Here is a 47,345-nt window from a genome sequence, read left to right as displayed (position 1 = left end):
TAGCGCGGTGGTCCCACCTGACCCCATGCCGAACTCAGAAGTGAAACGCCGTAGCGCCGATGGTAGTGTGGGGTCTCCCCATGTGAGAGTAGGGAACTGCCAGACATCAAACAAGTGAAAAGGCCATCCGAAAGGATGGCCTTTTTGCATTTCTACACGGCGCACAGCGTAGGCCGGGTACGGCGAAGCCGCCACCCGGCATAACAAACGACTAGTGAATCACCTGTGACAGGAATGCTTGCGTGCGTTCTGACTTCGGATGCGCAAAGAACTCATCCGGTGGCGCCTGTTCAACAATCTCTCCGCGATCCATAAAGATCACCCGGTCAGCCACGGTCCTGGCGAACCCCATTTCGTGAGTCACGCACAGCATAGTCATTCCAGATTGCGCCAGCCCAATCATGGTATCCAGAACTTCTTTCACCATTTCAGGATCCAGCGCTGAAGTTGGCTCATCAAAAAGCATAATTTTGGGCTTCATGCACAGTGAACGGGCGATAGCCACACGCTGCTGCTGGCCACCCGATATCTGGCCTGGAAATTTATTGGCGTGTTCAGCAATACGTACACGTTCCAGATAGTGCATCGCTAACGCTTCAGCTTCCTTTTTTGGCATTTTGCGCACCCAAATCGGCGCAAGCGTACAGTTCTGCAGCACCGTCAGATGGGGGAACAGGTTAAAGTGCTGAAACACCATCCCGACTTCCTGACGCACGCGTTCGATGTTGCGAATGTCTTCATTCAGTTCGATACCATCAACAACAATACGCCCCTGCTGATGCTCCTCAAGGTGATTGATGCAGCGAATGGTTGTCGATTTCCCGGACCCGGAAGGGCCGCAAAGGACAATGCGTTCGCCCTGCTTGACCTTAAGATTGATATCTTTCAGGACGTGAAATTGTCCGTACCATTTATTTACGTTTTCCAGCGTAATCATCGCGTCGGCGGGTGTCATAGTTATTTGGCTCATAATTTCCTCAGTGCGGTGTACGCCCGGTGTTAAAGCGCTTTTCCAGATGCTGGCTATAGCGCGACATGCTAAAACAAAAGATCCAGTAGATCAGAGCAGCAAAGACATATCCTTCGGTGGACATGCCAAGCCAGACAGGGTCAACCGTTGCCTGTTGCACGCTGCTAAAGAGATCGAACAATCCGATAATGATCACGAGGCTGGTATCTTTGAAGAGGGCGATGATCGTGTTCACCAGCCCGGGGATAACCAGCTTGAGTGCCTGCGGAAGTATCACCAGCCCCTGTGTTTTCCAGTAACCGAGCGCCAGTGATTCCGCAGCCTCATACTGCCCTTTAGGCAATGCCTGCAGACCGCCACGCACCACTTCCGCAACGTAGGCTGACTGGAACAGAATGACTCCTACCAGGGCACGGATCAGTTTGTCTATCGTCGTGCCTTCTGCCATAAACAATGGCAGCATGACCGAAGACATAAAAAGGACGGTAATAAGCGGTACACCGCGCCAGAACTCAATGAAAATAACCGAGAGCACACGGACAACGGGCATTTTTGAGCGACGGCCAAGCGCCAGTAAAATGCCCCACGGCAGTGCGCCTGCGATCCCAACAGAAGCAATAATCAGCGTCAGCGTTAAGCCGCCCCATTGTCGGGTTTCCACGCGTTCCAGCCCCAGGAAACCACCGTACAACAGCACCCACACAACAATCGGATACACCACCGCCCAGCAGGCGATGTACCGTCCGCGTTGCGGCAGCCTTTTCCAGAACATCACGGCGATGGAGAGCAGCCCAATAACCAGCGCCAGATTGATTCGCCAGCGTTGTTCGTGCGGATACAATCCATACATGAACTGACCAAAACGCTCGTGGATAAACACCCAGCAAGCGCCAGCTTTTGTACAATCTGCCCGGGTTGAACCGACCCAGTTAGCCTGTAAGAAAGCCCAGTTAATGAGTGGCGGGATCAACTCCCACATCAGCCACAGACAAATTATTGTCAGCAGACTGTTACCCCAGCTGGAGAATAGATTCTTACGAGCCCAGAGAATAAAACGCCCACCTGTCGGGTTGGCAGGACGCGAAGAGTACGACAGTATCGCTTTTGTCATCATAGTTCCTTAGCGCTCAACCAGTGCAATACGGCGGTTATACAGGTTCATCAGCAACGAGATCGCCAGGCTGATAATCAGATAGACGGACATAGTGATGGCAATGGTTTCAATGGCCTGTCCTGTCTGGTTAAGCACGGTTCCGGCGAACAGTGACACCATATCCGGGTAGCCAATTGCGGCGGCCAGCGACGAGTTTTTGACAATATTGAGGTACTGGCTGGTCAGGGGCGGAATGATGACCCGTAACGCCTGTGGAATAATGACCTGTCGAAGCGTTACCGTATGAGGTAACCCCAGAGAGCGTGCTGCCTCGTGCTGTCCATGCGGGACTGCCTGGATCCCCGCCCGAATGATTTCGGCAATAAACGCAGACGTATAAATGGAAAGGGCCAGGGTCAGGGCCGCCAGTTCAGGAATTAACACCATCCCGCCCTGGAAGTTAAAGCCCCGCAAATGTGGGACATCCCAGTGTAACGCGGCACCAAAAAGCCAGTGTGTCAGTAGCGGCAGACCGATAATCAAAAGCGCCGCAATTGGCCATGTCTTGCGAAGCTGCCCGGTTTTAATCTGATGTTTGCGGTTATAGCGAAATAGCCCGGCAGAGAGGGCTAGCGCGATGATAATCGCGGTGATAAAAGCATATATCCCTTCTGCGAGTTCAGGAGAAGGAATATAAAGCCCACGGTTGCTCAGAAAAAACAGATCGAAGGCATCGACAGCCTGACGTGGCCCCGGAAGGTTACGCAGCACGGCGAAATACCAGAAAAAAATCTGCAGCAGCGGCGGGATATTGCGGAACGTCTCAATGTAAATGGTGGACAGCTTTCGCAGCAGCCAGTTATCTGACAGGCGAGCGAGGCCAATAAAAAAGCCCAGTATGGAGGCGAAAACAATACACAGCGCGGAGACCAGCAGTGTATTGAGTAAACCGACGAGGAACACGCGGCCGTAGGTATCGCCTTCCTGATAATCAATAAGATGCTGAACAATGCCAAAACCCGCACTGCGATCCAGAAAAGCAAAGCCGGAGGTAATACCGCGATTATTCAGGTTGGTAACCGTGTTATGAATTAAATAAATGGCGATAAGAACAACCGCAAGAATGGCAATAATCTGGAATAGCCAGGCGCGGACCGCGGGATGAGAAAAGGATAGCGATCCTTTTACGGGGGAGCGGCGATGGAACATAAAGAAACCTCGGTAACCATGACTCTGGAGTGGGCACTGCGTTCACAGTGCCCGTTACAGCAAAGACTTAACGTACTGGCGGTGCGTACTGAATACCGCCGTTATTCCAGAGATTGTTCTGGCCGCGTTTGATCTTCAGCGGGCTTTCCGATCCCACGTTGCGCTCAAAGATCTCAGCATAGTTGCCCACCTGTTTAATGATGTGGTACGCCCACTTGTTATCCAGCTTCAGATCCTTGCCAAAATCGCCTTCTGTGCCCAGCAGGTGTGCCATATCCGGGGTTGAGGGTTTGGCAGCTTTCTCATCGACGTTTTTCGAGCTGATACCCATCTCTTCTGCATTTAACATGGCGAACAGGGTCCAGCGAACGATAGAGAACCAGTCTTCGTCGCCACGGCGAACGACGGGTCCAAGAGGCTCTTTGGAGATCACTTCAGGCAGGACGATCCACTCTGCCGGGTTGCTCAGCTTAATACGCAGCGCGTAGAGCTGTGACTGGTCAGACGCCAGCGTATCGCAACGGCCAGATTCCAGCGCTTTGGCTGATTCATCAGAGCGATCGAATGTCACCGGGGTGTACTTCATATTATTCGCTTTGAAATAATCGGCGACGTTAAGCTCGGTATCGGTACCGGCCTGAATACACACGGTCGCACCGTCCAGCTCTTTGGCGCTTTTCAGGCCCGCTTTATTGTGGGTAAGGAAACCGATGCCGTCATAATAGGTGACACCGGTGAATGACATCCCCATGCCTGCATCACGGGAGGAGGTCCAGGTGGTATTACGGGAGAGCATGTCCACTTCGCCGGACTGCAGCGCGGTGAAACGTTCTTTGGCCGTCAGCGGGGTATATTTTACTTTGCTGTCATCACCGAAAACGGCAGCGGCGACGCCCCGGCAGACGTCAACATCGATACCGGTAAATTTGCCGTTAGCATCGGCATAAGAGAAGCCAGGCAAACCGTCGCTGATACCGCACTGAACAAAACCTTTCTTTTTCACGGCATCCAGCGTTGTGCCCGCATGGGCCTGACCCGCAACAGCAAACAACATACCCGCAGCGGCCAGGCTGGCTATCATCGTCTTTTTCATAATGCATCCTGTGTGGCTAAATTTATCGTTATTTAGGTGTTTTAAACACTTTTACCCATCTGTGGCGTTGGCCGACGTTTATATAGCAAACGTAATGCCAGGTTTCGCGCTCGATGAAATAAGCGATAAGTGAACGCTTAATGCTGAGTGTAGACAGGCTTAAATAAAAGGAGCGCCCCGAAACGGTGCGAAATTACAACCTGTGCCACAAATCGGAGCAAAACTTTTAAGGAGGGTCAGAAAAAAAGAAGAGATAGTTTCCAGAGTGAATATTGGCCGGGTATTCAATAATATGAATGGGTGAAAATCATCAAAACTGAATACAAAATTAAAAGGGGAAGTGAAAAAGAGGTGACAGGCTTCTGGCTAAAATTAATGGCGTGAATAAATACGGGATTTTTACTGATTTGATATTACTGCACTCATTCAAAGCAAAAGCGCGGCCAGAGCCGCGCTTTCTGAACAGATGTTATCGGGTCAGGGCAACAATACCCAGCGTCAACCCCGCCACCGCGGCAGCACCACCAGCGATAGCACCTGCTGTTTCCCAGTTATCCTGAGTGGTACCTTTCATACAGGTATTGGTATGAACCAGTCGGCCCTGATCGTCGTATACCGGTACACATGGAGAGTCGTGCGCGCATCCAGCCAGCAGCGCAGCGAGTAGTGCAACGGAAATGAATCTTTTCATGATGTTACCTCAGTATTATTTCGCGTCCGCTATAAAGCCAGGAGGGCTATTAACGAACTGGAGGTTATTTTACCACCGGGATAAGCCCACGTTACACGAGGAATAATCTCAAATTATGTTGTTTGTAAACATCGTGGAGAAAAGTGTTTCGTCAGAACGAATTAATGGAGAAATTATGGAGTAACAACGTGGCGTTCTTACTTAATGCAAACTGACTCTTTTTAACACTGCGATCTTAATACACTGTTTATCTTAAAATAAAAAAGGCACCAGAGGTGCCTTTCAGGTATTCATCACTCTTTATGGCGCGTAAAGCGTCGCCGGACGACCACAAAGAAAACGGGCACGAAGAAGATAGCCAGAAGCGTTGCGGAAAGCATGCCCCCCATGACCCCTGTCCCGACCGCGTTTTGCGCACCGCTCCCGGCGCCATGGCTGATCACCAGCGGCATGACGCCAAGAATAAAGGCGAGCGAGGTCATCAGGATCGGTCGAAGGCGCATTCTTGATGCTTCCAGCGTGGCTTCAATGATGCCTTTACCCTCTTTTTCCATCAGATCTTTGGCAAACTCAACGATCAGAATGGCGTTTTTAGCCGACAAACCAATTGTTGTCAGCAAACCCACCTGGAAATAGACGTCATTGTTCAAGCCACGTAACGCTGCTGCAACCAGCGCCCCTATGACTCCCAGCGGAACCACCAGCATCACTGAGAAGGGAATGGACCAGCTTTCGTAAAGAGCAGCCAGACACAGGAACACCACTATCAGTGAAATAGCGTACAACGCAGGCGCCTGATTTCCGGAAAGTCGCTCCTGATAAGACATTCCTGTCCAGTCATACCCGATGCCGGAAGGCAGTTTTGCAGCAAGACTTTCCATCAGCGCCATGGCCTCACCGGTACTTTTACCGGGTGCGGACTCACCGATGATCTCCATGGATGGCATCCCGTTATAGCGCTCCAGGCGAGGTGAACCGTACACCCAGTGCGAGGTGCTAAAGGCGGAGAAAGGTACCATCTCACCATTTGCGCTGCGTACATACAGGTTGCTGATGTCACCAGGCAGCATACGGAAGCGCGCATCAGCCTGGACATAGACCTTTTTCACACGTCCATGATCGATAAAGTCATTTACATAAGTTCCACCCAGGGCCGTTGAGATGGTCTGGTTGACGTCAGAAAGACTGATGCCCAGCGCCTGAGCCTTCTCCTGGTCGACATCCAGTTTAAACTGCGGGGTATCTTCCAGACCATTTGGCCGCACGCGCACCAGCATGTCAGGGTGCGCTTTCACCATTCCGAGAAGCTCATTCCGCGCCTGCGTCAGCGAGGTATGCCCCAGGTTTGCCTGATCAATCAGTTCGAAGTCGAAGCCCGTTGCGGTTCCCAGTTCGATAATCGCAGGCAGGTTAAACGGAAATACGAGTCCATCTTTTATCTGGCTGAAGGCTTTTGTCGCGCGGCCAACAATCGCCTCAACGCTATTTTCCGCCCCCGGTCGTGCTTCCCAGGGCTTCAGGCTGATAAAGGCAATCCCGGCGTTCTGGCCCTGGCCGCTAAAACTAAAGCCATTAACGGTAAAGACAGATTCAACATTGGCCTTCTCGTTTTTCAGATAATAGTTCTGGACCTGATCGAGGACCTGCTGCGTACGCGTCTGGGTCGCACCGGCCGGAAGTTGCACCATCGTCATAAATACCCCCTGGTCCTCTTCGGGCAGGAAGGAGGTAGGCAAGCGCAGGAACAGCACCGCCATACCACCCACAATGATGATGTACACCACCAGGTAGCGTCCGGTCTTGCGTAAAATGCCGCTCACGCTGTTGCTGTAGTGCTCCACGCTGCGGTCAAAAAGCGCATTAAACCAGCCAAAGAAACCGCCTTTCTTTTCGTGGTGATCGCCGGATACCGGTTTAAGCAGGGTTGCGCACAACGCGGGGGTCAGGATCAGGGCGACCAACACGGAGAGTGCCATTGCCGAAACGATGGTCAGTGAGAACTGGCGATAGATGGCCCCGGTCGAGCCACCGAAAAATGCCATCGGGATAAAGACCGCCGACAGCACCATGGCTATACCCACCAGTGCGCCCTGAATCTGTTCCATCGACTTCTGCGTCGCCTCTTTCGGCGGCAGTTTGTCTTCTACCATCACGCGTTCGACGTTCTCAACGACCACGATGGCATCATCAACCAGCAAGCCTATTGCCAGCACCATCCCGAACATCGTCAGGGTATTGATGGAGAACCCGAACGCCGCCAGCACCGCGAAGGTACCCAGCAAAACAACCGGCACCGCGATAGTGGGGATAAGCGTCGCGCGCAGATTTTGCAGGAACAGATACATCACCAGGAAGACGAGGATGATTGCTTCAAACAGGGTTTTTACCACTTCGTGAATAGAGATCTTCACAAACGGCGTGGTGTCGTACGGATAAACCACCTTCAGACCCTGTGGGAAGAATTGCTGCAGTTGCGCCAGCTTGCTCTTGATGGCCGCCGCCGTATCCAGCGCATTTGCACCGGTCGCCAGCTTAATCCCCAGGCCGGTTGCGGCCTGCCCGTTGATTTTGGTCACCATATTGTAGTTTTCACCGCCCAGTTCAATGCGTGCGACATCCTTCAGGTGCACCATCGAGCCGTCCGGGTTCACCTTCAGCGTCACGCGGCCAAACTCTTCCGGTGATTTCAGGCGGGTTTGCGCAATGATCGAGGCGTTCAATTGCTGGCCCGGCACGGACGGCGTTCCGCCTAGCTGGCCTGCCGCTATCTGGTCATTCTGGGTTTTCAGTTGATTAATAATGTCCAGCGGCGTCAGCTGGTATTTATTCATCGCGTTACTGTCGAGCCAGATGCGCATTGCATACTGGGCACCAAACAGCTGAACATCACCCACCCCAGTGGTTCGACTAATGGCATCTTTCACATTCGAGGCGACGTAGTCGGAAATGTCATCCTGCGAGAGGCTTTTATTGTCTGAAACAAAGCCAGCCACCAGCAGGAAGCTGCTGCTGGACTTCTCAACGCCGATCCCTTGTTGCTGCACTTCCTGCGGCAGCAGCGGCATGGCGAGCTGAAGTTTATTCTGAACCTGAACCTGGGCGATATCCGGGTCTGTACCAGACTCAAAGGTCAGGGTGATGGTGACATTACCTGCAGAATCGCTGGTGGATGACATATACATCAGGTTATCGATGCCGTTCATGTTCTGTTCGATAACCTGCGTCACGGTATCCTGCACCGTCTGCGCATCTGCGCCAGGGTAGGTTGCGGTTATGGCAACCGCGGGTGGGGCGATAGTCGGATACTGCGCTACAGGCAGTTTGAGGATCGCCAGCCCACCTGCAATCATCAAAATGATGGCGAGTACCCAGGCGAAAACCGGCCTCTGGATAAAGAAATTAGCCATGACGTCGTTCCTTAACCGGCTGGAGTCGTAGAGGTATCGGGTGTGGCGACGACGGTAGCCCCAGGTTTGGCTTTTTGTAACCCACTGACAATCACGCGGTCACCGTTTTTCAGCCCCTCTGTGACCAGCCAGCGATCGCCAATGGCCTGAGAGGCAACGACGGTGCGTGACTCAACCTGGTTTTTGTCGTTAACAATCAGGACGGTTGCATCCCCACGCGGCGTGCGGGTGACGCCTTGCTGTGGGATCAGAATCGCATTCGGCTGCGTACCCTCATTAATGCGGGCGCGTACAAACATTCCCGGTAACAGCAGGTGTTGCGGATTCGGGAAAATCGCCCGCAGAGTGATGGAGCCAGTGCTTTCATCAACCGTCACATCAGAAAACTGCAGCGTGCCTTTTAGCGGATAGGGTTGACCATTCTCCATCAACAGCTCGACGGTGCTGGTGGTCTCCCCTTTTTGCAGGCTTGTCTGCTTCAGACGCATAAAATCATTGCTGGACTGGGTGACATCGACATACATCGGATCCAGTTGCTGTACCGTTGCCAGGGCGTTTGCCTGGCCGTTGGTGACGAGAGCTCCCTCGGTCACGCTGGATTTACCAATGCGACCATCGACGGGAGAGGTGACTTTGGTATAGGCAAGGTTGATACGTGCGCTTTCAACTCCTGCTTTTGCAGCAACGACGCTGGCATCCGCCTGCTGAGCCGTCGCAACGGCCTGGTCGTACTCCTGCTTACTGACATACTGTGTGCCCACCAGCGGGAGATAACGTTTCACCGTCAGGTGCGCAATATTGGCTGCCGCCTGGGCTTTCGCCAGCTCTCCTTTTGCGCTGTCATACGCCGCCTGATAGCTGGCGGGATCGATCTGATAAAGTGACTGGCCAGCTTTGACATCGCTGCCTTCGGTGAAATTGCGACGCAGGATAATGCCGCTAACCTGAGGACGCACTTCCGCAACGCGAAACGCATCTGTTCTGCCCGGCAGCTCTGTTGTCACAGTGAGGGGGGCACTTTTGACAATGTGTACACTCACCTGAGGCGGCTGCGGTTGATGTTGCTGATTTTCCTGCCCATCGCATCCGGCAAGCAGTGCGGCGCAGACAATAAAACCGGTTAAGGGCAAGCGTCTGAAATGATTCGTCATTACTGTTCCTTTAAATACCCATTAACCGATATTTCCGTGGATCGGTGACAGGGCAGGGGACAAAAACAAAAAATGTAGCTGCGTATAATAATGAGGGTATTTAATGTTTTTTAATTTATAAGTGCGGATAAATGCGGCAGGAAAGAAAATCAGAAGAAGACTTTGCGTTTACAGCAATATACTTTAACAAAAGTAATCAGGAGAGTGATGTTTCATAGAGGGCATTTATCTGTTTTGTGAATTTAATTATGGGTATGCATTTGCCTCAGTTATAAATAAAGCGAATTGACTTTTTTTGTGCAGAATTCACCTTGTCTTTCATGAATACTTCCGATTACAAAACCCTACTAAACAGCTTAATTCTTGTGAGTAACGAGTAGTCGTCCATGGCGCGTAAAAAGAAAGCAGAGGCACAACAAACCCGTCAACAGCTGATTGAAGCGGCTATCGGGCAGTTTGCGACACGTGGCGTAACCAACACAACGCTGACGGATATCGCCGATGCGGCAAAAGTGACGCGTGGGGCCGTCTATTGGCATTTCACCAGTAAAACAGAGATATTTAATGCTATCTGGGAACAGCAATTGCCGCTTCGCGATCTCATTCGTGACAGACTTTCTCTTTCCGAAAAAGATGATCCCTTGTTAATGCTTCGTGAGCAATTTATCACTGCGTTGCAATATATTGCGCATGAGCCTCGCCAGTGCGCGCTGTTACAGATTTTGTATCATAAGTGTGAATTTACCAGTGATATGGTTTCCGAGTATGAAATCAGGAAACGTATTGGTTTCAACAATGATTTTCTGCGTGCGACACTGGAGCGCTGTATTTCACGAAACATCATTTCTTCGCAGGTGAATGTGGATTTAACGTTGATAGTGTTCCACGGATTTTTTAGCGGAATAATTAAAAACTGGTTAATGAATAACGACAGCTTCAACCTCTATCAACAGGCACCTGCTCTGGTCGATAACATTCTGGCGACACTCCCGGTGATGCGCGTGTCGCCACGTGAGGAGGCTTACGACTCGGTGTCGGGCAAGATCTCTCCCTGCTCGCAAAGCGTTTCAATGGTCTGCGCGCTGACAGGTTTTCCTAACAAATAGCCCTGAAGGGTATTACAGCCCAGTTCCGTCAAAAAGGCTTGCTGTGCTTCGGTTTCCACCCCTTCAGCCACCACTTTCAGATTCAGCGTTTTCGCCAGGGCGACAATCGCGGAGACAATGGTCGCATCTTCGCTTTCTCCACTGAGCTCTTTTACAAACGCCCTGTCGATTTTCAATTCACAAGCGGGTAAGCGTTTAAGATACAGCAGGCTCGAGTAGCCGGTACCAAAGTCATCAATAGAGGCTTTCACACCCGCATTCGTCAGCTCTGTCAGCACCCGCACGCTCTCATCCGGGTTACTCATCGCAGTGGTTTCCGTCACTTCAAGGATCAGCATTTCCGGCGGCACCTGGTGACGTGTCAGACAATCAAGCACCGTACTCACCAGCGAAGGTTGTTCAAACTGAAGTGTCGACAGGTTCACCGCCATTGACCAGTTTTGATGCCCTTTAAGGTGCCATTCCCGCAACTGGCGGCAGGCTTCGTTGATAACCCAGTTGCCAATGGGAATGATCTGTCCCGTTTTTTCCGCCAGCGGCAGGAACAGGTCTGGCGTAAGCAATCCCAGCTTCGGGTGTTGCCAGCGCAGGAGTGCCTCAAACCCGAGTACGGGGCCTGCCGGCGCGTGGAATTTGGGCTGATAATGCAGCTGTAGCTCATTACGATCGATGGCCAGCCACAGATCGTTCATCAGCTGCAGATGGGTTTGCGCCAGCGTGTTCATGGAGGGCTGGAAAAAGTGATAACCGTTACGGCCCATATGCTTGGTGTGGTACATCGCCGCATCGGCGTTAAACATCAGCTCGCGATCGGTTTTGCCATCGTGAGGATAAAGCGCAATGCCAATACTGAGGGTCACCACCAGCTCATACGGATCCACATTGAATGGACTATCGATAGTGCGCACCAGGGCATTGGCAAGGGAGGCTGCATCGTCCGGCCCCCCAACCTCTGCCAGCAGAACAAATTCATCACCGCCAATACGTGCAAGGGTGAACTGGCCTTTCAGAGGGAGCAGCAGGCGTTGCGTAACGGCAACCAGCAGTTTATCGCCGATATCATGCCCGTAGGCGTCATTGACGGTTTTAAAGCCGTCGAGATCCATAAACATCAATGCGAAATGCGTGCCTTCACGATCTGCTTTGTTGATGGCCTGATCGAGTCGATCTTCCAGCAGGATACGATTGGGCAGGCGCGTCAGCGTATCCTGTAGCGCCAGCTGGGCCAGCTCCCGGTTTGCTTCCGCCAGAGACGAGGCGAGGAGAGAGGTGCGTGCCTGCAGGCGCGCATCCAGCATCGACACCAGCAGGGTGATACCAAGGATGGCGAGTGCGACAACGCTCACCAGCACGGCCAGCCAGCTGCCGTTAATCCCCTCATGGTGAGCCATGGTCGACACTGGAAACTGTGCGGCTTTCATCCCCGCATAATGCATTCCGGCAATCGCAATTCCCATCGTGATTGCAGCACCCATGCGCATCAGCGCGACCTGAGCGGCCTCATGACGCAGGCGGAACGTCAGCCACAGTGCGGCGAGCGATGCAGCAAGCGCAATAGCGACTGATATCGCCACCCATGTTTTATCCCAGATAATACCGGGCGTAACCTCCAGGGCCGCCATGCCGGTGTAATGCATGGCCACAATACCGGTTCCCATGACTAGTGCACCGGGCAGCAGACGGCGCAAACGCAGCTGCTCGCAGCTGACAAGCCACAGCGCAAACAAGGATGAACCCACGGCGATAACCATCGATAACCCCGTCAGGGTGGCGTTGTAGCTCATGCTCATGGAGAGATCCATCGCCAGCATGCCGATAAAATGCATCGCCCATACGCCAATACCCATTGCAACACCGCCACCGGCCAGCCAGATGCGCGCTGCCACGCCCTGACTTCCCGCCACACGCGCGGCCATATTCAGCGCGGTATAGGCAGCAAGGATAGCGACAACAAAGGAGAGGACGACAAGGATATGGTTGTATTGGCTAACCAGCATGATCGGTTCAACTCGAGTGTGAGGTTACGCAAGGGCGGTGGTGAAGGGCGAGACATTATCATCGTAAGGTAATGACTCAAAGGGATTTAAATCCCCGTTTTTATTAAGTGATTTCGGGGTTTTTGACGACGTTGGCGGCTCAGTCCAGCTCTGAACAATTGACGAGTTTAAGCGGGTTCACGGAATCCATATTGCGACACTTATCGGTTTCGGTGCTCATCAGTTCAATCCATTGCATCAGCAGCGCATCAAAGAGAAAAACTGAGATAGCAAAGACAACCAGCCACCAGTATTTACGAATCATTATGACATTCCGGGAGAAGAGAGCCAGTAAGGTGGTGGAAATATACACGAAAAGCGGCGGTTGAAAAGTGGGGAAAGCGAAGGTTTACAAAGCGTTGACGGTGGCAGATGTGGAGCAATAAAAAAGGCGCATCCCCATGCCAGGTAGCGCCTTTTTAAACAAGCATTTCGCTAACCGAAATTAGTTCATGCCGTATTTTTTCAGTTTCTTACGCAGAGTACCACGGTTGATACCCATCATCAGCGCAGCGCGGGTTTGGTTACCGCGGGTGTATTGCATCACCATGTCCAACAGTGGCTGTTCAACTTCAGCCAGTACCAGCTCATACAGGTCATTAACATCCTGACCATTCAGTTGAGCAAAATAGTTCTTCAGTGCCTGTTTAACCGAGTCACGCAGGGGTTTTTGAGTTACCTGATCCTGAGAGTTAACGGTAGAAACGGTCAGTACGTCAGAATTTACGCGTTGTTCGAACATAGTTCTGTCAGCTCTTTATTTCATTACGCAAGATTTTCGAAGTATGCCTCCAACGCCTCCAGCTGTTCGCTGGCATCCTCTATGGCGTTGAATGTGCGCCGAAACTGGTCATTTGGAGCGTGCTCCTGGAGATACCAGGAGACGTGTTTACGCGCAATTCGGTACCCTTTTGCCTGGCCGTAGTGGTCATGCAGTTCCCGAACATGCGAACAAAGCAAGCGCTTAACCTCTGCCAGAGGCAGCGGGGCAAGCAGCTCCCCAGTGTCCAGATAATGCTGGATTTCCCGAAAGATCCAGGGTCTTCCCTGAGCTGCACGTCCTATCATCAGAGCATCAGCTCCCGTATAGTCGAGCACAGCTCTGGCTTTAAGCGGGTCAGTAATGTCGCCATTCGCGATAATCGGAATGGAAACTTTCTGCTTAACTGCCCGAATGCTGTCGTATTCAGCTTCACCGTTGAACAAACAGGCGCGAGTGCGTCCATGAATGGTCAGGGCCTGAATGCCACAGTCTTCGGCCAGTTGGGCAATCTCTACACAGTTACGGTGTTCCGGCGACCAACCCGTGCGAATCTTCAACGTAACAGGAACGTCCACTGCGCTGACAACCGCCGTCAGGATTGACTTCACCTGGTCGGGGTATTGCAGAAGGGCTGAACCTGCAAGCTTGCGATTCACTTTTTTGGCCGGGCAACCCATGTTGATATCAATAATCTGGGCGCCACTTTCCACGTTAATCCGCGCGGCATCTGCCATCTCTTCAGGCACACTTCCGGCGATTTGCACGGTGCGAATACCTGGTTCATCAATGTGCACCATCCGAAGGCGGGATTTATCGCTTTCCCAGACCTGCGGGTTAGACGACATCATCTCGGAAACGGTTAAACCGGCTCCCATCTCATAACACAGCGTCCTGAACGGCCGGTCGGTAATACCTGCCATTGGGGCTGCGATCAGGCGATTTCTGAGCTGGTGGTGTCCGATGCGCATGAGTTAAGAAATGACCATACTGTGACTGCAAGGCGGCGTATATTACGCATTTTTTGCACGAGATGAAAGGCCAAACTTTGAACAATCCACTGTTGTAGATCAAGGAATCGCCACCCAGTCACAATGATGAAAATTATTTTTTATTTAAATCATTATGTTATGTATTAACGGCGATTTTATGACCGCTTACAATTTCCCGTAACTTCTCATCATTTCTCAAAAAATGAATCCGTTGAGCGGGATATTCTGCTGTTTTTAGCAGCAGATTCTCCCGCTTCTATGCGATCTGCGTCGCATTTTAGAACATCATCTCAGTACGAAAAATGTTCTTATTTTTTACGGCCTGTGATGCGGCACCACTCTTCTTTTTCCACCACCGGATCGAGGGTGAAGAGATCGGCGTAGGCTTCGCAAACGCTGTCAGCCTGGCTTGCCAGGATCCCGGAAAGCCCCAGCAGACCGCCCTCAACGGGCAGCACGCTGATTAACGGTGCAAGCTCGCGTAATGGGCCTGCCAGGATGTTAGCGACCACCACATCGGCTTTCATGGCCTCTGGCTGCGCGTCCGGCAGATACAGCTCAAGGCGATCGGAAACGCCGTTACGCTCGGCGTTATCACGACTGGCCTGAATAGCCTGCGGATCGATATCGATCCCGATGGCTTTTGCGGCGCCCAGTTTCAGTGCGGCAATGGCGAGGATCCCGGATCCACAGCCGAAGTCGATCACGGTTTTCCCTTCCAGATCCAGGCCATCCAGCCACTGCAGGCACAGTGAGGTGGTCGGGTGGGTGCCGGTACCGAATGCCAGACCCGGGTCGAGCATCACGTTGACCGCGTTTTCATCGGGAACTTCGCGCCAGCTTGGGCAGATCCACAGACGCTTGCCAAACTGCATGGGGTGGAAGTTATCCATCCACTCGCGTTCCCAGTCTTTGTCTTCCAGTTGTTCGATTTTGTGCGCAAAACCCGCGCCCAGCAGAGGATGATGTTCCAGAATCGCGACCACTTCTTTCATGTCTGTTTCGGCATCAAACAGGCCAATCACGTCGGTATCGCCCCACAGGCGCGTTTCGCCCGGCAGCGGCTCAAAGACTGGCGTGTCATGCGTGTCCTGGAAGGTGATAGAGACCGAGCCGGCCTCCATCAGCGCATCGCTCAGCTCTTCGGCGTTGGCGCCGGTTGTGTTCAGTTTTAGTTGGATCCACGGCATGGCAAAACTCTTTATTTATCAGTAGACATCATAGCGGGTTGTGGGACGGGTTGACCGAAACGGTTCCCCACCACAAACGCCAGTAAACTTAACAGTAACGAAGGCACAATTGGATGGAAGCCCAGGTACTGGATCTTAAAGGTGGCGAGCACGGCGTACACGACACCGCCAACAATCATGCCGCTTAGCGCGCCCGCAGCATTCGCGCGCTCCCAGTACAGGCCAAGCACCAGCGGCCACAGGAAAACAGCTTCAAGGCCGCCAAACGCAAGCAGGTTCAGCCAGATGATCATCTCCGGTGGACGCCAAGCGGCCAGCAGCAGCAGTGCCCCTAATAACAGCGTAATCACCGCAGACATCCGCTTTAAGCGTCGTTCGTTTTTCAACTGCTCGGGACGCAAATTCAGATAGAGATCTTTGATAATCGTAGCGGAACTTTGCAGCAACTGAGCGTTGATCGTCGACATAATGGCGGCCATCGGTGCGGCAAGGAAAATCCCGGCAGCAAAGGGGGGCAGGACTTTAACCATCAGGGTAGGGATCACCAGGTCGGGCACGGTAAGATCTGGGATCACCGCACGACCTAATGCACCCGCCAGATGCATTCCCAGCATCAGTATCGCCACCACAATGGTCCCGATAATAATGCCGCGATGAACCGCTTTACTGTCCTTATAGGAGATACACCGTACAGCGGTATGCGGCAGTCCAATGACGCCGAAGCAGACCAGCACCCAGAAGGAGGTCATAAAGGTGGGTGATAGAATGTCATCTGCGCCCTCTGGAGTGACCAGTTTCGGGTCAATCGCTTCAAGGGTTTCAACAGCATGGCTCAGCCCGCCAGCCGCATGGACAATCCCCACCAGCAGCACAATGGTTCCGATGAGCATCACCATGCCCTGCAGGGTGTCGTTCAGTACGCTGGCGCGAAATCCACCAAACGCCGTATAAAGCGCGATACTGATCCCAAAGATAAGCAGGCCAGTCTCGTAAGGGATCCCTGCTGCGGTTTCAAGCAGACGTGCACCGCCAATAAACTGCACCGTCATCGCCCCCACAAAGGCGACCAGCAGGCTTAGACTTGCCAGCCATACCAGTAAACGGCTGCGGTAGCGGGCAAACAGCATGTCGTTCAGCGTCACGGCATTATAGCGACGCGCCAGAATAGCGAACTTCTTGCCGAGTATACCCAGCGAAAGCCAGATAGCCGGGAGCTGGATCATCGCCAGCAGCACCCAGCCTAACCCATATTTATAGGCTGCCCCGGGACCGCCAATAAATGAGCTGGCGCTGATATAGGTGGCGGTGAGCGTCATCGCTAACACAATGCCGCCCATTGAACGGCTGCCGAGGAAATATTCGTTCAGGAAGGTGCCGGTTGCCCTTTTGCGCATGGCATACACGGACACGCCAAACACGACCAACAAATACGCGATAAGCGGCAGAATGACTTCAAGCTGCATCGTCGTCCTCCAGCGGGATATCGCGATAAATGAATTTCACCATTGCCCAGCACAGCAGGATAAAAATCAGCGGTACCAGCAGACAGGCCATTTCAAACCAGTGAGGCAGGCCGGTGATGCCAATTGCAGAATCAGGTAAGTAAGCGGTTACCAACCATGCGGCAAGATAGAGAAGGGTCAGCCACAGCGCCCAGCGCGCTTCTTTATGGGCCTGAACAAAACGTTTGTCCATTTTTTGTCCCTTGTGGATGAAGAAAGCGGGGATTGTACATGATGGGCCTTGACGATCCCCAGAAATAAAAAAGGCCGGTTAAACCGGCCTTTTAGCATAGATGCTTTCTTACTTCTCGTTGAGACCGAGTTTTTTCTCCAGATAGTGGATGTTCGTCCCACCATTCTGGAAGTGCTCGTCGCTCATGATGCGCATCTGCAGATCAACGTTGGTTTTGATACCGTCGATGATTAGCTCCTGCAGGGCGTTCTTCATGCGGGCAATCGCCACGTCACGGTTTTCGCCGTAGCAGATAAGCTTACCGATCATTGAGTCATAGTACGGCGGTACGGTGTAACCGGCGTAGATATGAGACTCCCAACGCACGCCAAAGCCACCCGGCGCGTGGAAACGCGTGATTTTACCCGGGCTTGGCAGGAAGGTATTCGGGTCTTCGGCGTTGATACGGCACTCGACCGCATGGCCTTTGACCACTACTTCTTCCTGTTTGATGGACAGAGGCTGGCCGGCAGCGATACGCAGCTGCTCTTTGATCAGGTCAACGCCGGTGATCATTTCGGTAACCGGGTGTTCTACCTGAATACGGGTGTTCATCTCAATGAAGTAGAACTCACCGTTTTCGAACAGGAATTCGAAGGTACCCGCCCCGCGATAGCCAATGTCGACACACGCTTTGGCACAACGCTCGCCGATGTAGCGACGCAGTTCCGGGGTAATGCCCGGTGCTGGTGCTTCTTCGACCACTTTCTGGTGACGACGCTGCATGGAGCAGTCACGTTCTGCCAGATAGATAGCGTTACCCTGACCGTCAGCCAGCACCTGAATTTCGATGTGGCGTGGGTTTTCCAGGTATTTTTCCATATACACCATGTCATTGCTGAAAGCTGCTTTCGCTTCCGCTTTGGTCATGGAGATGGACTGTGCCAGTTCAGCGTCGCTGCGCACTACGCGCATACCGCGACCGCCGCCGCCGCCGGACGCCTTGATGATCACCGGGTAGCCAATGCGTTTAGCATGTGCACGGTTTGCATCCATGTCGTCAGTCAGCGGGCCGTCAGAACCTGGAACGGTTGGAACACCGGCTTTTTTCATCGCGGTGATTGCAGACACTTTGTCACCCATCAGGCGGATGGTGTCAGCTTTCGGGCCGATGAAGATAAAGCCAGAGCGTTCAACCTGCTCAGCAAAGTTGGCGTTCTCGGAGAGGAAGCCATAACCCGGGTGAATTGCCACCGCGCCAGTGATTTCAGCGGCGCTGATGATTGCCGGGATGTTCAGATAGCTTTTTACGGACGGAGCCGGGCCGATACAGACCGTCTCATCCGCCAGCAATACGTGTTTTAAATCGCGGTCCGCGCTTGAGTGCACAGCGACAGTCTTGATGCCCAGTTCTTTACAGGCACGAAGAATACGCAGTGCGATCTCGCCGCGGTTGGCGATAACAATTTTATCCAGCATGTTCGCCTCGTTACTCGATGACGACCAGCGGCTCGTCAAATTCTACCGGCTGACCACTTTCGACCAGAATCGCCTTCACAGTACCTGATTTGTCTGCTTCGATCTGGTTCATCATTTTCATGGCTTCAACGATACACAGGGTATCGCCTACGTTGACTTTCTGACCCACTTCGATGAACGCCTTCGCGTCCGGGCTCGGGGTGCGGTAGAAAGTACCAACCATTGGGGAACGTACGATGTGACCACTGATTTCTGCTGCAGCGGCAGGTGCGGCTTCAGTTGCGGCTGGTGCAACGGCTGCAGAGAGCGCAGGCTGCTGCACTGGCGCAGCATAAGCTTGCTGCATTACCGGGAAGCTAGCGGCTGGGGCTGCACGGCTGATGCGTACAGACTCTTCGCCTTCAGAAATTTCCAGTTCGGAGATGCCTGATTCTTCAACCAGCTCGATCAGTTTTTTAATCTTACGAATATCCATGAGTGGGTTCCGTACTCTTGTTTAGTGTGATTGTGACAGGCGTTTTACCGCTGTCTGTAAAGCGTATGAATAACCGTCTGCGCCCAGTCCGCAGATAACGCCAGCGGCGATATCCGACAGATACGAATGGTGGCGGAACGGCTCTCGGGCGTGCACGTTGCTGAGGTGGATCTCGATAAACGGGATACTCACCGCCAACAGTGCGTCGCGGATAGCAACACTGGTGTGCGTAAACGCGGCCGGATTGATCAGGATATAGTCCACAGTGTCTTTAGCCTGATGAATACGGTCGATGAGTGCGTACTCCGCGTTTGACTGAAAATGATCCAAATCCACATTCAGTGACGCTGCTTCCGTGCCCAAACGGTTAACAATTTCACTCAATGTCAGCGTGCCATACTTCTCTGGCTCACGGGTGCCGAGCATGTTCAGGTTCGGTCCGTTTAAAACTAAGATTCGGAATTTTTCTGCCATTGTGTCGCTATCTCCTGCGAATCTCGGGTAAAAACCAAAATATACCTTTGAAACGCGAAAGTCACCTGATGACTTTCCTAAAATGCATTCAGGAAAACCAAAGTCGCACATTATAACGATTTCGTAGCATTTGGCAGCTAAATACTGGTCTTATCAGGGAAGATTATCAACCGCTATCCGAAAAAGAATGGCGGTTGATAAGTAATCTGCGGGAAAACGCACAGTTTCGCGAACTATCGCAACCACTGGCGGAACTTCTTGTAACGCCATGCTAAAAGCGCCAAAGCCAGCAGCGCGTAGAGGATGGGCTGAGGCGAGAGGATCTTCACGGACCACAGATAATGGATGGGTGCGAGGATCGCGACAAGATAGACGAAGTTGTGCAGCAACTGCCAGCGCTTACCCAGTTTTCGCTGCGCATATTGCGTGGATGTCAGCGCTAATACCAGTAACACCAGCCAACTGACAATGCCCAGCGTCAGATAAGGACGCGTGACCAGTTCGCGGCCCAGCAGTGCCAGGTTGTTAATCCCCAGTTCCAGCAGCGCGTAACTGGTCAGGTGCAACGTGGCCCAGGCAAAACACCATAGCCCTAATAGCCGACGTGTGCGTATCAATAATGGCTGTTTAGCGTAGCGTGCCAGCGGCGAAACCAGCAAGGTCGCCAGTAAAAATTTCAGAGCCATCCGACCGGTAAAGTGCTGGATATCTTTGGCCGGATCGGCACTAAAGAGCCCCTGGCTGGCGGCCCAGAACAACCAGATAAACGGGAGCAACCCGGCTAAATGCAGCAGCACTTTCAGCCAGGTTACCTGTTTTGCCGTTAAACGCACTCAGAAGTTCTCCCGTAAATTGAGGCCACGATAGAGCGACGCCACTTCATCCGCATAGCCGTTAAAAAGCAGCGTGGGCTGACGCTTCACATCCAGCGCCCCGCCGGAACCGATAAACCGTTCCGTCGCCTGCGACCAGCGTGGATGATCGACATGCGGGTTCACGTTGGCGAAGAAACCGTATTCGTCCGGCGCGGCGAGATTCCATGTTGTGGGCGGACGCTCACGGGTGAGCTTAATACTGACGATCGATTTAATGCCCTTGAAGCCATATTTCCACGGTACTGTCAGCCGGATGGGGGCGCCGTTCTGCGGCGGGAGCGCTTTACCGTAAACGCCGACGGTCAGAAGGGTAAGAGGATGCATGGCTTCGTCAAGGCGTAATCCTTCTACATAAGGATACGCAAGCCCACCGCCGATGAACCGGTCCTTCTGGCCTGGCATCTCGTCCGGGGCATAACGCGTCTGGAATGCGACATATTTCGCATTGCTGGTGGGTTCAACCATTGCCAGCAGCTTATGCAGCGGAAAACCTACCCACGGTACCACCATCGACCAGGCTTCCACGCAGCGCATACGATAGATGCGTTCCTCTAACGGGAAACGGGTGGTGAGATCGTGATGATCCAGCGTTAAGGGTTTTGCCACTTCGCCGTCAATTTTCAACGTCCACGGATCGGTTTTCATGCTGCCTGCATTGGCCGCAGGATCGGCTTTATCAAGCCCGAATTCGTAGAAGTTGTTATAACCGGTGACTTTATCTTCTGGCGTGAGCGTCAGTTTGTTTTGCCACTCGGCAGGTTTCGTAAAGGTGAGCGGGGCACCGGAAGGGGCTTTTGGCCGATCGTTGCCTTTAAACCAGTCGAGCAAATCAGCGTGAGCCGCAGGGGTAAGCGACAACGCGGTGGCACTGATGCCAAGCATTTTCAGGATCTGGCGGCGCTGTAACATAAAGACAGATTCGGACGTTACGTCGGCTTCCGTCAGTTTTCGGGTTTTCATGGCATCCTCCGTCATGCGTTTTTCTAAGCTTGACGGAGGAGAAGGATTAGCGCGAATATGTCACGAAAATTTGAAGATTAGGCAATTTTCACCAGCGCGCGGCCATGGAACTGATTATCCATGATCTTACCGGCATATTCCGGCGCCTGGCTGAGGGCGATTTCGGTTGCACTCTGCGTGAAGAAGGACTCAGGCAGGTCGCGCACCAGACGCTCCCAGGCTTCTGCACGACGGGCCGCCGGAGTCATGACGGAATCCACACCCTGCAGGCGCACGTTACGCAGGATAAAGGGCATAACGGTGGTAGGCAGGGCAAACCCGCCCGCCAGACCGCAGGCCGCCACGCAGCCACCGTAGTTCATCTGCGCCAGCACTTTTGCCAGCACGTTATTTCCGACGGTATCCACCGCTCCGGCCCAGAGCTGTTTTTCCAGCGGACGGGTTTCGGCAAATTCGTCGCGGCCAAGAATGCGGCTGGCACCAAGCTGACGCAGGTAGTCATGGGTGCTTTCACGGCCTGAGACCGCGACGACCTGATACCCCAGTTTGTGCAGTAAAGCCACCGCCGTGCTGCCAACGCCACCGCTGGCCCCGGTCACGACTATCTCGCCTGACTCAGGGCGGATACCGGCATCTTCAAGGGCCATGACGCACAGCATGGCGGTAAAGCCTGCGGTACCGATAATCATCGCTTTGCGGCCATCCAGCCCAGCAGGCATGGGCACCAGCCACTCGCCTTTCACCCGCGCCTGCGTTGCCAGCCCGCCCCAGTGATTTTCGCCGACGCCCCAACCGGTGAGCAGCACCTGCTGGCCGGCATGAAACCGCGGATCTTCGCTGGAATGAACGTGGCCTGCAAAATCAATCCCTGGCACCATCGGGAAATTTCGGATGATTTTACCTTTGCCGGTGATGGCCAGGGCATCCTTGTAATTCAGACTGGACCAGTCGATGTCGACGGTGACGTCGCCTTCGGGCAGACGGCTCTCATCAAGGGCTTGCACCGAGGCAACGGTATTGCCGTCCTGCTGTTCTAAGATCAAAGCCTGCATACAGGATCCTCACTATTCTGATGATTGGAAAATTCGTTCTGAAGACTATACTCGCTCAATGAAACGCTATGCCGATTTAACGCAATAAATTGCCAGATACACCAGGTTTGGTAGTATGGCGCATTTGAAATGCAAGTTAGCGCTTACTCGCTACCCATCAACCCACGGAGTAATCTCAAGGATGCGATTAACGACGAAGTTCTCAGCTTTTATCACGTTGCTGACGGGGTTAACCATTTTTGTCACGCTCCTTGGCTGCTCCCTGAGCTTTTATAACGCCATTCAGGACAAGCTGGTCAACCGGGTTGAGTCTGTTGCGTCAGTTATTGATACGCGTCTGATTACCACTCCGCTACCGGAACTCTCCCGCGAGCTGGATGAGTTGATGGTACCGGTTGATATTGTGCAGGTCGACATCACCCAGGGAAAGCATCCGGTGCTAAGCCATCAGCGTCAGGGGAGCTATCGGCCTGCGGGCGTCGTGAGCCAGTATCGGGAAGTGAATGTCCATTCCCTTAAAAATCCGGGGATGACGATACGCCTGGTCTACCTCGATCCCATGGCCAGCTATTTCCGCTCGATGATGACCACCGCGCCACTCACCGTTGCCGTCGCCTTTATTGTCCTGCTGATTTTTCTTGCGGTGCGCTGGCTACGCCGTCAGCTCTCCGGTCAGGAGCTGCTGGAAAACCGCTCCGTGCGAATACTCAACGGGGAGCGCGGCCCGCAGGTGCGGGGGTCGGTCTATGAGTGGCCGTCCAGCACCAGCAGCGCGCTGGACACGCTGCTTTCCGAAATTCAGTTCGCCAGCGATCAGCGCAGCCGCATGGATACGCTGATCCGTTCCTATGCCGCGCAGGATAACAAAACCGGTCTGAATAACCGCCTGTTCTTTGATAATCAACTGGCCACGCTGCTGGACGACCCGGAAAAAGTGGGAACGCACGGGGTCGTCATGATGGTTCGTCTGCCGGATTTCGATCTCCTGCGCGATACCTGGGGACGCCGCGTGGCGGAAGAGAACCTCTTTACGCTCATCAACTTGCTGTCGACTTTTATTATGCGCTATCCCGGCGCGCTGCTGGCGCGCTATCACCGCAGCGACTTTGCGGTGTTGTTACCCCATCGCACACTTAAGGAATCAGAGAGCATCGCCAGCCAGTTGCTGAAGGCGGTGGATGCGCTGCCGCAGAGCAAAATGCTCGACCGGGATGATATGGTGCATATGGGGATCTGCGCCTGGCGCGGCGGGCAGTCAACTGAACAGGTGATGGAGCATGCGGAAGCGGCAACCCGTAACGCAGTGCTGCAAGGGGCGAACGGTTGGGCGGTATATGACGATTCCCTGCCTGAGAAAGGGCGTGGCAATGTGCGCTGGCGTACCCTGATTGAACAAATGTTGAGCCGCGGTGGCCCCCGCCTTTATCAAAAACCAGCGGTGATGAAAAACGGCCATGTTCACCACCGTGAATTAATGTGTCGCATTTTCGACGGCACGGAAGAGGTTATTTCGGCGGAATATCTGCCGATGGTCCTGCAATTTGGACTCTCCGAAGAGTATGACCGTCAGCAAATTAGCCGACTGATTCCGTTTTTATCTTTTTGGCCTGAAGAAAGTCTGGCATTACAGGTGACCGTCGAGTCGTTAATTCGCCCGCGTTTTCAACGCTGGCTGCGCGATACATTAATGCAATGCGAAAAATCGCAACGCAAACACATTATTTTTGAACTTGCAGAGGCGGATGTTGGTCAACACATCAGCCGGTTACGTCCGGTGGTACGTTTGATCAATGCGCTGGGTGCGCGTGTGGCGGTGACACAGGCGGGCCTGACGCTGGTCAGTACCAGCTGGATCAAGGAGCTGGATGTGGAATTATTAAAGCTACATCCGGGGCTGGTCAGGAATATTGAAAAGCGCACGGAAAACCAGCTGCTGGTGCAGAGTCTGGTGGAAGCGTGTAAGGGAACGCGAACACAAGTATTTGCCACGGGCGTGCGCTCCAGAGGCGAATGGCAGATGTTGACAGAGCGTGGTGTGATGGGTGGTCAGGGGGATTTTTTTGCCGCCTCTCAGCCGCTTGACACCAATGTGAAAAAATATTTGCAAAGATACTCTGTTTGACCTGCCGTTTACGCTGTTTTCACGTAGAATATCGCGCCTGTAGCTTTGAGTATGACGAGCAAAAAGCCAGTGAACGACCTTTAGCGGGTTACAAATGAAAGTGAGGAACGCTACTGTGTACTCAGCCCTGAGGGAGTCAGGGGATGAATTTGTAACAGAAGGAAACGTACTGCACAAATTTTCACCGCAGCAGGTGATTTTTGCGCCTTGTCGCTGCTGCGTGTGGTTGGTAAAGTAAGCGGATTTTGTTTTCCGCCCCAGCTTTCAGGATTATCCCTTAGTATGTTGAAAAAATTTCGTGGCATGTTTTCCAATGACCTGTCCATTGACCTGGGTACCGCGAATACCCTTATTTATGTAAAAGGACAAGGCATCGTATTGAATGAGCCTTCTGTTGTGGCCATTCGTCAGGATCGTGCCGGCTCGCCGAAAAGCGTAGCCGCAGTGGGTCATGACGCGAAGCAGATGCTGGGTCGTACCCCAGGTAACATCGCCGCGATCCGCCCAATGAAAGACGGCGTTATCGCTGACTTCTTCGTGACTGAAAAAATGCTTCAGCACTTCATCAAGCAGGTTCACAGCAACAGCTTCATGCGTCCAAGCCCACGTGTGCTGGTTTGTGTGCCGGTCGGTGCGACCCAGGTAGAACGTCGCGCAATTCGCGAATCTGCTCAGGGTGCGGGCGCGCGTGAAGTGTTCCTGATTGAAGAGCCAATGGCTGCGGCTATCGGTGCAGGCCTGCCTGTTTCTGAAGCCACCGGTTCGATGGTGGTTGATATCGGTGGTGGTACTACTGAAGTGGCCGTTATTTCCCTGAACGGCGTGGTTTACTCCTCTTCCGTGCGTATCGGTGGTGACCGTTTCGATGAAGCGATCATTAATTACGTGCGCCGTAACTACGGCTCCCTGATCGGTGAAGCGACCGCTGAGCGCATCAAGCACGAGATCGGTTCTGCTTATCCGGGTGATGAAGTTCGCGAAATCGAAGTGCGCGGCCGTAACCTGGCGGAAGGTGTGCCACGCGGCTTTACCCTGAACTCCAACGAAATTCTGGAAGCGCTGCAAGAGCCGCTGACCGGTATCGTGAGCGCGGTGATGGTTGCGCTGGAACAGTGCCCACCTGAACTGGCGTCCGATATCTCTGAGCGCGGTATGGTTCTGACCGGTGGTGGTGCGCTGCTGCGTAACCTCGACCGCCTGTTAATGGAAGAGACAGGTATTCCTGTCGTAGTTGCAGAAGATCCACTGACTTGCGTCGCCCGTGGTGGTGGCAAGGCGCTGGAAATGATCGACATGCACGGCGGCGACTTGTTCAGCGAAGAGTAGTCATGGTGAAAGGGTAGCGAATCGCTACCCTTTCTCTCTGACACGAGAATACGCATAGCCTATGAAGCCAATTTTTAGCCGTGGCCCCTCGCTACAGTTTCGCCTGATCCTGGCGGTTCTGGTTGCGCTTGGTGTCATTATTGCCGATAGCCGCCTCGGTACGTTCAGCCAGATCAGAACGTACATGGATACCGCCGTCAGTCCTTTCTACTTTATATCCAATGGTCCCCGTGAACTGCTCGACTCCGTTTCTCAAACGCTGTCCTCACGTGACCAACTCGAACTTGAAAACCGGGCATTGCGCCAGGAACTGCTGTTGAAAAACAGCGAACTGCTGATGTTAGGGCAATACAAGCAGGAAAATGCGCGTCTGCGTGAGCTGCTTGGATCGCCGCTGCGTCAGGATGAGCAGAAGATGGTGACGCAGGTGATCTCCACCGTAAACGATCCTTACAGCGATCAGGTGGTGATCGACAAAGGTAGCGTGAATGGTGTGTATGAAGGTCAGCCTGTTATCAGTGATAAAGGTGTGGTGGGCCAGGTGGTCGCCGTCGCCAAACTGACCAGCCGTGTACTGCTGATCTGTGATGCCACCCATGCGCTGCCTATTCAGGTTCTGCGTAACGATATTCGCGTCATTGCGGCGGGTAACGGCTGCACGGACGATCTGCAGCTGGAGCACCTGCCAGCCAACACGGATATCCGTGTGGGCGACGTGCTGGTCACCTCCGGTCTGGGTGGACGTTTCCCTGAAGGGTATCCGGTTGCGGTTGTCTCTTCTGTGAAGCTTGATACGCAGCGTGCCTACACCGTGATTCAGGCGCGTCCAACGGCGGGTTTACAGCGTCTTCGCTACCTTCTGCTGCTGTGGGGAGCCGATCGTAACGGTGCCAACCCAATGACGCCTGAAGAGGTGCATCGCGTTGCCAATGAGCGCCTGATGCAGATGATGCCGCAGGTTCTTCCTGCGCCGGATGCGATGGGACCACCTGCGCCAGTACCCGCGCCGGCGACCGGGATAACGGATGCGCCGCCACCGCCTAAACTCTCATCCGGAGGGCAGTAGTGGCCAGTTATCGTAGCCAGGGACGCTGGGTTATCTGGCTCTCGTTTCTCATCGCGCTGTTGCTGCAGATAATGCCCTGGCCGGACGACATTCTTGTTTACCGGCCAAACTGGGTATTGCTCATTTTGCTCTACTGGATCCTTGCCCTGCCGCACCGCGTAAATGTTGGCACAGGCTTTGTAATGGGTGCCATACTGGATCTCATTAGTGGCTCAACGCTGGGTGTTCGCGCGTTATCCATGAGCATCATTGCATATCTCGTTGCACTCAAATTCCAGCTCTTTCGTAACCTCGCGCTCTGGCAACAGGCGCTGGTCGTGATGTTGTTGTCGCTTGCCGCGGATATCGTTGTTTTCTGGGCAGAGTTTTTAGTGATCAACGTCTCTTTCCGACCCGAAGTATTCTGGAGTAGTGTAGTCAACGGTGTGCTCTGGCCGTGGCTGTTCCTGCTGATGCGTAAGGTTCGCCAGCAGTTTGCTGTGCAGTAAAAGGTTTCTATGACGTCTATCTATCTTGCCTCCGGTTCTCCACGTCGTCAGGAGTTGCTCACGCAGTTGGGCATCGCTTTTGAACGTATCGTTACCGGCATCGAAGAAAAACGTGCTGAGGGTGAAAGTGCTCAGCAGTATGTTTCTCGCCTGGCGCGTGAGAAAGCGCAGGCTGGCGTTGCGTGCGTGCCACGCGACCTGCCGGTACTGGGGGCGGACACCATCGTTATCCTTAACGGTGAAGTGCTTGAGAAACCGCGAGACGCTGAGCATGCAGCACATATGCTGCACAAAATGTCCGGGCAAACGCATCAGGTGATGACCGCGGTGGCGCTGGCGGACAGCAAGCACGTGCTGGATTGTCTGGTGGTGACGGACGTGACCTTCAGAGTACTGACCAACGACGAGATCGCCGCGTATATTGCGAGCGGTGAACCGATGGATAAAGCAGGTGCATACGGTATTCAAGGGCTGGGTGGCTGTTTTGTCAGGAAGATAAATGGCAGCTATCACGCCGTAGTCGGCTTACCGCTGGTGGAAACGTATGAGTTGCTGAGCAATTTTAACTCACTGCGTGAGGGAAGGGATAATTATGACGGCTGAATTGTTGGTAAACGTAACGCCATCGGAAACCCGTGTGGCCTACATTGATGGTGGCATTCTTCAGGAAATTCATATTGAGCGTGAAGCGCGACGCGGAATAGTAGGCAATATCTACAAAGGTCGTGTCAGCCGCGTACTGCCGGGTATGCAGGCGGCTTTTGTAGATATTGGACTGGATAAGGCGGCATTTTTACATGCCTCCGATATCATGCCGCATACCGAGTGTGTCGCAGGCGAAGAGCAAAAGCAGTTTGCCGTACGCGACATTTCAGAGCTGGTGCGTCAGGGGCAGGATCTGATGGTGCAGGTGGTGAAAGACCCCCTTGGCACCAAAGGCGCCCGTCTGACAACCGACATCACATTACCTTCCCGTTACCTGGTCTTTATGCCCGGCGCGTCGCACGTGGGGGTTTCCCAGCGTATTGAAAGTGAAAGCGAGCGCGAGCGCCTTAAGAAAGTGGTCAGCGCCTACTGCGACGAACAGGGCGGGTTTATCATCCGAACCGCCGCCGAAGGGGTTAGCGAAGAGGATCTGGCATCCGATGCGGCTTACCTGAAGCGCGTCTGGACCAAGGTGATGGAGCGTAAGAAACGCAACCAGACCCGCTATCAGCTGTACGGTGAGCTGGCGCTTGCCCAGCGCGTCCTGCGTGATTTTGCTGATGCTCAGCTCGACCGAATCCGCGTGGACTCGCGCCTCACCTACGAAGCGCTGCTCGAATTTACCGCTGAGTACATCCCGGAAATGCCTGGCCTGCTGGAACATTACACCGGGCGTCAGCCAATCTTCGATCTCTATGATGTCGAAAATGAGATCCAGCGTGCGCTGGAGCGTAAGGTTGAACTGAAGTCCGGCGGTTATCTGATCATCGATCAGACCGAAGCAATGACCACCGTGGACATCAACACCGGTGCGTTTGTCGGCCATCGCAACCTGGATGACACCATCTTCAATACCAACATTGAAGCGACACAGGCCATTGCGCGCCAGCTTCGTCTGCGCAACCTGGGTGGCATTATCATCATCGACTTTATCGATATGAATAATGAAGACCATCGTCGTCGTGTGCTGCACTCGCTTGAGCAGGCGCTGAGTAAAGATCGCGTAAAAACCAGCATTAACGGCTTCTCACAGCTGGGGCTGGTGGAAATGACGCGTAAACGGACCCGTGAAAGTGTGGAACATGTGCTGTGTAACGAGTGTCCAACCTGCCACGGACGCGGCACCGTAAAGACGGTGGAGACCGTTTGCTATGAGATCATGCGTGAAATTGTCCGCGTTCATCATGCCTACGACTCCGATCGTTTTCTGGTCTATGCTTCCCCTGCGGTGGCTGAAGCGCTGAAAGGTGAAGAGTCGCACGCGCTGGCGGAAGTGGAAATCTTTGTCGGCAAACAGGTAAAAGTACAAATTGAGCCGCTCTATAACCAGGAGCAATTTGACGTCGTCATGATGTAAGACGCAGTTCGCTGCGTGAAAAAGCTGACAAGGAGAGATGCGTGAGGCGATTGCCGGGGATTTTACTGCTTACAGGGGCAACGCTTGTCGTGATTGTCGCGCTGCTCGTGAGCGGGCTGCGCCTCGTTTTACCGCATCTGGACAGCTGGCGTCCGCAGGTGCTGGCGAAGATCGAATCCGCCACCGGTGTGCCGGTTGACGTAAGCCAGGTCAGCGCAAGCTGGCAAAACTTTGGCCCGACGCTGGATGCCCGGGACATCAGTGCCAGCCTGAAAGATGGCGGCTATCTGAAAATCAAACGCGTGACCCTGGCACTGGATGTCTGGCAAAGCCTGCTGCACATGCGCTGGCAGTTCCGCGATCTCACCTTTTATCAGCTTCAGTTTTTGACCAACACGCCGCTCTCTGGCGGGGATAACACGCAGAGCCTTGAAGCCAACCGCCTGAGCGATCTCTTCCTGCGTCAGTTCGATCATTTCGATCTGCGCGACAGCGAAGTGAGCTTTATTACCCTTTCCGGCCAACGTGCCGAACTGAAGATCCCGCAACTGACCTGGCTTAACGGCAAAGAGCGTCACCGTGCCGAGGGGCAGGTGAACCTCTCCAGCCTGAACGGCCAGCACGGGGTCATGCAGGTCCGTATGGATCTGCGTGATGACGACGGCTTGCTCAACAACGGCAAGGTGTGGCTGCAGGCTGACGACGTGGATGTGAAGCCGTGGCTCGGCGACTGGCTGCAGCAAAACATGCAGCTGGAAACGGCCCGTTTTAGCCTGGAAGGCTGGATGACCCTGACGAAAGGCGTGTTCGCCAGCGGCGATATCTGGCTGAAGCAGGGCGGTGCAAGCTGGCAAGGCGAAAGCAAGCAGCATCAACTCTCCGTAGATAACCTCACCGCACATGTGACGAAAGAGAAAGGGGGCTGGCAGTTTGCCATCCCGGATACGCGCATCACCATGGACGGCAAACCCTGGCCACGCGGCGCGCTGACGCTGGCATGGATGCCTGAGCAGGATGTCGGCGGCACGAATAATAAGCGTAGCGATGAGCTGCGTATCCGCGCCACGCATCTCGATTTGGCGGCCATTGAAGGGCTGCGCTCCATGGCAGCGAAGCTCTCTCCGGATTTGGGTGACGTTTGGCTGGCAACGCAGCCAAGTGGGGAAATTGACGCCCTCGCGCTGGATATCCCGCTACAGGCAACCGAGAAAACCCGCTTCCAGGCAACGTGGAAAGATCTGGCCTGGAAACAGTGGAAACTGCTGCCGGGGGCTGAGAACTTCAGTGGCAAGCTGGAGGGCAGCGTTGAGAACGGCAGGCTGACCGTTGAGATGCATGACGCCAAAATGCCTTATGAAACGGTCTTCAGGGCACCTCTGGAAATTGAAAAAGGCAACGCGGTGCTTAACTGGCTGCGCAATGATAAAGGCTTCCAGCTTGATGGCCGCCATATCGATGTGAAAGCCAAAGCGGTTCATGCCCGCGGGGATTTCCGCTATTTAAAGCCTGAAGGTGAAGAGCCGTGGCTGGGTATTCTGGCGGGGATCAGCACCAGCGACGGTTCTCAGGCCTGGCGTTACTTCCCGGAAAACCTGATGGGTAAAGCGCTCGTGGACTACCTGAGCGGGGCGATCCAGGGCGGTCAGGCGGATAACGCCACCCTGGCCTATGGCGGTAATCCGCATCTTTTCCCATACAAACATAACGAAGGTCAGTTCCAGGTGCTGGTGCCGTTGCACAACGCTACCTTTGCGTTCCAGCCGGGCTGGCCTGCACTGAAAAACCTCGATATCGAGCTTAATTTTCTCAATGACGGGTTGTGGATGAAGTCAGACAGCGTCGCGCTGGGCGGCGTGACGGCCACCAACCTGACGGCAAATATCCCCGATTACTCAAAAGAGAAACTGCTGATTGATGCCGATATCAACGGGCCGGGCAAGGCGGTCGGTCCCTATTTTGAAGAGACGCCGCTGAAAGCCTCGCTGGCTGCCACACTTGAGCAACTCCAGCTTGATGGCGATGTGAATGCTCGCTTACATCTGGATATCCCGCTGGACGGCGAAATGACCACCGCCAAAGGTGATGTCCGCCTGAACAACAACAGCCTGTATATCAAACCGCTGGAAAGTACGCTGAAGAACCTCAGCGGGCAGTTCAGCTTTGTGAACGGCAACCTGAAGAGTGAGCCGCTCACAGCCAACTGGTTCAATCAGCCCGTCAACATCGACTTCTCGACCACCGAGGGGGAGAAGGCCTACCAGGTGGCTGTCAATCTGGACGGTAACTGGCAACCCTCGCGGATGGATGTACTGCCGAAACCCATTCAGGAGTCGGTTGATGGTGCAGCCGCCTGGAAGGGGAAGGTGGATATTGAACTGCCCTACCACGCCGGTACGAAGTATAAGGTCGACCTTACTGGCGATCTGAAAAATCTCAGCAGCCAGCTGCCTGCACCGCTGGATAAACAGGCCGGACAGGCGCTGCCCGTGACGCTTAACGTCGTGGGCAACCTGAACAGCTTCGAACTGACCGGCAGCGCGGGTGACACGAATCATTTCAACAGCCGCTGGCTGCTCAACCGTAAGCTGACGCTGGACAAAGCCATCTGGACGACGGACAGCCGAACCACGCCTCCGCTCCCGGATCACCAGGGCATTGAGCTGAATCTCCCGCCGATGGATGGCGCGCAGTGGCTGGCGCTGTTCCAGAAAGGTGTCGGGCAAAACGTGGATGAGGCGGCGCAGTTCCCGCAAACCGTCACCGTGCGCACACCGTCGCTCACGCTGGGTGGGCAACAGTGGAACAACCTGAGTATCGTCTCTCAGCCCACGGCTAACGGCTCGAAAGTAGAGGCTCAGGGCAGGGAGATCAACGCCACCCTGACCATGCGCGATAACGCCCCGTGGCAGGCGGCAATCCGCTATCTCTACTACAACCCGGCAACGGCGGGCGGGAAAGATCAATCGACTCCGGCATCGCCGTTGAGTAACACTTCCCGCGTGGACTTTAGCGGCTGGCCGGATCTGCAACTGCGCTGTGCTGAGTGCTGGCTGTGGGGACAAAAATATGGCCGCATTGACGGTGACTTCGCGATTCAGGGCAACACGCTGAGCCTCACGGGTGGGCTGGTGGATACCGGCTTTGGTCGTCTGACGGCCGCGGGCGAGTGGGTGAATAACCCAGGCGAACAGCGCACCTCGCTGAAAGGCGACATTAAGGGTAACAAACTGGATGCAGCAGCCAATTTCTTTGGTATCAGCACGCCGCTGCGCGGCTCGTCATTTGACGTCGATTACGATCTTCACTGGCGTGACGCGCCGTGGAAGCCGGATGAGGCCTCGCTTAACGGCATACTGAAAACCCGCTTCGGAAAAGGTGAAATTGCCGATGTGAGCACGGGACGCGCCGGGCAGATCCTGCGTCTTCTGAGCTTTGATGCGCTGCTGCGTAAGCTGCGTTTTGATTTCAGCGATACCTTCAGTGAAGGGTTCTACTACGATTCCATCCGCAGTACGGCGTGGATCAAGGACGGCGTTATGCATACGGACGACACGCTGGTGGACGGTCTGGAAGCGGATATCGCCATGAAGGGCTCGGTTAACCTTGTACGTCGCGAGCTGGATATGGAAGCCGTGGTGGCGCCAGAAATCTCCGCGAGCGTGGGGGTGGCAGCCGCCTTTGTGGTGAACCCGATTGTTGGTGCTGCGGTGTTTGCCGCCAGTAAAGTGCTGGGGCCGCTGTGGAGCAAAGTCTCTATTCTGCGCTACCGCATCACCGGTCCGGTGGATAAACCGCAGATTAATGAAGTGCTGCGCCAGCCGCGCAAAGATGCACAGCAATGATTTGACGTGGGCAGGTAATTGCCTCACTCTCAATAAATACGATCTTTATACCGCCACAGGCGGCAACGAACGAGTAGCAATACGATGAGTCTGAACCTGGTAAGTGAACATTTGCTCGCAGCGAACGGCCTGAGCCATCAGGACCTGTTCTCCATTCTTGGTCAACTGACCGAACGCCGTCTCGACTACGGCGATCTCTATTTCCAGTCGAGCTATCACGAATCCTGGGTTTTAGAAGACAGCATCATCAAAGATGGTTCTTACAACATTGACCAGGGCGTTGGCGTGCGCGCCATCAGCGGCGAGAAAACCGGTTTTGCCTATGCGGACCAGATAAGCCTGGCTGCGCTGGAGCAGAGCGCGCAGGCGGCACGTACCATCGTGCGTGACGCAGGCGATGGCCGTGTTAAAACGCTGGGTGAGGTGCAGCATTCTGCGCTCTACACCAGCATCGACCCGCTGCAGAGCATGAGCCGTGAAGAGAAGCTGGATATCCTGCGCCGCGTGGACAAAGTGGCGCGTGCTGCCGATAAACGCGTACAGGAAGTGTCTGCCAGCCTGAGCGGTGTCTATGAACTGATTCTGGTCGCGGCGACGGACGGCACCCTGGCGGCGGATGTCCGTCCGCTGGTGCGTCTCTCCATCAGCGTGCAGGTGGAAGAGGACGGCAAGCGCGAGCGTGGCTCAAGCGGCGGCGGTGGTCGTTTTGGTTATGACTGGTTCCTGGGTGACGTCGACGGTGAAGCCCGTGCCGACGCGTGGGCAAAAGAAGCCGTGCGTATGGCGATGGTGAATCTTTCTGCCGTGGCGGCACCTGCGGGGACATTCCCGGTGGTACTGGGCGCTGGCTGGCCGGGCGTGCTGCTGCATGAAGCCGTGGGGCATGGTCTGGAAGGGGACTTTAACCGCCGCGGCACCTCCGTATTTAGCGGTCAGATAGGGCAGCTTGTCTCCTCTGAACTGTGCACAGTGGTGGATGACGGTACCATGGTTGATCGCCGTGGCTCTATCTCCATCGATGATGAAGGTACGCCGGGTCAGTACAACGTGCTGATCGAAAACGGTGTGCTGAAAGGCTATATGCAGGACAAACTGAACGCGCGCCTGATGGGCGTGGCGCCAACGGGTAACGGCCGTCGTGAATCTTATGCGCATCTGCCGATGCCGCGTATGACTAACACCTACATGCTGCCAGGCCAGTCCACGCCGCAGGAGATCATTGAGTCTGTTGATTACGGGATCTTCGCGCCAAACTTTGGCGGTGGTCAGGTGGATATCACCTCCGGTAAATTCGTCTTCTCTACGTCAGAAGCGTATCTGATCGAAAAAGGCAAAGTGACCAAAGCGGTGAAAGGCGCGACGCTGATTGGTTCCGGTATCGAAGCCATGCAGCAGATCTCCATGGTCGGTAACGATCTCAAGCTGGACAACGGCGTGGGCGTCTGCGGTAAAGAGGGCCAGAGCCTGCCAGTGGGCGTAGGCCAGCCGACACTGAAGGTCGATAACCTCACGGTGGGCGGCACGGCGTAATTTTCTCCCCTCACCCTAACCCTCTCCCCAACGGGGAGAGGGGAAATACCTACTCTTTCCTTCTTCCCCGCATGCCCTGAAACAGTTCCGCGACCTCCACAAAATACTCGGTCAGATAGTTAATACACACCTGCACCTTAAGCGGCAGTTTGTCTTTTTCGGTATACAGGGCATACACCGGACGCGGATCGGACTGGTAGCGAGGGAACAGGATCTCCAGCACTCCGCTGTTGATCTCATTGATCACCCACATTAACGGGACGTAAGCGATCCCGGCGCCCGCCACCAGCCAGCGCGAGATGGTCATCGGGTCGTTGGTGACAAACCGTCCTTCCGGCAGCAGTCGGGTAGAAATGCCTTCCGGGGCAATCAGTTCAAATTCATTATCGGGGCGGACGCTGTACTCCAGCCAGGAGTGGTTGGCGAGATCGGCTGGTTTCTCCGGCACGCCGTACTGCGCCAGATAGCTCTTCGAGGCACAGACCACCATCGGCATACTCCCGAGTCGACGGGAGAAGAGGCTGGAGTCCTGCAGCGCGCCAACGCGGATCACCACATCCAGCCCGTCTGCGATCAGGTCCGGGGCGGGAATACCGGTAACCAGATTCACGGTTAATCCCGGATATTCTTTCAGCATCTCTGCGGTCATGGCGGCGAGAACATTTTGTGCCATAGTTGAAGAACAGCCAATCCGCAGTGTCCCGATGGGCGTGTTGTTAAAGGCATAGAGCTGCTCGTGAACATCCTGCACTTCATGCATCATGCGGCGACAGCCCTGATAGTAAATTTTACCCGCCTCCGTCAGACCAATACTGCGGGTGCTGCGGTTGAGCAGCTTCACCTGCAGTTCATCTTCCAGTTTTGACACCGTCTGACTGATGGAGGAGACGCTCATCTGCAACTGCCGGGCAGCAGCAGTAAATGAGCCAAGTTCAACCACTTTGGCGAAGACCGACATGCGTTTTAAACGTTCCATTGTTCACTCTGGCTTAAAAGTGATTTAGATCACATATTATAGATAACAGCATAACAGTTACGTTAATATATTATTAATTACATAACGGCTGCGCCATTCTCGCCCGGCGTTTCTTGCTCTCCCGCGGTGGCGTGCGCTAAAAATTCTGAAGCCTGCACTCTCTCTTATCAAGGTCAACATGAGTCTGTTTCCCGTTATCGTGGTGTTCGGTCTGTCGTTCCCACCGATATTTTTCGAGCTTCTTTTATCACTGGCGATCTTCTGGCTGGTGCGCAAGGTGCTGGTTCCTACCGGGATCTACGATTTCGTCTGGCACCCTGCATTGTTCAATACCGCGCTGTATTGCTGCCTGTTCTACCTGATATCGCGCATGTTTGTCTGAGGTTGATGTGAAAACGCTAACAAGAAAAATCTCCCGCACCGCCATCACCATGGCGCTGGTTATCCTCGCGTTCATCGCTATTTTTCGCGCCTGGGTCTATTACACCGAATCACCGTGGACACGTGACGCGCGTTTTAGCGCGGATGTCGTGGCGATCGCCCCCGACGTGGCCGGTCTTATCACCGCGGTTAACGTCCACGATAACCAACTGGTGAAGAAAGACCAGGTGCTGTTCACCATCGACCAGCCGCGTTACCAGAAAGCACTGGAAGAAGCGGAAGCGGATGTTGCCTATTACCAGGCGCTGGCCGCAGAGAAACGCCGTGAGGCGGGCCGCCGTAACCAGCTGGGGGTTCAGGCGATGTCCCGGGAAGAGATCGATCAGTCTAACAACGTGCTGCAAACCGTGCTGCATCAGCTGGCAAAGGCGCAGGCGACGCGCGACCTGGCGAAGCTCGATCTGGAGCGTACCGTGATCCGCGCACCTGCCGATGGCTGGGTCACCAACCTGAATGTCTATGCCGGGGAGTTTATCACCCGCGGTTCAACCGCCGTGGCGCTGGTGAAACAAAACTCATTCTATGTGCTTGCCTATATGGAAGAGACCAAACTGGAAGGCGTTCGTCCGGGCTACCGCGCAGAGATCACGCCGCTTGGCAGCAACCGCGTCTTTAAAGGTACCGTAGACAGCGTTGCGGCTGGCGTCACCAACTCCAGCAGCTCCAATGATGCGAAAGGGATGGCGACGGTTGATTCCAACCTGGAATGGGTGCGCCTGGCCCAGCGTGTGCCGGTACGTATTCATCTGGACGAACAGCAGGGCAACCTGTGGCCTGCGGGCACAACCGCGACGGTGGTGATCACCGGTGAGAAAGACCGGGACGCCAGCCAGGACTCTATTTTCCGTAAAATCGCCCATCGTCTGCGCGAGTTTGGTTAATCGCTATGGGGATCTTTACTATCGCCAGCCAGCACATTCGCTTCGCCGTGAAGCTGGCGAGTGCCATTGTGCTGGCGCTGTTTGTCGGCTTTCACTTCCAGCTGGAAACCCCCCGCTGGGCGGTGTTAACGGCGGCGATTGTCGCGGCTGGCCCGGCATTCGCGGCAGGTGGGGAGCCTTACTCCGGGGCGATCCGCTATCGCGGGATGCTGCGTATCATCGGGACGTTTATCGGCTGTATCGCCGCGCTCACCATTATCATTCTGATGATCCGCACGCCACTGTTGATGGTATTGGTGTGCTGTATCTGGGCGGGCTTCTGCACCTGGCTCTCCTCTCTGGTGAAGGTCGAAAACTCTTACGCCTGGGGGCTGGCGGGTTATACCGCACTGATTATTGTCATCACCATTCAAACCGAACCGCTGCTCGCGCCGCAATTTGCCGTGGAACGCTGCAGTGAGATCGTGATTGGTATCGTCTGCGCAATCGTTGCTGACCTGCTTTTCTCCCCTCGATCCATCAAACAGGAGGTGGATCGCGAACTGGATGCGCTGATCGTCTCCCAGTATCAGCTGATGCAGCTCTGCATCAAGCACGGTGACAGCGAAGAGGTGGACAAAGCCTGGAGTGGACTGGTTCGCCGCACGCAGGCGCTGGAAGGGATGCGCAGTAACCTTAACATGGAGTCCTCGCGCTGGGCGCGCGCCAACCGTCGTCTTAAAGCGATCAATACCGTCACCTTAACGCTGATTACCCAGGCGTGCGAAACCTACCTTATTCAGAACACCCGCCCGGAATCGGTTACCGATACCTTCCGCGAACTGTTTGCCGAGCCGGTGGAAACGGTGCAGGACGTACATAAGCAGCTCAAACGCATGCGGCGGGTCATTGCCTGGACCGGAGAGCGCGACACACCGGTGACCATTTATACGTGGGTTGGCGCCGCGACGCGCTACCTGCTGCTGAAACGGGGCGTGATCGGCAATACGAAAATCAGCGCGGCGGAAGAGGAAGTCCTGCAGGGTGAAGTGGTGATCAAGGCGGAATCGGCTGAGCGCCACCACGCGATGGTCAACTTCTGGCGTACCACGCTTGCCTGTATGCTCGGCACGCTGTTCTGGCTGTGGACTGGCTGGACCTCCGGCAGCGGCGCGATGGTCATGATTGCCGTCGTCACGGCGCTGGCAATGCGTCTGCCCAACCCGCGTATGGTCGCTATCGATTTCCTGTACGGCACGATTGCCGCGTTACCGCTTGGCGCGCTCTATTTCCTGGTGATCCTCCCGTCCACGCAGCAGAGCATGTTGCTGCTCTGTATCAGTCTTGCGGTGATGGCATTCTTTATCGGGATAGAAGTGCAGAAGCGCCGTCTGGGATCGCTCGGTGCCCTCGCCAGTACTATTAATATTCTGGTGCTGGATAACCCCATGACGTTCCATTTCAGCCAGTTCCTCGACAGCGCCCTGGGTCAGCTGGTGGGCTGTTTCCTGGCGATGATGGTGATTCTGCTGGTGCGCGACAATTCCCAGGCCCGCACAGGTCGCGTGCTGTTGAACCAGTTCGTTTCGGCGGCGGTCTCCTCCATGACCACCAACACTGCGCGCCGTAAAGAGAACCATCTGCCTGCGCTCTATCAGCAGCTGTTTTTACTGTTGAATAAGTTCCCTGGCGACATTGCCCGCTTTCGTCTGGCGTTAACCATGATCATTGCGCATCAGCGTCTGCGTAACGCACCGGTGCCCATCAACGACGATCTGTCGGCATTCCACCGCCAGTTGCGCCGTACCGCGGACCATGTGCTTTCCGCCTCCAGTGATGACAAACGACGCCGTTACTTTAAGCAGTTGCTGGAAGAGCTGGATGTCTACCAGGAGAAGCTCAGGGTCTGGGAAGCGCCTCCTCAGGTGACCGAGCCGGTAGCACGGCTGGTGTTTATGCTGCACCGCTACCAGAATGTCCTGACGGATAACTGACTGAAGTAAAAAACCGACGCCAAAAGCGTCGGTTTTTTTGTGGCTATACTTATTTCTGCAGGCTCTTACATTCAGAAAGGGAGGACACATGACTACCCAGGCGCTTCAGGATCACATTCTTTTTCAGACCGGTTATCTGGTTAACGGCATATGGAAAACGCTGGACACGACGTTTGATGTGTTGAACCCGGCCACCGGTGATGTTATCGCCAAAGTGGCGAAAGCCGGTAAAGCAGAAACCGAAGAGGCGATTGCCGCCGCCGCGAAAGCCTTCCCGGCCTGGCGGGCCAAAACCGCGAAAGAGCGCTCGACCATTCTCTATCGCTGGTATGAACTGATTATCGAGAATAAAAGCTGGCTTGGTCGGTTAATGACCACCGAACAGGGCAAACCCCTGAAAGAAGCTGAAGGCGAGGTGGAGTACGCCGCCAGTTTTATTCAGTGGTTTGCCGAAGAGGCCAAGCGCGCTAACGGTGAAATTATTCCGCCGATCAAACCGGGCTCCCGCATTCTGGCTACCCGTGAGCCTGTGGGAGTGGTGGCGGCAATTACGCCGTGGAACTTCCCGATGGCGATGCTCACCCGTAAGCTTGGTCCGGCGCTGGCCGCGGGGTGTACCGGGGTCATCAAACCGGCAAACAACACCCCGCTCAGCGCGTTTGCGCTGCTCACGCTGGCGAAACAGGCCGGTGTGCCGGATGGCGTCCTCAACGCCGTGGCCGGTAATACGCATGAGATCAGCGACGCGATTATGGCGAGCCACGAGGTGCGGAAAATCTCGTTTACCGGCTCCACTTCCGTCGGCAAAACGCTGGTGCGTAACGCCGCGGACACCATGAAAAAAGTTTCGATGGAGCTGGGGGGAAATGCCCCGTATATCGTGTTTGAAGATGCGGACATCGATGCTGCCGTCAAAGGGGCAATCGCCAACAAATTCCGTAATGCCGGACAGGTCTGCGTCAGCGTTAACCGCTTCTATATTCAGGAAACCGTCTACGACAAGTTTGTGAACAAACTGGCCGATGCGGTGAACGCGCTGAAGGTGGGAAATGGTCTGGAAGACGGTGTGGTCGTAGGCCCGCTGATTGAACCCTCCGCGGTGAACAAAGTGCGCGAGCATGTGGAAGACGCTGTTGCCCGGGGAGCGACGGTCCTGGCGGGCGGTAAACCACATCCGCTTGGTGGCAATTTCTGGATGCCTACCGTGCTGGGCGACTGTCATGAAGGCATGAAACTGGCGGAGGAAGAGACGTTTGGTCCCGTTGCCGCCTGTTTCCGTTTCACTTCTGAAGATGAAGTCATCCAGCGCGCCAACAACACGCCTTATGGTCTGGCGGCTTACTTTTATACTCAGAATCTGTCGCGCGTTTTCCGCGTCTCGCAGGCAATCGAAAGCGGGATGATTGGGATTAATGAGTGCGCCGTTTCCACGGAGCTTGGACCTTTTGGTGGGGTAAAAGAGTCTGGCCTGGGTCGAGAAGGGTCCGTGCTGGGGCTGGAAGAGTATCTGGAAGTCAAAACCCTGCATATCGGGGGATTATAATAGACAGGGCGGCATCTGCCGCTCGCCTGGACTGGGTGGCTGGCAATGAAAACCTATACCTTTGATTTTGACGAGATCGACAGTCAGGAAGACTTCTATCGTGAATTTATCCGGGCGTTTGATCTGGAACGGGAAAGCGTCGCGAATCTGGATATGCTGTGGGATGTGGTGACCGGCAGTCAGCTGCCGTTACCGCTGGAGATAGAGTTTATTCATCTGCCCGATAAGCTGCGCAGACGATTTGGGGCGCTGATTTTATTGTTTGATGAAGCAGAAGAAGAGCTGGAAGGGCAGTTGCGTTTCAACGCGCGCCATTGATTACGCAAAAAAAGCCCCTGACCAGCGAGGCCAGGGGCAAGTCGTATGATGAGATACGACGAGGGTTTATTTATACAGTTCTGCCGTAGCGTGCCAGTGGTCACCCTGATTCAGTTCGGTGACGCGGTAGCTGCTGGCGCCTGCTTTTTCAGCTTTTGCGGCCAGCTCCTGACGGATATCCATCGGAGAGCCGGTGACGGACGTTACGGAAACACTACCCATAGACTGCAGATTTTGCGCCTGCTCGGTATTCACCTGCTGGACGGCTGCGCTTGCGCCGAAAGAGAGAACCGATGCCAGACCGAGGGTTGCGATGATTAATTTGGTTTTCATAGTCTTTGCTCCTGAAGAGGTTTTTGCTCAACGGCGAGAAGGGTTGAACTGCTATTTTTATGCCTGGTGCCGTTGAGTGGAGATAGTCGTCTTCTGTGATTACTAAAACTTATTTATACAGCTCAGCGGTAGCGTGCCAGTGGTCACCGGAACGCGCTTCAATGATGCGATAGGATGATGCACCTTGTTCTTCCGCTTTTTTGTTCAGCATCTCATGCATGTCCATTGGAGACGTGCCGATTGCGCCGACAGAAACCGTACCGATAGCCTCACGGGATTGCGCCTGATCGGCATTAATGGAGTCTGCTGCGAAAGCACCGAATGACAGGACAGACAGGACGCTCAGCGCCGCTACAGTTGTTTTGATTTTCATGATTTTTACCTCGTCGAATTTTTTAGTGGGGTCTTTGTTTCGTGACCCTCATCACAAAATCAAGTATACACTAATAACGGTAAAAATTAATACCAGACTAATTGTTTTATGGGTAATTACGTGTTAAACAGCGCAATTTTTATAACCTAATGGCATAATGTTGGTTGTTTTCTGTTCACCCTGGCGTGTTATATCTAAGTAAATCATATGGATAAATGATTTTGATATTTTGTGCGATTCTTTGATTTATCATTCACTGGCTGAATGTTAATGAGTGGTAAAAAGCACTATTTGTTAAATTGAGGGCAGGAGAAAACAGGGGAAAACGCAGCGGGGGCAGAATGAACCCCGTAGCGACGCTACGGGGAGAGAGGATTACAGCTCCTGTTCGAACAGAACCAGGATCGCCTCGTGGAGATCTTTCACCGAAAAGCCGTTGGCTGGCGTGGTAAAGATAGTGTCATCACCGGCGATGGTACCGAGAATCCCTTCCGTTTTACCCAGAGAGTCCAGCATGCGGGCAATCAGCTGTGCGGCACCTGGGCTTGTGTGGATCACCACAACGGCATCGTTGTGGTCGATATCCAGAACCAGATTCTTCAGCGGGCTGGAGGTTGTCGGCACGCCAAGTTCAGCTGGCAGGCAATAGACCATCTCCATTTTGGCGTTACGGGTACGCACTGCGCCAAATTTGGTCAACATACGGGAGACTTTCGACTGGTTGATATTGTCGAAGCCTTGTTCCTGCAGCGCCTGAACAATTTCTCCCTGAGAACTGAATTTCTCTTCTTTGAGTAGCGCTTTAAACGCCTTTACTAATTCTTCTTGCTTAGACGAGCTTCGCATAAGTCACCCGGAATATGACGATAGAAACAACATTATTATGCATGTGGATGAATTTTTATGCAAATTATCTACCAGGCAGTAGCCTGAAATAATGTTATGAAAGGGAGTGATATTATCAGATTTCGTTATCGGAAAACATGCCTGGGTCACGCCACGCAAATAAGCTTAAAAGTAAATTAAATGTTATCAAAATGATGTTGTTTTGGTGGCGTGGCAGGGTGTATTGTAACCACCTCTTAATTCGTTGCCGTCTGTTGTCAGAGAGTCTTCTGGGAAGAGAGAAAGTCGCGTGACCTCAAATTCTTTAGCTACGAAAATTGTAATTAATTACCTGCTGAATTAAGGTCGCCGCAACGGATTTACAGATACTTAAGTTAACCATAATAAGGAGTTTAGGATGAAAGTCGCAGTCCTCGGCGCTGCTGGTGGTATCGGCCAGGCGCTTGCCCTACTACTGAAAACCCAACTGCCTTCAGGCTCAGAACTCTCCCTGTACGACATTGCTCCGGTAACCCCAGGTGTGGCGGTTGACCTGAGCCACATCCCGACCGCTGTTAACATCAAAGGCTTCTCCGGCGAAGACGCACGTCCTGCGCTGCAGGGTGCTGACGTTGTGCTGATCTCCGCCGGCGTGGCGCGTAAGCCTGGTATGGATCGTTCCGACCTGTTCAACGTCAACGCAGGCATTGTGAAAAACCTGGTGCAGCAGATCGCTGAAGTGTGTCCGAAAGCGTGCATCGGTATCATCACTAACCCGGTGAACACCACGGTCGCTATTGCGGCAGAAGTGCTGAAGAAAGCAGGCGTTTACGACAAGAACAAACTGTTCGGCGTGACCACGCTGGATATCATCCGTTCTAACACCTTCGTGGCTGAGCTGAAAGGCAAGCAGCCTACGGAAGTTGAAGTGCCGGTCATCGGTGGTCACTCTGGTGTGACGATTCTGCCGCTGCTGTCGCAGATCCCTGGCGTGAGCTTCACCGAGCAGGAAGTGGCTGACCTGACCAAACGTATCCAGAACGCAGGCACCGAAGTGGTGGAAGCGAAGGCGGGTGGCGGTTCTGCAACGCTGTCTATGGGCCAGGCGGCTGCACGTTTCGGTCTGTCACTGGTTCGCGCGCTGCAGGGCGAGAAGGGCGTGGTTGAATGCGCTTATGTTGAAGGCGATGGCGAACACGCGCGCTTCTTCTCCCAGCCGCTGCTGCTCGGTAAAAATGGTATCGAAGAGCGTAAGCCAATTGGCACGCTGAGCGCGTTTGAACAAAACGCGATGGAAGGCATGCTGGACACGCTGAAGAAAGATATCACGCTGGGCGAAGAGTTCGTTAACAAGTGATCTTGTCCCGGTAAAAAAAACGGAGCGCTACGCTCCGTTTTTTTATGCCCGTCAGTTGGTGGCCGGGTATTCCTGAATGGTCACATGCAGCGTCAGTTTCTTATCGTTGCGCATGACTTCAACCGGGATGATGGAACCCGGGCGAATTTCTGCCACCTGGTCCATCGTCTCAAGCGCAGAGACCGCCGGTGTGCCGTTGACCGACAGAATGACATCATTAACCTGAATGCCCGCATTGGCAGCCGGTCCGCCAGGCGCCACTTCGTTAACCACAATCCCCTGAATCTGATCGATCCCGCCACCCTGCGTATGCATAGGAGCAATTTCGCGACCACCAATCCCGATGTAACCGCGGATCACGCGACCGTCCCGGATCAGCTTGTCCATAATTTTGGTTGCCAGCTGGAACGGAATGGCAAAGCCGATCCCTTCCGGCGTCTCGCCATCGTTGCTTTTATCGAAGGAGAGGGTGTTGATACCCATAAGCTCGCCCAGCGAGTTGACCAGCGCGCCGCCGGAGTTCCCGTGGTTGATGGAGGCATCGGTTTGCAGGAAGTTCTGCCGTCCCGATGGGTTCAGACCGATGCGACCCGTGGCGCTGATGATCCCCTGGGTGATGGTCTGCCCCAGGTTGTATGGGTTACCGATAGCCAGAACCACATCGCCAATGTGCGGAGTGCGTTTACGGTTGATCGGAATCACCGGCAGCCCGCCAGTGGCGTTGATTTTCAGCACGGCCAGATCGGTCAGGCTGTCAGAGCCGACAAGTAAGGCCTCAAACACGCGGCCATCCTGAAGTGCGACGATGATCTGGTCAGCATCGTTGATCACGTGCTTGTTGGTAATGATGTATCCGCGATCGTCCATAATCACGCCGGAGCCGAGGGTGCGGATCTCCAGCTGGTTATGGGCGGAACTGTTGAGGCCGCGATTATAGACGTTAACCACAGCGGGTGCGGCACGGCGAACAGCCTGATTATAGGTGGCAGGCGTTTCATCCGCGCTGTCAAACTGGGGAGCCGACAGCTTGTTGAACTGGCGTAAAGACGGCATGGCCGCTAACAGCAGGCCCGCAACAATCAAACCGATGGCAATGGAACGAAAGAGCTTTAAAAGCATGATGCGCGTGTCGTTAAAAAAGGAACGGTTTGCAGCATAACATGAGTTATCCCGGACATCACACGCGGCGGTGATACCCGGGATAGCAAATGCTTAGCGCAACAGAATATAGATAGATTCGTTGCCGCGCATAATTTGCAGGGCAATGACCGTTGGTTTACTTTCCAGCACCTTGCGCAGCTCAGCGATGGACTGCACGCGGGTGCGATTCACGCCGATGATCACATCATCCTGATGCAATCCCGCCTGTGCGGCAGGGCTGCTCTTCTCTACGGTATCGATGCTGATGCCTTTGGTGCCGTCTTTAAGCTGCCCGTCGCTTAGGGTCGCGCCCTGCAGTGCCGGGGCGATAAGCTCCGCACTGGCGGATGAAGAGGTGCTCTTGTCCAGCGTCACTTCCACATTCAGCGGTTTGCCGTCACGAATCAGACCCAGCTTCACTTTGGCGCCCGGTTCGGTGGTGGCGATACGTGAGCGCAGTTCTGCAAAGCTGCTCAGCGGCTTATCATTCAGGCTGACGATCACATCACCTGATTTAATGCCCGCTTTTGCCGAGCCGGAATTGGGCAGCACTTCACTGACGAACGCACCGCGCTGCACGTTGATGTTGAACGCTTTTGCGATATCGGCGCTCATCTCCATCCCTTTGATGCCCAGCAGGCCGCGTTTGACTTCACCAAACTGGATAAGCTGCTGTGCCAGCGTTTTGGCCATATTGCTGGGAATCGCAAACCCGATCCCGATACTGCCGCCACCTGGCGCGAGGATTGCTGTGTTAATACCAATCAGCTCGCCGTTAAGGTTCAGCAGCGCCCCGCCGGAGTTCCCGCGGTTAATTGAGGCATCGGTCTGGATAAAGTTTTCCAGGCCTTCAAGATTCAGGCCGCTGCGCCCCAGCGCGGAAATGATCCCGGAGGTCGCCGTTTGTCCTAAACCAAAGGGGTTGCCCACGGCAACAGCAAAGTCGCCGACGCGCAGTTTGTCGGAGTCGGCGATGGCAATCTGGGTCAGATTACTTGGGTTTTGCACCTGCAACAGCGCGATGTCGCTCTGGTCATCGCCGCCGATCAGTTTGGCATCAAATTCCCGACCATCATTCAGTTGCACGCTGATTTTATCGGCCTGGCTGATGACGTGGTTGTTGGTCAGAATATAGCCTTTGGCCGCATCAATGATGACGCCTGAGCCCAGCCCTTCAAAAGGCTGAGCCTGCTGGTCGGGCGACTCATCGCCAAAATATTTTTTCAGTTCTTCAGGTACGCGCTGGCTTTGCACGGCAGTGCCTTCTACCTGCACGCTGACTACCGCAGGCAACACTTTTTCCAGCATGGGTGCGAGGCTCGGAATCGCCGTCTGGCCCGGCACCTGCGAGGGAAGGGCGGCAAAGGCAGGGAAGGACGCCGAGAGAGATAACCCGACACTTAACGCTAACGCGCTCAACAGCTGGTTCTTTTTCTTCATCGATGCTGACTCTCGTAACCTGGAGTAAAGGAAAAAACGGGCCCAAAAACACGTTGATGTTATTGAATTTTAAACCGCTGAACAATGAGGTGTTTAACTAAATAATAGCTGGGGTCAGGAAGAAAGGACGGGCGCAATCGCTGCGCCCGTAAAATAATTTCAGGTTGTGTGATTAATCGCGCTTAACACCGCCGCGCAGCAGGCCGGACGCGCCATCAGAATAGTCGCGAGGCATCTGAACAGGGGCCTGATCGTTACCGGCCTCAGAGTCTGCCAGACGGTTGCGGAACGGGTTGGTTTCCGCGGTCATTTCCGGCAGCAGGCTGCTGGAGCTTTTTGCCATGTGCTGATACAGCTGGCGGTAGTCGGTCGCCATGTTGTCCAGCAGCTCAGCGCTACGGGCAAAGTGGCTGACCAGCTCTTCGCGGTACTCTTCCAGCTCGGCTTTGTTCTTTTCCAGTTCGTATTGCAGTGACTGCTGCTGACGCAATTTGCGATTACCGAAACGCATGGCCACAGCACCGATCACGATGCCGACGACTAAACCGATTAGCGCATATTCCCAGGTCATGAACTTCTCCCGTTGTCTTGTTGTTCCGTAGGGTGTTGGCTCGGCTCCTGC

General features: G+C 54.2%; 42 protein-coding genes and 1 rRNA gene. 16 read left to right on the top strand and 27 right to left on the bottom strand.

All coding sequences use genetic code 11. From position 1 onward, the window contains the following. A 5S ribosomal RNA gene (gene rrf, locus AC2FAK_RS17265) occupies positions 1-105 on the top strand; the annotation flags it as partial. Between the two features lie 106 nt (positions 106-211). Here rrf and AC2FAK_RS17260 read toward each other — a convergent pair. The 7 genes from AC2FAK_RS17260 to AC2FAK_RS17230 form a co-directional block, all read right to left on the bottom strand. Beyond that, on the bottom strand, positions 212-970 hold the full coding sequence (locus tag AC2FAK_RS17260; protein ID WP_013099005.1) for an amino acid ABC transporter ATP-binding protein: 759 nt from the start codon (positions 968-970) through the stop codon (positions 212-214). Between the two features lie 7 nt (positions 971-977). Next, positions 978-2,081 (bottom strand): amino acid ABC transporter permease, encoded by a 1,104-nt coding sequence (locus AC2FAK_RS17255; protein WP_095455367.1) that lies wholly within the window; start codon positions 2,079-2,081, stop codon positions 978-980. A gap of 9 nt (positions 2,082-2,090) precedes the next feature. Continuing rightward, positions 2,091-3,272, bottom strand: coding sequence for an amino acid ABC transporter permease (locus AC2FAK_RS17250; protein WP_038420721.1), 1,182 nt, complete (start codon positions 3,270-3,272; stop codon positions 2,091-2,093). A 67-nt stretch (positions 3,273-3,339) separates the two neighbouring features. Continuing rightward, entirely contained in the window at positions 3,340-4,365 is a 1,026-nt protein-coding gene (locus AC2FAK_RS17245) for an amino acid ABC transporter substrate-binding protein (protein WP_013099002.1), read from the bottom strand. Between the two features lie 469 nt (positions 4,366-4,834). Beyond that, entirely contained in the window at positions 4,835-5,056 is a 222-nt protein-coding gene (locus tag AC2FAK_RS17240) for a lipoprotein (protein WP_013099001.1), read from the bottom strand. A 293-nt stretch (positions 5,057-5,349) separates the two neighbouring features. Then, positions 5,350-8,463: an efflux RND transporter permease subunit gene (locus AC2FAK_RS17235; protein WP_095455368.1), complete on the bottom strand. Its 3,114-nt coding sequence runs from the start codon at positions 8,461-8,463 to the stop codon at positions 5,350-5,352. A gap of 11 nt (positions 8,464-8,474) precedes the next feature. Further along, positions 8,475-9,614, bottom strand: coding sequence for an efflux RND transporter periplasmic adaptor subunit (locus AC2FAK_RS17230; RefSeq protein WP_013098999.1), 1,140 nt, complete (start codon positions 9,612-9,614; stop codon positions 8,475-8,477). A gap of 386 nt (positions 9,615-10,000) precedes the next feature. Between AC2FAK_RS17230 and envR the strand changes: the two genes are divergently transcribed. Further along, on the top strand, positions 10,001-10,720 hold the full coding sequence (gene envR, locus AC2FAK_RS17225) for an acrEF/envCD operon transcriptional regulator (protein WP_047023143.1): 720 nt from the start codon (positions 10,001-10,003) through the stop codon (positions 10,718-10,720). Here the strand turns inward: envR and AC2FAK_RS17220 are convergent. The 13 genes from AC2FAK_RS17220 to acuI form a co-directional block, all read right to left on the bottom strand. Next, positions 10,636-12,717 (bottom strand): putative bifunctional diguanylate cyclase/phosphodiesterase, encoded by a 2,082-nt coding sequence (locus tag AC2FAK_RS17220; protein ID WP_047351786.1) that lies wholly within the window; start codon positions 12,715-12,717, stop codon positions 10,636-10,638. The genes envR and AC2FAK_RS17220 overlap by 85 nt on opposite strands. A gap of 139 nt (positions 12,718-12,856) precedes the next feature. After that, positions 12,857-13,021 (bottom strand): DUF2556 family protein, encoded by a 165-nt coding sequence (locus AC2FAK_RS17215; protein WP_029883261.1) that lies wholly within the window; start codon positions 13,019-13,021, stop codon positions 12,857-12,859. Positions 13,022-13,201: 180 nt separating this feature from the next. Beyond that, on the bottom strand, positions 13,202-13,498 hold the full coding sequence (gene fis, locus AC2FAK_RS17210; protein ID WP_000462905.1) for a DNA-binding transcriptional regulator Fis: 297 nt from the start codon (positions 13,496-13,498) through the stop codon (positions 13,202-13,204). A 23-nt stretch (positions 13,499-13,521) separates the two neighbouring features. Further along, a complete protein-coding gene (gene dusB / locus AC2FAK_RS17205) occupies positions 13,522-14,487 on the bottom strand; it encodes a tRNA dihydrouridine synthase DusB (protein ID WP_013098996.1) in 966 nt (321 codons plus the stop codon). A 329-nt stretch (positions 14,488-14,816) separates the two neighbouring features. Beyond that, on the bottom strand, positions 14,817-15,698 hold the full coding sequence (gene prmA / locus AC2FAK_RS17200; protein ID WP_023620877.1) for a 50S ribosomal protein L11 methyltransferase: 882 nt from the start codon (positions 15,696-15,698) through the stop codon (positions 14,817-14,819). Positions 15,699-15,709: 11 nt separating this feature from the next. Continuing rightward, complete coding sequence (panF, locus tag AC2FAK_RS17195) at positions 15,710-17,161, bottom strand: sodium/pantothenate symporter (RefSeq protein ID WP_020687390.1); 1,452 nt, start codon at positions 17,159-17,161, stop codon at positions 15,710-15,712. Further along, positions 17,151-17,393 carry a YhdT family protein gene (locus AC2FAK_RS17190; protein ID WP_013098993.1) on the bottom strand — a complete coding sequence of 81 codons (243 nt, stop codon included), beginning with the start codon at positions 17,391-17,393 and terminating at the stop codon, positions 17,151-17,153. Before AC2FAK_RS17190 ends, panF begins: the two co-directional genes overlap by 11 nt. A 108-nt stretch (positions 17,394-17,501) precedes the next feature. After that, on the bottom strand, positions 17,502-18,851 hold the full coding sequence (gene accC / locus AC2FAK_RS17185) for an acetyl-CoA carboxylase biotin carboxylase subunit (RefSeq protein ID WP_003860388.1): 1,350 nt from the start codon (positions 18,849-18,851) through the stop codon (positions 17,502-17,504). A gap of 10 nt (positions 18,852-18,861) precedes the next feature. Then, positions 18,862-19,326, bottom strand: a complete 465-nt coding sequence (gene accB, locus AC2FAK_RS17180; RefSeq protein ID WP_013098992.1) for an acetyl-CoA carboxylase biotin carboxyl carrier protein — start codon at positions 19,324-19,326, stop codon at positions 18,862-18,864. A gap of 21 nt (positions 19,327-19,347) precedes the next feature. After that, on the bottom strand, positions 19,348-19,800 hold the full coding sequence (gene aroQ / locus AC2FAK_RS17175) for a type II 3-dehydroquinate dehydratase (protein WP_013098991.1): 453 nt from the start codon (positions 19,798-19,800) through the stop codon (positions 19,348-19,350). Positions 19,801-20,033: 233 nt separating this feature from the next. Further along, positions 20,034-20,633, bottom strand: a complete 600-nt coding sequence (msrQ, locus tag AC2FAK_RS17170) for a protein-methionine-sulfoxide reductase heme-binding subunit MsrQ (protein ID WP_095455369.1) — start codon at positions 20,631-20,633, stop codon at positions 20,034-20,036. Next, a complete protein-coding gene (gene msrP, locus AC2FAK_RS17165; RefSeq protein ID WP_013098989.1) occupies positions 20,634-21,635 on the bottom strand; it encodes a protein-methionine-sulfoxide reductase catalytic subunit MsrP in 1,002 nt (333 codons plus the stop codon). It lies immediately after the preceding gene. A 77-nt stretch (positions 21,636-21,712) separates the two neighbouring features. Further along, positions 21,713-22,687 carry an acrylyl-CoA reductase (NADPH) gene (gene acuI / locus AC2FAK_RS17160; RefSeq protein ID WP_023620881.1) on the bottom strand — a complete coding sequence of 325 codons (975 nt, stop codon included), beginning with the start codon at positions 22,685-22,687 and terminating at the stop codon, positions 21,713-21,715. Positions 22,688-22,868: 181 nt separating this feature from the next. Here acuI and csrD point away from each other — a divergent pair, with 181 nt between their 5' ends. The 8 genes from csrD to tldD all read left to right on the top strand — a co-directional run bounded on the left by csrD (position 22,869) and on the right by tldD (position 35,123). Continuing rightward, the gene (gene csrD / locus AC2FAK_RS17155) at positions 22,869-24,809 is read left to right on the top strand and encodes an RNase E specificity factor CsrD (protein ID WP_013098987.1); all 1,941 of its coding nucleotides are present in this window, start codon (positions 22,869-22,871) and stop codon (positions 24,807-24,809) included. A 282-nt stretch (positions 24,810-25,091) separates the two neighbouring features. Further along, positions 25,092-26,135, top strand: a complete 1,044-nt coding sequence (gene mreB, locus AC2FAK_RS17150; RefSeq protein WP_000913396.1) for a rod shape-determining protein MreB — start codon at positions 25,092-25,094, stop codon at positions 26,133-26,135. A 61-nt stretch (positions 26,136-26,196) separates the two neighbouring features. Beyond that, a complete protein-coding gene (mreC, locus tag AC2FAK_RS17145) occupies positions 26,197-27,201 on the top strand; it encodes a rod shape-determining protein MreC (RefSeq protein ID WP_013098986.1) in 1,005 nt (334 codons plus the stop codon). Continuing rightward, the gene (mreD, locus tag AC2FAK_RS17140; protein ID WP_013098985.1) at positions 27,201-27,689 is read left to right on the top strand and encodes a rod shape-determining protein MreD; all 489 of its coding nucleotides are present in this window, start codon (positions 27,201-27,203) and stop codon (positions 27,687-27,689) included. The genes mreC and mreD overlap by 1 nt, the downstream gene beginning before the upstream one ends. A gap of 9 nt (positions 27,690-27,698) precedes the next feature. After that, positions 27,699-28,292, top strand: coding sequence for a Maf family protein (locus tag AC2FAK_RS17135; RefSeq protein WP_038420713.1), 594 nt, complete (start codon positions 27,699-27,701; stop codon positions 28,290-28,292). Continuing rightward, the gene (gene rng, locus AC2FAK_RS17130) at positions 28,282-29,751 is read left to right on the top strand and encodes a ribonuclease G (RefSeq protein ID WP_014833490.1); all 1,470 of its coding nucleotides are present in this window, start codon (positions 28,282-28,284) and stop codon (positions 29,749-29,751) included. The genes AC2FAK_RS17135 and rng overlap by 11 nt, the downstream gene beginning before the upstream one ends. Positions 29,752-29,792: 41 nt before the next feature. Continuing rightward, a complete protein-coding gene (gene yhdP / locus AC2FAK_RS17125) occupies positions 29,793-33,593 on the top strand; it encodes an AsmA2 domain-containing protein YhdP (protein ID WP_095455370.1) in 3,801 nt (1,266 codons plus the stop codon). Positions 33,594-33,677: 84 nt separating this feature from the next. Further along, the gene (gene tldD / locus AC2FAK_RS17120) at positions 33,678-35,123 is read left to right on the top strand and encodes a metalloprotease TldD (RefSeq protein WP_020687383.1); all 1,446 of its coding nucleotides are present in this window, start codon (positions 33,678-33,680) and stop codon (positions 35,121-35,123) included. 49 nt (positions 35,124-35,172) lie between these two features. Here tldD and aaeR read toward each other — a convergent pair whose 3' ends face one another. Next, a complete protein-coding gene (gene aaeR / locus AC2FAK_RS17115) occupies positions 35,173-36,099 on the bottom strand; it encodes an HTH-type transcriptional activator AaeR (protein WP_013098979.1) in 927 nt (308 codons plus the stop codon). Between the two features lie 178 nt (positions 36,100-36,277). Between aaeR and aaeX the strand changes: the two genes are divergently transcribed. From aaeX to AC2FAK_RS17090, 5 genes are all read left to right on the top strand, one after another. Further along, positions 36,278-36,481, top strand: a complete 204-nt coding sequence (gene aaeX / locus AC2FAK_RS17110; protein WP_003860416.1) for a p-hydroxybenzoic acid efflux pump operon protein AaeX — start codon at positions 36,278-36,280, stop codon at positions 36,479-36,481. 7 nt (positions 36,482-36,488) lie between these two features. After that, on the top strand, positions 36,489-37,421 hold the full coding sequence (gene aaeA / locus AC2FAK_RS17105) for a p-hydroxybenzoic acid efflux pump subunit AaeA (protein ID WP_013098978.1): 933 nt from the start codon (positions 36,489-36,491) through the stop codon (positions 37,419-37,421). Between the two features lie 5 nt (positions 37,422-37,426). Then, positions 37,427-39,394, top strand: coding sequence for a p-hydroxybenzoic acid efflux pump subunit AaeB (aaeB, locus tag AC2FAK_RS17100; RefSeq protein WP_095455371.1), 1,968 nt, complete (start codon positions 37,427-37,429; stop codon positions 39,392-39,394). Between the two features lie 88 nt (positions 39,395-39,482). Then, on the top strand, positions 39,483-40,937 hold the full coding sequence (locus tag AC2FAK_RS17095) for an NAD-dependent succinate-semialdehyde dehydrogenase (RefSeq protein WP_023620890.1): 1,455 nt from the start codon (positions 39,483-39,485) through the stop codon (positions 40,935-40,937). 45 nt (positions 40,938-40,982) lie between these two features. Then, positions 40,983-41,255 carry a barstar family protein gene (locus AC2FAK_RS17090; RefSeq protein ID WP_061771676.1) on the top strand — a complete coding sequence of 91 codons (273 nt, stop codon included), beginning with the start codon at positions 40,983-40,985 and terminating at the stop codon, positions 41,253-41,255. 66 nt (positions 41,256-41,321) lie between these two features. Here the strand turns inward: AC2FAK_RS17090 and yhcN (AC2FAK_RS17085) are convergent, their stop codons facing one another. The 3 genes from yhcN (AC2FAK_RS17085) to argR all read right to left on the bottom strand — a co-directional run bounded on the left by yhcN (AC2FAK_RS17085) (position 41,322) and on the right by argR (position 42,807). Next, the gene (yhcN, locus tag AC2FAK_RS17085; RefSeq protein WP_013098974.1) at positions 41,322-41,588 is read right to left on the bottom strand and encodes a peroxide/acid stress response protein YhcN; all 267 of its coding nucleotides are present in this window, start codon (positions 41,586-41,588) and stop codon (positions 41,322-41,324) included. A gap of 109 nt (positions 41,589-41,697) precedes the next feature. Then, positions 41,698-41,961 carry a peroxide/acid stress response protein YhcN gene (yhcN, locus tag AC2FAK_RS17080; protein ID WP_013098973.1) on the bottom strand — a complete coding sequence of 88 codons (264 nt, stop codon included), beginning with the start codon at positions 41,959-41,961 and terminating at the stop codon, positions 41,698-41,700. 375 nt (positions 41,962-42,336) lie between these two features. Next, the gene (gene argR / locus AC2FAK_RS17075; protein WP_013098972.1) at positions 42,337-42,807 is read right to left on the bottom strand and encodes a transcriptional regulator ArgR; all 471 of its coding nucleotides are present in this window, start codon (positions 42,805-42,807) and stop codon (positions 42,337-42,339) included. A gap of 397 nt (positions 42,808-43,204) precedes the next feature. Here argR and mdh point away from each other — a divergent pair, with 397 nt between their 5' ends. After that, a complete protein-coding gene (mdh, locus tag AC2FAK_RS17070; RefSeq protein WP_020687375.1) occupies positions 43,205-44,143 on the top strand; it encodes a malate dehydrogenase in 939 nt (312 codons plus the stop codon). A 51-nt stretch (positions 44,144-44,194) separates the two neighbouring features. Here the strand turns inward: mdh and degS are convergent, their stop codons facing one another. From degS to zapG, 3 genes are all read right to left on the bottom strand, one after another. Next, positions 44,195-45,262, bottom strand: coding sequence for an outer membrane-stress sensor serine endopeptidase DegS (gene degS, locus AC2FAK_RS17065; protein ID WP_013098970.1), 1,068 nt, complete (start codon positions 45,260-45,262; stop codon positions 44,195-44,197). A gap of 93 nt (positions 45,263-45,355) precedes the next feature. Next, complete coding sequence (gene degQ / locus AC2FAK_RS17060) at positions 45,356-46,723, bottom strand: serine endoprotease DegQ (RefSeq protein WP_013098969.1); 1,368 nt, start codon at positions 46,721-46,723, stop codon at positions 45,356-45,358. A 172-nt stretch (positions 46,724-46,895) separates the two neighbouring features. Further along, a complete protein-coding gene (gene zapG, locus AC2FAK_RS17055) occupies positions 46,896-47,294 on the bottom strand; it encodes a Z-ring associated protein ZapG (RefSeq protein WP_008502832.1) in 399 nt (132 codons plus the stop codon). Positions 47,295-47,345 lie beyond the last annotated feature (51 nt).

The sequence above is a fragment of the Enterobacter cloacae complex sp. 394F7 genome, assembly GCF_057320385.1.
The sequence above is the reverse complement of the archived record's forward strand: the minus strand, read 5'-3'. Positions and strand labels throughout refer to the sequence as shown.

Bases quoted from the DNA above. Each gene is read 5' to 3' on its own strand.
- AC2FAK_RS17260 (WP_013099005.1), bottom strand. From the start codon at position 970: ATGAGCCAAATAACTATGACACCCGCCGACGCGATGATTACGCTGGAA.
- AC2FAK_RS17255 (WP_095455367.1), bottom strand. From the start codon at position 2,081: ATGACAAAAGCGATACTGTCGTACTCTTCGCGTCCTGCCAACCCGACA.
- AC2FAK_RS17250 (WP_038420721.1), bottom strand. From the start codon at position 3,272: ATGTTCCATCGCCGCTCCCCCGTAAAAGGATCGCTATCCTTTTCTCAT.
- AC2FAK_RS17245 (WP_013099002.1), bottom strand. From the start codon at position 4,365: ATGAAAAAGACGATGATAGCCAGCCTGGCCGCTGCGGGTATGTTGTTT.
- AC2FAK_RS17240 (WP_013099001.1), bottom strand. From the start codon at position 5,056: ATGAAAAGATTCATTTCCGTTGCACTACTCGCTGCGCTGCTGGCTGGA.
- AC2FAK_RS17235 (WP_095455368.1), bottom strand. From the start codon at position 8,463: ATGGCTAATTTCTTTATCCAGAGGCCGGTTTTCGCCTGGGTACTCGCC.
- AC2FAK_RS17230 (WP_013098999.1), bottom strand. From the start codon at position 9,614: ATGACGAATCATTTCAGACGCTTGCCCTTAACCGGTTTTATTGTCTGC.
- envR (WP_047023143.1), top strand. From the start codon at position 10,001: ATGGCGCGTAAAAAGAAAGCAGAGGCACAACAAACCCGTCAACAGCTG.
- AC2FAK_RS17220 (WP_047351786.1), bottom strand. From the start codon at position 12,717: ATGCTGGTTAGCCAATACAACCATATCCTTGTCGTCCTCTCCTTTGTT.
- AC2FAK_RS17215 (WP_029883261.1), bottom strand. From the start codon at position 13,021: ATGATTCGTAAATACTGGTGGCTGGTTGTCTTTGCTATCTCAGTTTTT.
- fis (WP_000462905.1), bottom strand. From the start codon at position 13,498: ATGTTCGAACAACGCGTAAATTCTGACGTACTGACCGTTTCTACCGTT.
- dusB (WP_013098996.1), bottom strand. From the start codon at position 14,487: ATGCGCATCGGACACCACCAGCTCAGAAATCGCCTGATCGCAGCCCCA.
- prmA (WP_023620877.1), bottom strand. From the start codon at position 15,698: ATGCCGTGGATCCAACTAAAACTGAACACAACCGGCGCCAACGCCGAA.
- panF (WP_020687390.1), bottom strand. From the start codon at position 17,161: ATGCAGCTTGAAGTCATTCTGCCGCTTATCGCGTATTTGTTGGTCGTG.
- AC2FAK_RS17190 (WP_013098993.1), bottom strand. From the start codon at position 17,393: ATGGACAAACGTTTTGTTCAGGCCCATAAAGAAGCGCGCTGGGCGCTG.
- accC (WP_003860388.1), bottom strand. From the start codon at position 18,851: ATGCTGGATAAAATTGTTATCGCCAACCGCGGCGAGATCGCACTGCGT.
- accB (WP_013098992.1), bottom strand. From the start codon at position 19,326: ATGGATATTCGTAAGATTAAAAAACTGATCGAGCTGGTTGAAGAATCA.
- aroQ (WP_013098991.1), bottom strand. From the start codon at position 19,800: ATGGCAGAAAAATTCCGAATCTTAGTTTTAAACGGACCGAACCTGAAC.
- msrP (WP_013098989.1), bottom strand. From the start codon at position 21,635: ATGAAAACCCGAAAACTGACGGAAGCCGACGTAACGTCCGAATCTGTC.
- acuI (WP_023620881.1), bottom strand. From the start codon at position 22,687: ATGCAGGCTTTGATCTTAGAACAGCAGGACGGCAATACCGTTGCCTCG.
- csrD (WP_013098987.1), top strand. From the start codon at position 22,869: ATGCGATTAACGACGAAGTTCTCAGCTTTTATCACGTTGCTGACGGGG.
- mreB (WP_000913396.1), top strand. From the start codon at position 25,092: ATGTTGAAAAAATTTCGTGGCATGTTTTCCAATGACCTGTCCATTGAC.
- mreC (WP_013098986.1), top strand. From the start codon at position 26,197: ATGAAGCCAATTTTTAGCCGTGGCCCCTCGCTACAGTTTCGCCTGATC.
- AC2FAK_RS17135 (WP_038420713.1), top strand. From the start codon at position 27,699: ATGACGTCTATCTATCTTGCCTCCGGTTCTCCACGTCGTCAGGAGTTG.
- rng (WP_014833490.1), top strand. From the start codon at position 28,282: ATGACGGCTGAATTGTTGGTAAACGTAACGCCATCGGAAACCCGTGTG.
- tldD (WP_020687383.1), top strand. From the start codon at position 33,678: ATGAGTCTGAACCTGGTAAGTGAACATTTGCTCGCAGCGAACGGCCTG.
- aaeR (WP_013098979.1), bottom strand. From the start codon at position 36,099: ATGGAACGTTTAAAACGCATGTCGGTCTTCGCCAAAGTGGTTGAACTT.
- aaeX (WP_003860416.1), top strand. From the start codon at position 36,278: ATGAGTCTGTTTCCCGTTATCGTGGTGTTCGGTCTGTCGTTCCCACCG.
- aaeB (WP_095455371.1), top strand. From the start codon at position 37,427: ATGGGGATCTTTACTATCGCCAGCCAGCACATTCGCTTCGCCGTGAAG.
- AC2FAK_RS17095 (WP_023620890.1), top strand. From the start codon at position 39,483: ATGACTACCCAGGCGCTTCAGGATCACATTCTTTTTCAGACCGGTTAT.
- AC2FAK_RS17090 (WP_061771676.1), top strand. From the start codon at position 40,983: ATGAAAACCTATACCTTTGATTTTGACGAGATCGACAGTCAGGAAGAC.
- yhcN (WP_013098974.1), bottom strand. From the start codon at position 41,588: ATGAAAACCAAATTAATCATCGCAACCCTCGGTCTGGCATCGGTTCTC.
- yhcN (WP_013098973.1), bottom strand. From the start codon at position 41,961: ATGAAAATCAAAACAACTGTAGCGGCGCTGAGCGTCCTGTCTGTCCTG.
- argR (WP_013098972.1), bottom strand. From the start codon at position 42,807: ATGCGAAGCTCGTCTAAGCAAGAAGAATTAGTAAAGGCGTTTAAAGCG.
- mdh (WP_020687375.1), top strand. From the start codon at position 43,205: ATGAAAGTCGCAGTCCTCGGCGCTGCTGGTGGTATCGGCCAGGCGCTT.
- degS (WP_013098970.1), bottom strand. From the start codon at position 45,262: ATGCTTTTAAAGCTCTTTCGTTCCATTGCCATCGGTTTGATTGTTGCG.
- degQ (WP_013098969.1), bottom strand. From the start codon at position 46,723: ATGAAGAAAAAGAACCAGCTGTTGAGCGCGTTAGCGTTAAGTGTCGGG.
- zapG (WP_008502832.1), bottom strand. From the start codon at position 47,294: ATGACCTGGGAATATGCGCTAATCGGTTTAGTCGTCGGCATCGTGATC.